This window comes from Microbacterium oxydans, assembly GCF_900095745.1.
GTDB lineage: Bacteria > Actinomycetota > Actinomycetes > Actinomycetales > Microbacteriaceae > Microbacterium > Microbacterium oxydans_B.
On sequence record NZ_FMIR01000014.1, the window covers coordinates 166,721 to 223,070 of the forward strand.

General features: G+C 69.0%; 55 protein-coding genes and 1 pseudogene (2 of these 56 cut by a window edge). 25 read left to right on the top strand and 31 right to left on the bottom strand.

Features of this window, described 5'->3' with window-relative positions:
* On the bottom strand, positions 1–186 hold the 5' end (the start) of the coding sequence (locus BQ2383_RS07240) for a bifunctional proline dehydrogenase/L-glutamate gamma-semialdehyde dehydrogenase (protein WP_091031826.1). Its footprint begins 3,309 nt before the window's first position; 186 of the gene's 3,495 nt are visible here — the first part of the coding sequence; it begins with the start codon at positions 184–186; the stop codon falls past the left edge of the window.
* Positions 187–320: 134 nt separating this feature from the next.
* Here BQ2383_RS07240 and BQ2383_RS07245 point away from each other — a divergent pair, with 134 nt between their 5' ends.
* The 7 genes and pseudogenes from BQ2383_RS07245 to BQ2383_RS07275 all read left to right on the top strand — a co-directional run bounded on the left by BQ2383_RS07245 (position 321) and on the right by BQ2383_RS07275 (position 9,154).
* Entirely contained in the window at positions 321–1,229 is a 909-nt protein-coding gene (locus BQ2383_RS07245) for a LysR substrate-binding domain-containing protein (RefSeq protein ID WP_091031829.1), read from the top strand.
* Between the two features lie 108 nt (positions 1,230–1,337).
* Positions 1,338–1,925, top strand: coding sequence for a nitroreductase family protein (locus BQ2383_RS07250; RefSeq protein ID WP_091031833.1), 588 nt, complete (start codon positions 1,338–1,340; stop codon positions 1,923–1,925).
* Positions 1,926–1,991: 66 nt separating this feature from the next.
* Positions 1,992–4,262 carry an ATP-binding cassette domain-containing protein gene (locus BQ2383_RS07255; RefSeq protein WP_208617634.1) on the top strand — a complete coding sequence of 757 codons (2,271 nt, stop codon included), beginning with the start codon at positions 1,992–1,994 and terminating at the stop codon, positions 4,260–4,262.
* A gap of 69 nt (positions 4,263–4,331) precedes the next feature.
* Positions 4,332–5,868, top strand: a pseudogene (locus BQ2383_RS07260) (APC family permease).
* A 526-nt stretch (positions 5,869–6,394) separates the two neighbouring features.
* The gene (locus BQ2383_RS19315; protein ID WP_167381556.1) at positions 6,395–6,898 is read left to right on the top strand and encodes a hypothetical protein; all 504 of its coding nucleotides are present in this window, start codon (positions 6,395–6,397) and stop codon (positions 6,896–6,898) included.
* Positions 6,879–7,865, top strand: a complete 987-nt coding sequence (locus BQ2383_RS07270) for an aminotransferase class I/II-fold pyridoxal phosphate-dependent enzyme (RefSeq protein WP_140403314.1) — start codon at positions 6,879–6,881, stop codon at positions 7,863–7,865. The genes BQ2383_RS19315 and BQ2383_RS07270 overlap by 20 nt, the downstream gene beginning before the upstream one ends.
* The gene (locus BQ2383_RS07275) at positions 7,862–9,154 is read left to right on the top strand and encodes a hypothetical protein (protein WP_091031844.1); all 1,293 of its coding nucleotides are present in this window, start codon (positions 7,862–7,864) and stop codon (positions 9,152–9,154) included. The genes BQ2383_RS07270 and BQ2383_RS07275 overlap by 4 nt, the downstream gene beginning before the upstream one ends.
* Before the next feature lie 103 nt (positions 9,155–9,257).
* Here the strand turns inward: BQ2383_RS07275 and BQ2383_RS07280 are convergent, their stop codons facing one another.
* Both BQ2383_RS07280 and coaBC read right to left on the bottom strand, forming a co-directional pair.
* The gene (locus tag BQ2383_RS07280; protein WP_091031848.1) at positions 9,258–11,477 is read right to left on the bottom strand and encodes an ATP-dependent Clp protease ATP-binding subunit; all 2,220 of its coding nucleotides are present in this window, start codon (positions 11,475–11,477) and stop codon (positions 9,258–9,260) included.
* 127 nt (positions 11,478–11,604) lie between these two features.
* A complete protein-coding gene (coaBC, locus tag BQ2383_RS07285) occupies positions 11,605–12,804 on the bottom strand; it encodes a bifunctional phosphopantothenoylcysteine decarboxylase/phosphopantothenate--cysteine ligase CoaBC (protein ID WP_091032296.1) in 1,200 nt (399 codons plus the stop codon).
* A gap of 69 nt (positions 12,805–12,873) precedes the next feature.
* Between coaBC and BQ2383_RS07290 the strand changes: the two genes are divergently transcribed.
* Together BQ2383_RS07290 and BQ2383_RS07295 are read left to right on the top strand one after the other, a co-directional pair.
* Complete coding sequence (locus BQ2383_RS07290) at positions 12,874–13,575, top strand: NRDE family protein (RefSeq protein WP_091031851.1); 702 nt, start codon at positions 12,874–12,876, stop codon at positions 13,573–13,575.
* Positions 13,576–13,694: 119 nt separating this feature from the next.
* Complete coding sequence (locus BQ2383_RS07295; protein WP_091031856.1) at positions 13,695–14,702, top strand: LacI family DNA-binding transcriptional regulator; 1,008 nt, start codon at positions 13,695–13,697, stop codon at positions 14,700–14,702.
* Positions 14,703–14,728: 26 nt separating this feature from the next.
* Here BQ2383_RS07295 and BQ2383_RS07300 read toward each other — a convergent pair whose 3' ends face one another.
* Positions 14,729–15,712, bottom strand: a complete 984-nt coding sequence (locus BQ2383_RS07300) for a GlxA family transcriptional regulator (RefSeq protein ID WP_091032299.1) — start codon at positions 15,710–15,712, stop codon at positions 14,729–14,731.
* Between the two features lie 85 nt (positions 15,713–15,797).
* On the opposite strand from BQ2383_RS07300, the gene BQ2383_RS19320 reads away from it, so the two are divergent.
* From BQ2383_RS19320 to BQ2383_RS07310, 3 genes are read left to right on the top strand one after another with little or no spacing between them, the layout of a single operon-like run.
* Positions 15,798–15,959 carry a hypothetical protein gene (locus tag BQ2383_RS19320; RefSeq protein ID WP_167381558.1) on the top strand — a complete coding sequence of 54 codons (162 nt, stop codon included), beginning with the start codon at positions 15,798–15,800 and terminating at the stop codon, positions 15,957–15,959.
* Positions 15,960–15,991: 32 nt separating this feature from the next.
* Positions 15,992–16,624: a LysE family translocator gene (locus BQ2383_RS07305; protein ID WP_091031859.1), complete on the top strand. Its 633-nt coding sequence runs from the start codon at positions 15,992–15,994 to the stop codon at positions 16,622–16,624.
* A gap of 48 nt (positions 16,625–16,672) precedes the next feature.
* On the top strand, positions 16,673–17,218 hold the full coding sequence (locus tag BQ2383_RS07310; protein ID WP_091031862.1) for a hypothetical protein: 546 nt from the start codon (positions 16,673–16,675) through the stop codon (positions 17,216–17,218).
* Positions 17,219–17,231: 13 nt separating this feature from the next.
* Here BQ2383_RS07310 and BQ2383_RS07315 read toward each other — a convergent pair whose 3' ends face one another.
* A complete protein-coding gene (locus tag BQ2383_RS07315; RefSeq protein WP_091031865.1) occupies positions 17,232–18,461 on the bottom strand; it encodes a glycosyltransferase in 1,230 nt (409 codons plus the stop codon).
* A 73-nt stretch (positions 18,462–18,534) separates the two neighbouring features.
* A complete protein-coding gene (locus BQ2383_RS07320) occupies positions 18,535–19,767 on the bottom strand; it encodes a glycosyltransferase (protein ID WP_091031868.1) in 1,233 nt (410 codons plus the stop codon).
* A 124-nt stretch (positions 19,768–19,891) separates the two neighbouring features.
* On the opposite strand from BQ2383_RS07320, the gene BQ2383_RS07325 reads away from it, so the two are divergent.
* From BQ2383_RS07325 to BQ2383_RS07335, 3 genes are read left to right on the top strand one after another with little or no spacing between them, the layout of a single operon-like run.
* Positions 19,892–20,479, top strand: coding sequence for a hypothetical protein (locus tag BQ2383_RS07325; RefSeq protein WP_091031872.1), 588 nt, complete (start codon positions 19,892–19,894; stop codon positions 20,477–20,479).
* 58 nt (positions 20,480–20,537) lie between these two features.
* Positions 20,538–20,996, top strand: coding sequence for a MarR family winged helix-turn-helix transcriptional regulator (locus BQ2383_RS07330; protein ID WP_091031876.1), 459 nt, complete (start codon positions 20,538–20,540; stop codon positions 20,994–20,996).
* On the top strand, positions 20,993–21,676 hold the full coding sequence (locus BQ2383_RS07335; RefSeq protein ID WP_244175930.1) for a hypothetical protein: 684 nt from the start codon (positions 20,993–20,995) through the stop codon (positions 21,674–21,676). The genes BQ2383_RS07330 and BQ2383_RS07335 overlap by 4 nt, the downstream gene beginning before the upstream one ends.
* Before the next feature lie 29 nt (positions 21,677–21,705).
* Here BQ2383_RS07335 and BQ2383_RS07340 read toward each other — a convergent pair whose 3' ends face one another.
* Positions 21,706–22,116 carry an MmcQ/YjbR family DNA-binding protein gene (locus BQ2383_RS07340; RefSeq protein WP_091032305.1) on the bottom strand — a complete coding sequence of 137 codons (411 nt, stop codon included), beginning with the start codon at positions 22,114–22,116 and terminating at the stop codon, positions 21,706–21,708.
* Positions 22,117–22,286: 170 nt separating this feature from the next.
* Here BQ2383_RS07340 and BQ2383_RS07345 point away from each other — a divergent pair, with 170 nt between their 5' ends.
* Complete coding sequence (locus BQ2383_RS07345; RefSeq protein WP_091031879.1) at positions 22,287–22,532, top strand: hypothetical protein; 246 nt, start codon at positions 22,287–22,289, stop codon at positions 22,530–22,532.
* 13 nt (positions 22,533–22,545) lie between these two features.
* Here the strand turns inward: BQ2383_RS07345 and BQ2383_RS07350 are convergent, their stop codons facing one another.
* From BQ2383_RS07350 to BQ2383_RS07445, 20 genes are all read right to left on the bottom strand, one after another.
* Positions 22,546–24,180: a fucose isomerase gene (locus tag BQ2383_RS07350; RefSeq protein WP_091031880.1), complete on the bottom strand. Its 1,635-nt coding sequence runs from the start codon at positions 24,178–24,180 to the stop codon at positions 22,546–22,548.
* Complete coding sequence (locus BQ2383_RS07355) at positions 24,177–25,706, bottom strand: FGGY-family carbohydrate kinase (RefSeq protein ID WP_091032308.1); 1,530 nt, start codon at positions 25,704–25,706, stop codon at positions 24,177–24,179. The genes BQ2383_RS07350 and BQ2383_RS07355 overlap by 4 nt, the downstream gene beginning before the upstream one ends.
* 130 nt (positions 25,707–25,836) lie before the next feature.
* Positions 25,837–26,826 (bottom strand): LacI family DNA-binding transcriptional regulator, encoded by a 990-nt coding sequence (locus tag BQ2383_RS07360; RefSeq protein WP_091031883.1) that lies wholly within the window; start codon positions 26,824–26,826, stop codon positions 25,837–25,839.
* Between the two features lie 67 nt (positions 26,827–26,893).
* Entirely contained in the window at positions 26,894–27,820 is a 927-nt protein-coding gene (locus BQ2383_RS07365; RefSeq protein ID WP_140403315.1) for a dihydrodipicolinate synthase family protein, read from the bottom strand.
* Positions 27,814–28,647 (bottom strand): SDR family oxidoreductase, encoded by an 834-nt coding sequence (locus BQ2383_RS07370; protein WP_091031888.1) that lies wholly within the window; start codon positions 28,645–28,647, stop codon positions 27,814–27,816. Before BQ2383_RS07370 ends, BQ2383_RS07365 begins: the two co-directional genes overlap by 7 nt.
* A 27-nt stretch (positions 28,648–28,674) precedes the next feature.
* Complete coding sequence (locus BQ2383_RS07375; RefSeq protein ID WP_081860046.1) at positions 28,675–29,547, bottom strand: carbohydrate ABC transporter permease; 873 nt, start codon at positions 29,545–29,547, stop codon at positions 28,675–28,677.
* Positions 29,544–30,509 carry a carbohydrate ABC transporter permease gene (locus BQ2383_RS07380; RefSeq protein ID WP_091031891.1) on the bottom strand — a complete coding sequence of 322 codons (966 nt, stop codon included), beginning with the start codon at positions 30,507–30,509 and terminating at the stop codon, positions 29,544–29,546. Before BQ2383_RS07380 ends, BQ2383_RS07375 begins: the two co-directional genes overlap by 4 nt.
* A gap of 73 nt (positions 30,510–30,582) precedes the next feature.
* Positions 30,583–31,875 carry an ABC transporter substrate-binding protein gene (locus BQ2383_RS07385; RefSeq protein WP_091031893.1) on the bottom strand — a complete coding sequence of 431 codons (1,293 nt, stop codon included), beginning with the start codon at positions 31,873–31,875 and terminating at the stop codon, positions 30,583–30,585.
* A 227-nt stretch (positions 31,876–32,102) separates the two neighbouring features.
* Positions 32,103–32,543, bottom strand: coding sequence for a DoxX family protein (locus tag BQ2383_RS07390; protein WP_091031896.1), 441 nt, complete (start codon positions 32,541–32,543; stop codon positions 32,103–32,105).
* 120 nt (positions 32,544–32,663) lie between these two features.
* Entirely contained in the window at positions 32,664–33,533 is an 870-nt protein-coding gene (locus tag BQ2383_RS07395; protein WP_091031898.1) for a dihydrodipicolinate synthase family protein, read from the bottom strand.
* A complete protein-coding gene (locus BQ2383_RS07400) occupies positions 33,530–35,185 on the bottom strand; it encodes a tripartite tricarboxylate transporter permease (RefSeq protein WP_091031904.1) in 1,656 nt (551 codons plus the stop codon). Before BQ2383_RS07400 ends, BQ2383_RS07395 begins: the two co-directional genes overlap by 4 nt.
* Entirely contained in the window at positions 35,182–35,736 is a 555-nt protein-coding gene (locus BQ2383_RS07405) for a tripartite tricarboxylate transporter TctB family protein (protein WP_091031908.1), read from the bottom strand. The genes BQ2383_RS07400 and BQ2383_RS07405 overlap by 4 nt, the downstream gene beginning before the upstream one ends.
* A gap of 62 nt (positions 35,737–35,798) precedes the next feature.
* Positions 35,799–36,767 carry a tripartite tricarboxylate transporter substrate binding protein gene (locus tag BQ2383_RS07410; protein ID WP_091031914.1) on the bottom strand — a complete coding sequence of 323 codons (969 nt, stop codon included), beginning with the start codon at positions 36,765–36,767 and terminating at the stop codon, positions 35,799–35,801.
* 210 nt (positions 36,768–36,977) lie between these two features.
* A complete protein-coding gene (locus tag BQ2383_RS07415; protein WP_029261340.1) occupies positions 36,978–37,640 on the bottom strand; it encodes a GntR family transcriptional regulator in 663 nt (220 codons plus the stop codon).
* A gap of 52 nt (positions 37,641–37,692) precedes the next feature.
* Positions 37,693–38,106 carry a heat shock protein transcriptional repressor HspR gene (locus tag BQ2383_RS07420; RefSeq protein WP_091032310.1) on the bottom strand — a complete coding sequence of 138 codons (414 nt, stop codon included), beginning with the start codon at positions 38,104–38,106 and terminating at the stop codon, positions 37,693–37,695.
* 40 nt (positions 38,107–38,146) lie between these two features.
* Positions 38,147–39,130 (bottom strand): DnaJ C-terminal domain-containing protein, encoded by a 984-nt coding sequence (locus BQ2383_RS07425; protein WP_091031920.1) that lies wholly within the window; start codon positions 39,128–39,130, stop codon positions 38,147–38,149.
* Positions 39,131–39,137: 7 nt separating this feature from the next.
* A complete protein-coding gene (locus BQ2383_RS07430) occupies positions 39,138–39,791 on the bottom strand; it encodes a nucleotide exchange factor GrpE (protein WP_091031923.1) in 654 nt (217 codons plus the stop codon).
* Positions 39,792–39,793: 2 nt separating this feature from the next.
* Positions 39,794–41,659 (bottom strand): molecular chaperone DnaK, encoded by a 1,866-nt coding sequence (gene dnaK / locus BQ2383_RS07435; protein ID WP_091031926.1) that lies wholly within the window; start codon positions 41,657–41,659, stop codon positions 39,794–39,796.
* Between the two features lie 215 nt (positions 41,660–41,874).
* The gene (locus tag BQ2383_RS07440; RefSeq protein ID WP_091031929.1) at positions 41,875–43,206 is read right to left on the bottom strand and encodes an HNH endonuclease signature motif containing protein; all 1,332 of its coding nucleotides are present in this window, start codon (positions 43,204–43,206) and stop codon (positions 41,875–41,877) included.
* Between the two features lie 89 nt (positions 43,207–43,295).
* Positions 43,296–44,045, bottom strand: coding sequence for a phosphotransferase (locus tag BQ2383_RS07445; RefSeq protein WP_091031933.1), 750 nt, complete (start codon positions 44,043–44,045; stop codon positions 43,296–43,298).
* Positions 44,046–44,142: 97 nt separating this feature from the next.
* Between BQ2383_RS07445 and BQ2383_RS07450 the strand changes: the two genes are divergently transcribed.
* A complete protein-coding gene (locus BQ2383_RS07450) occupies positions 44,143–44,943 on the top strand; it encodes a MerR family transcriptional regulator (RefSeq protein WP_029261330.1) in 801 nt (266 codons plus the stop codon).
* Between the two features lie 19 nt (positions 44,944–44,962).
* Positions 44,963–45,634: a hypothetical protein gene (locus BQ2383_RS07455; protein ID WP_091031936.1), complete on the top strand. Its 672-nt coding sequence runs from the start codon at positions 44,963–44,965 to the stop codon at positions 45,632–45,634.
* 33 nt (positions 45,635–45,667) lie between these two features.
* Here BQ2383_RS07455 and BQ2383_RS07460 read toward each other — a convergent pair whose 3' ends face one another.
* Positions 45,668–46,129: a DUF3817 domain-containing protein gene (locus BQ2383_RS07460; protein ID WP_091031939.1), complete on the bottom strand. Its 462-nt coding sequence runs from the start codon at positions 46,127–46,129 to the stop codon at positions 45,668–45,670.
* Between the two features lie 155 nt (positions 46,130–46,284).
* Between BQ2383_RS07460 and BQ2383_RS07465 the strand changes: the two genes are divergently transcribed.
* A complete protein-coding gene (locus BQ2383_RS07465) occupies positions 46,285–47,202 on the top strand; it encodes a helix-turn-helix domain-containing protein (protein WP_091031942.1) in 918 nt (305 codons plus the stop codon).
* A gap of 12 nt (positions 47,203–47,214) precedes the next feature.
* Here BQ2383_RS07465 and BQ2383_RS07470 read toward each other — a convergent pair whose 3' ends face one another.
* On the bottom strand, positions 47,215–48,411 hold the full coding sequence (locus BQ2383_RS07470) for an MFS transporter (RefSeq protein ID WP_091031946.1): 1,197 nt from the start codon (positions 48,409–48,411) through the stop codon (positions 47,215–47,217).
* 117 nt (positions 48,412–48,528) lie between these two features.
* Between BQ2383_RS07470 and BQ2383_RS07475 the strand changes: the two genes are divergently transcribed.
* The 5 genes from BQ2383_RS07475 (at position 48,529) to BQ2383_RS07495 (ending at position 53,694) form a co-directional block, all read left to right on the top strand.
* Positions 48,529–49,647 carry a hypothetical protein gene (locus BQ2383_RS07475; RefSeq protein ID WP_140403316.1) on the top strand — a complete coding sequence of 373 codons (1,119 nt, stop codon included), beginning with the start codon at positions 48,529–48,531 and terminating at the stop codon, positions 49,645–49,647.
* 188 nt (positions 49,648–49,835) lie between these two features.
* A complete protein-coding gene (locus BQ2383_RS07480) occupies positions 49,836–50,684 on the top strand; it encodes a serine protein kinase RIO (protein WP_244175931.1) in 849 nt (282 codons plus the stop codon).
* A 54-nt stretch (positions 50,685–50,738) separates the two neighbouring features.
* The gene (locus BQ2383_RS07485; protein ID WP_091031956.1) at positions 50,739–51,257 is read left to right on the top strand and encodes a DUF3253 domain-containing protein; all 519 of its coding nucleotides are present in this window, start codon (positions 50,739–50,741) and stop codon (positions 51,255–51,257) included.
* A 77-nt stretch (positions 51,258–51,334) separates the two neighbouring features.
* Positions 51,335–52,741 carry an MFS transporter gene (locus tag BQ2383_RS07490; protein WP_167381559.1) on the top strand — a complete coding sequence of 469 codons (1,407 nt, stop codon included), beginning with the start codon at positions 51,335–51,337 and terminating at the stop codon, positions 52,739–52,741.
* 35 nt (positions 52,742–52,776) lie between these two features.
* Complete coding sequence (locus BQ2383_RS07495) at positions 52,777–53,694, top strand: cation diffusion facilitator family transporter (protein ID WP_091031962.1); 918 nt, start codon at positions 52,777–52,779, stop codon at positions 53,692–53,694.
* 39 nt (positions 53,695–53,733) lie between these two features.
* Here the strand turns inward: BQ2383_RS07495 and BQ2383_RS19500 are convergent, their stop codons facing one another.
* On the bottom strand, positions 53,734–54,351 hold the full coding sequence (locus BQ2383_RS19500; RefSeq protein ID WP_244175933.1) for a MarR family winged helix-turn-helix transcriptional regulator: 618 nt from the start codon (positions 54,349–54,351) through the stop codon (positions 53,734–53,736).
* 103 nt (positions 54,352–54,454) lie between these two features.
* Here BQ2383_RS19500 and BQ2383_RS07505 point away from each other — a divergent pair, with 103 nt between their 5' ends.
* On the top strand, positions 54,455–55,219 hold the full coding sequence (locus BQ2383_RS07505) for a MarR family winged helix-turn-helix transcriptional regulator (RefSeq protein ID WP_091031965.1): 765 nt from the start codon (positions 54,455–54,457) through the stop codon (positions 55,217–55,219).
* A 70-nt stretch (positions 55,220–55,289) separates the two neighbouring features.
* Here the strand turns inward: BQ2383_RS07505 and BQ2383_RS07510 are convergent, their stop codons facing one another.
* Positions 55,290–56,350 carry the 3' portion of an MFS transporter gene (locus tag BQ2383_RS07510; protein ID WP_167381560.1) on the bottom strand. The gene runs 283 nt beyond the window's last position, so only the last 1,061 of its 1,344 coding nucleotides appear in the window; its start codon lies beyond the right edge, outside the window — the gene reads right to left on this strand; it ends in the stop codon at positions 55,290–55,292.

Below are 56,350 nucleotides of genomic sequence, written 5' to 3' on the forward strand. Positions count from 1 at the left end.
TTCCGGACGCATGACGCCGTCGACGAAGCCGACCGTGAAGGCGAGTCCGTTCGGGTCCTTGAGCACCTCGGACAGACGCTGCGCGGCCGGCTCGACGGGGTGGGTCTCACTCTCGACGAGCCAGCGCTGCACGAGGGCGGCGACGTCTTCGGTACGGGGGATGGTGGTGTCGGCGGCGACAGGCATCGGTGGGACCTTCCAAGAGAGCGCACACCGGGGTTTCGTGTGCGGCTGGATTATTGTCCTTCCCCTCGGTAGGCTCCGTCTATCAACCGATTCGAGTGAATTCTGTTCACTCAAACTGAACGAACGGAACGGCCGTGCTCGACGTCAACCGATTGCGGATGCTCGTCGAGCTGTCCCGCCGCGGAACCCTCTCTGCGGTCGCCGACGCCCTGTCCTACAGCAAGGCCTCGGTGTCGCAGCAGCTGAGCGCGCTCGAGCGCGATGTGGGCGTGCCGCTGCTGCGCCGAGTCGGCCGCGGCGTGCAGTTCACACCACAGGGAAGCGTGCTGGTCACGCAGGCCATCGGCATCCTCGATCAGCTCGAGCACGCCGAGGTCGCGGTCGCCGAGTCGCTCACCGAGGTGACGGGCACCGCGCGCATCGCCGTGTTCCAGTCGACCGCGCACTCCCTGCTGCCGCGCGCGCTCGAGTCCCTCAGGGAGCGGCATCCGGCGCTTCGGGTCGAGGTCACCGAGTGCGACCCGGAGACCGGGCTGGTCGGAGTGTCCAGCCGCGACTTCGACCTGATCCTCGCCGAGCAGTATCCGGGGCGCACGCGCCCGATCCACGCCGACCTCGACCGGGTGGTGCTCGCCCACGATGCGATCGCACTGGCCCGGCAGCCCGGAGCGCCTCGGCACGCGGATGCCCTCGCGGAGCTCTGGTCGACCCGCGACGAGCCCTGGGTGCTCGAGCCTGCCGGCACGGCATCCCGCGCCTGGGCCGAGGAGCTCTGCCGCACAGCGGGGTTCGAGCCCGACGTGCGCTTCGAGATCGCCGACCTCACGGCGCACGTGCGCCTGATCCACGCCGGGCTCGCGGTCGGGCTGCTGCCCGAACTCGTGTGGGCCGGCGACACCCCGACCGTCGATCTGGCGCCGCTTCCCCACGAGCCGCGCCGCGAGATCTTCTCCTCGGCACGGAAGGTCTCGGCCGCCGCCCCGTCCATTCGTGCGGTGCGCAGCGCACTTGCGGACGCCGCCTCGCACAACCTGCCCGTCTAGCGCGACGCAGAACACCGCAACACTCGGGAATATGCATGCACATGCATCTGTTCTGTCCCGTGTACCCGGACGAAGGAGTCCGATCCACTCCTTCCGAAAGGCACTTCCGTGAGCACTCCTGTGATCGACCGCACCGCCCCGACCGAGCACCCCGTCCTCGACGTCCTCGCCGGCCGCTGGAGCCCCCGCGCCTTCGACGCGCAGAACTCGATCGACGAGGCCAAGCTCGCCACCGCCCTCGAGGCCGCCCGCTGGAGCCCGTCCGCCAACAACTCGCAGCCGTGGCGCTTCATCGTCGCCCGCCGCGGCACCGCCCTGCACGCCCAGGTCACCGGCGCACTGATGGGCTTCAACCAGGCATGGGCCGGTAACGCCGCCGTGCTCGTGGTCGCGATCGCCGAGACGGCAGCGGCCGACGGCACCCCCATCACCCACGCGCTCTACGACCTCGGTCAGGCCGTCGCGCACTTCTCGGTGCAGGCCCACCACGACGGCCTCGTCGTGCACCAGATGAGCGGCTTCGACCCGGAGGTCGTCCGCGAGTTCGCCGACCTCGAGCCCCGCTTCGTGCCGACCACGGTCTTCGCCGTCGGCGAGTTCGGTGACGTGACCGCGCTCCCCGAGGTGCTGCAGGAGCGCGAGGTCGCCCCGCGCGTGCGTCGCCCGATCGACGAGACGGTCGTCCTCAGCGCCTGACCCGCACCACAGGACTTCTGCCGACGGGGCCTCCGGATTGTCCGGGGGCCCCGTTAGCGTGTCCGGATGGACCTTCTCCGCATCACCGGCGCGCGGACGAACAACCTCCGCGACGTCTCCGTCGACGTTCCCAAGAAGCTGCTGACCGTCTTCACCGGCGTCTCCGGATCAGGCAAGTCGTCGCTGGTACTCGACACGATCGCCGCCGAGGCGCAGCGGCTCGTCAACGACTCCTACTCGACCTTCATCCGTGCGCGGCTGCCGCAGATGCCGGCGCCCGACGTGCAGTCCATGGACGGTCTGACCTTCACGGTGCTGATCGACCAGCGCCGGTTCACGGGCAACGCGCGCTCGACGGTGGCGACCGCGACCGACCTGGCCTCGCTCGTGCGCCTGGTCTTCTCCCGTGTCGGTGAGCCGTCGGCCGGGTACTCCCCCGCCTATTCGTTCAACGATCCGTCCGGCATGTGCCCGACCTGCGAGGGGCTCGGCACGGTGTACGACATCGACATCGACGCGCTGATCGACCCCGAGAAGAACATCGATGAGGGGCCGGTCCGGTTCAGCCTGTTCCGCCCGGGTGTGTATCGGTGGAAGCGGTTCGCCTACTGCGGGCTGTTCGACCGCCAGAAGCCGCTGAAGGACTACACGGCCGAGGAGATGGACCAGTTCCTCTACGCCGACAAGCTCAAGCTCGACGATCCGGATCCGCGGTTCCCGCAGAGCGCCCGGTTCGACGGCGTGATCACCCGCATGCGCGATGTGTTCCTGAAGCAGCGCCCGGTGAAGATGTCGGCGCCGGTGCGTGAAGAGCTCGACCGGCTCGTGACCCACCACACCTGCCCGGACTGCCACGGTGCGCGGGTGAACGAAGCGGCGCGCGCGAGCCTCGTCGACGGACGATCGATCGTGGACTGGATGCGGATGCCGGTGGCCGAGCTGCATGCGCTGCTCGACGCCTTCGACGACCCTCGGGTGGCGCCGGCGGTCGAGGGCATCCGTCATGTGCTCGATGCTCTGCTCTCGGTCGGCCTCGGCTACCTGACGCTGGACCGCGAATCGTCGACACTGTCCGGCGGCGAGGCGCAGCGCGTCAAGATCGTGCGGCACCTCGGCAGCGCCCTGACCGACGTGACCTACGTGTTCGATGAGCCGAGCACCGGGCTGCACCCCGCCGATATCCAGCGCCTCGTCGCCCTGCTGCAGCGGCTGCGCGATGCGGGCAACACGATCCTCGTCGTCGAGCACCACCCGCAGGTGATCGCGGTCGCCGACCATGTGGTCGACCTCGGGCCGGGTGCGGGATCCGCCGGTGGCGCCGTGCAGTTCGAGGGCACGCCCGCAGCATTGCGCGGCAGCGACACTCTCACGGGGCGCGTGCTCGCCGAGCCCTTGACGATCCGTCAGGCGGCGCGGCAACCCTCGGGTCGCATCACCGTGAAGGATGCACGCTCGCACAACCTGCGCGGGTTCGACGTCGATGTCCCGCTCGGCGTGCTCACCGCGATCACGGGGGTCGCGGGTTCGGGCAAGAGCTCCTTCGCCACCGTGGAGCTGCCGCGCCAGCATCCGGATTTCACGGTCGTCGGGCAAGACCCGCTGCGTGGCGGAGCGCGGTCGACGACACTGAGCATCCTGCGCATCGCCGACACGGTGCGCGGGGTGTTCGCGGCCGCGTCGGGCCTGGACCCTTCGTGGTTCAGCTTCAACTCGCGCGGGGCCTGCCCCACCTGCCGCGGGCGCGGGCACATCACGACCGAGCTCGCGTTCCTCGACGACGTCTCGCTGCCCTGCGACGCGTGCGGCGGCCTACGTTTCAACCCGAAGGCGCTGGGCGTGCAGGTCGACGGCGCCTCGATCGCCGATGTCCTGGCGTCGACTCCGGCCGAGGTCAGTACGCTGTTCTCCGCGCATCCCGACGTGGTCGAGGCCCTGGACTGGGTACAGCGCACCGGGCTGCATTACATCCCGGTCGGACGTTCGCTCGACACCCTCTCGGGAGGTGAGAAGCAGCGGCTGCTCCTCGCCCGGCATCTCAGTGATCCGCGGCGCGACTCCACCGACCGGATCATCCTCGACGAGCCCACTTCCGGACTGCACCCCACCGACGTCGACACGATCAACACCCTCTTCGACGACCTGCTCGACGACGGTGCGACCCTGGTGGTCGTCGAACACAACCTGCGGGTGGTCGCGCGCGCGGATCATGTCATCGACGTCGGCCCCGGCGCCGGATCGGACGGCGGCCGGCTGGTCTTCGCCGGCACTCCGACGGAGATCGTGCGCGACTCCGCTTCGCTCACCGGCCGAGCCCTCGCGACGGCCTCCCGACCCTGACCCCCGAGGTCTGAGCGCGCGGCCGGATCGCAGAACGACGCAGTGGGGATTTGTGAGGAGCGCGGCGCGATGCTCCGACCTACAATCGTCGGCATCGCAATCCAGCGCAGGGTCAAGTCGGTCGAACAGTCGATGGCCGAGACGCACGACGAGAGACGCTCCCTGAAACGCTCCCTGGGCGTATGGGACGTCGCTGTCATGGGTGTCGCGGTCGCCGTCGGTGCGGGCATCTTCTCGTTCGGTGCCGAGGCGTCTGCGCGGCACGCTGGTCCGGCCGTCATCGTCTCGTTCATCATCGCCGCCGCCGTGTGCGCGCTCGCGATCCTCTGCTACGCCGAGTTCGCCTCCTCGATCCCGGTGGCGGGCTCCGCCTACACGTTCACCTATTCCACGCTCGGCGAGTTCCTCGCGTGGATCATCGGCTGGGACCTGATCCTCGAGATGCTCATGGCGTCGGCCGGGATCGCGAAGTACTGGGGTGTCTACCTCGGGGATGCGGTGTCGCTGTTCGACCTCGAGATCCCGATGACCCTCCAGATCGGGCCGCTCGGCTTCGACTGGGGTCCCGTCGTGATCGTCGCGATCTTCACGCTGCTGCTCGCCCTCGGCACGCAGCTGTCCAGCCGGGTCAACAGCGTGTTCACCGTGATCAAGGTCGCGATCGTGCTGTTCGTCATCGTCGTCGGCCTGTTCTTCATCAACGGCGCCAACTACTCCCCGTTCGTGCCGCCGGCACAGGAGGGCGCGGCCTCCGAGAGCGTCTGGACGCAGTCCGCTGTTCTCTTTCCTGACCGGCTCCGACCCCACGATCTACGGCGTGTTCGGCATCCTCAGCGGCGCGGCCCTCGCGTTCTTCGCGTTCATCGACTTCGACGTGGTCGCCACGAGCGCCGAGGAGACCAAGGACCCCAAGCGCACCGTTCACCGCGGCATCATCCTCGGGCTCGTGATCGTGACCGTGCTGTACGTGCTGGTCGCGATCGTCATCACCGGCATGGTCTCGTACACCGAGCTCGCGAAGCTCGACGAGCCCTCGCTGGTGAACGCGTTCGAGCTGGTCGGGGCGACGTGGGCGGCGCAGGTGATCGCCATCGGCAGCCTCGTCGGTCTGACCACGGTGGTGATGGTGCTGCTGATGGGCCTCGCGCGCGTCGTGTTCGCGATGAGCCGCGACGGCCTGCTCCCGCGCTCACTGAGCGTGACGGACGCGAAGCGCGGCACCCCGATCCGCATCCAGCTCATCGTGGGCGTCGTGATCGCGATCATCGCCGGCCTCACGGATGTGCAGGTGCTGGGCGACATGATCAACATCGGAACCCTGTCGGCCTTCGTGCTGGTGAGCATCGGTGTGCCGATCCTCCGCAAGACCCGGCCCGACCTGGAGCGCCCGTTCACGGTGCCGTTCTCGCCGTGGCTGCCGTGGATCTCGGCGCTCGCCTGCTTCTGGCTGATGCTGAACCTCAGCACCGAGACCTGGGTGCGCTTCGCCATCTGGCTCGCGCTCGGCCTGGTGATCTACTTCGCGTACTCGCGGCGGCACTCGCTGATCGGGCTAGAGCTCGAGAAGGATGCGCTCGGCGGGTTGCACCGCCCACCGCTGCAGTAGCCGGCGCCCACCGCTACCGTCAAACGCGCGCCACCCGGCCGGCTTTCGACTTGCACGCGAGGAGCTTCGGCGATGGTTTGGCGAGCCCAAAGGACCAGTTCGCGCAGGAGCATATCGATACTCCAGAACTCTCCTCGCACAACCCTCGCCGGTAGACCACCGAGCGAATTAGCCTCACAGGACCGTGATAAGCCACGGCCGGAAGCACCCGCTTCAAGCCCCGAAGGAGGACAACATGCAACAACTCGTCGAACGCGTACTGACTCTGAAGATCGATGAGATCAAGAGAGTCGAGATGGACTGCTGCGTCGTCGTCGATTGATGGCGCAGCTACACGAGATACGGATAACAAGGAGAAGAACATGGACAAGCTGATCGATCAGATCCTCGCCGACAAGCGCACCGAAGCAAAGAACGCAGAGACAAGCTGCTGCGCCGCCCCCACGCCGGACAAGCTCTGAGCTACAGGAGGTAAGGAATGACGCCCCGACGATTCCCGCTCGACCCGGACTACGCCACGACGGTGATGGATCGCATCGACGATCTGAACCGTGACACCGTCGAGCAGCAGTTCGTCGAGTGTCTCAAGTTCCTCGCCATCACCTCATCGACCTCCGGGAGGCGAATCGCCGTCATCCCGGAGGTCGATCGGGTCTGGCACGAACTGATCCTCCAGACGATGTCCTACGAACATCTCTGCTCAGAACTTCCGGGGAAGCAATTCCTGCACCACGAGTCCATAAGCCCGAGCGGGTACTACGAGCGCGTGGGCGATCGGGAGTTCGTGCGCGAGTTCATCCAGTGGATCCCCGACTACGTCCAGAACTTCGGCCCCTTCACAGCACGCAGCGCCGCGCTCTGGACCGTCGCGAACTTCCTGGAGACCGAGATGGGCATGTCGCTATCCGAAATCAATCGTTTCGGGCGCGACGAGGAGGCCGAGGTACTACTTCCGCAAGATTCGCCCTGGCTGCTCCTCGGCACCCAGACCCGCATCTCGCCGCTTCTCGATGCAGCCGCCGCGGACTAGCGGTTCGAGCCGACCGGTGGGCTCGACCTCGTTCGTCCTGGACTCTCCCCCCGGCGGCAGCTTCGCCCTGCCCGACCAAACCCCCTCGCCTAACTTCCGGCGAGCGATCCTCGATCGCATGCACGCCCTGTCCTGGAACCGCTATCCGACGATCCCGCCTGACATCCTGCGGCGGACGCCGTGGGACTTCTCGCGGTACGGCGCATCAACCATCTTCGGCCGCGGGGGTGAGCCGGTGCTGCTCGACGCACTCCGGGCCTCCGGCGCCCACCGAATGATCGTTCCCGAACACTCCTATCCCGGCTACGCGCGAATATGCGGCGTCATTGGCGCCCGGCTCGACACCTATGGCGACGCAGCCCAGCTGCAGGAGCTGTCAACGGCTCCTGCAGCTGTCGACACCGTCCTTGTGGTCACAGAGCCAGGCAATCCTCTGGAGATCGCGCGGCCGCGGCTCGCGGTCGGAGCGCTGACTCCGCGGCTGCACATGCTCGTCGATGCGGCCTACGCCGTGCCCTACGGGCGCGCATTCCGAAGTACCGTCCGCTGGTGGATCGCGCGCGGCGCGGCCGTGTGCTTCACCCTGTCGAAAATGGCGTGCTTCGCTGGTGCACGATTCGGCGGAGTGGTACGCCCGCGAGGTGCGTTCCCCGGCATGAACCAGGACCAACGGTTCTGGGATGTGTTCTCCACGGCCCTGATGGATGCGTTCGGCGATCCGCAGGTCATCGCGACCGCCCTCGCCCTCAGCCGCGCGCAAGAGGCGGTCGGCGACTCGCTCGCCCGGCTCCTCGAAGCGGCGCGTATCCCGGTCGTCGGTCGCGGCGGAGGCTGCTTTGCCACGGTGGCTGCGGCGCACATCACCCCTGACGTGCGCCGTCTGCTCAGCGCGAAGGACTTCGACGGAACGTGGACGCGTATCGACGCAACCGTCAGGAACATCGACCGACTGAAGGCCCACCTGTGAGACCCAACGGATTCCGGAGCGACATCGTCCGGGTTCTCAAGCACGCGACCCCGATGATGTTGGCGCAGGTCATCCCGCTCGGGGCGTCATTCGCGCTGATCGCGGTAGCGCTTGCGCTCGGTCGAGCCGACTTCGCAGCGATCATCGGAACGACCGCGACGATCAGCGGGCTCGGCACCCTGATTAACGTCGGCGTCGGGATCGGCACCCTGCGCGAGCTCGCCGTCGCCCGCACCGACGGGGGCCTGATCACCTCCGCGATAGCGACGAATCTGCGACTCGCGTCGGCAGTGTCGTTCATCGTGATCGCGGTGAGCGCCGCAACCGCCGTCACGCTCAGCCTCGCAACGCCGCATAGCTCGGACCTCGTGGTCGCGCTCTGGATCGCGTTGATCCTCCAGCTTCCCGCCAATGCCCTGTCTTCGCACACCAGTGTGCTCGCCGCCGCCTTTCAACATCTCGGGCGCGAGAAGGACAACCTCGTCATCACGCTCACGCGCACGCTCATCGGCCTGGCGATCGGCCTCGCGATCGTCGTCTTCGTGTCCGATCCGCTCGCCGCCATCGCGCTGCAGTCGGCGCTCGCCTCGCTCATGGTCATCGCCATGCTCTGGGAACGTCGGCGGCGACTGCTCCGAGCCGGAGTGCACGTTCGCATCCTCCGCACCCCCGACTTCGCGCTTCGCCGCATCGGCGACCGCATCCTCAATTCCCTCGACGGCGCGGTCTTCATGGTGCTCTTCATGGTCGCGCAGCTGGTCGCGGCCAGCATCTCCGTCGAGGTCGCCGCCCAGGTCGCCGCCGGCGTCGCGCTCTGCCGCACCATCATCATCCCGCTGAAGATGATCGGTCAGACCGCCGGAAGGATGACCCTGCAGGATCGCGCTCGGGAGCCGAGGTACCGGGTGGCGTCCTACGGCGTCGTCGGCATCTTCGTCGTCCCCCTCGCGCTGTCCCTCATCCTGCTCTCCGCGTTCGGCCTGAGCCCGGTGGGCGATCCGGTGCTGGGGCTCCTCATCGCTCTGCAGCTGCTGCTCGAGCCGTTCTCCGGATCCCTGTTCGCCTACATGAAGGTCACCTTCGGCGCCACAGCCGGACTGCTCGGGCTGATCCTCACCTATCTGGTTCTCGCGCCTGTCGCGCTGCTCATCTGCAGGTTCATAGCCCCGAGCGCGGTAGGCCTGTGGGCCGCTCTGCTTCTCGTCAGGCTCCTCTTCAGCGTCGCGAACCTGGCTGCCCTCCGGACGCTCCTTCGCTCACAGCAGCGCGCGACCACCCTCCCGAAATGAAGGAGAACTCACGCCGGGAAGGATGCTCTGCAGCATCCGCTCCTTCATAGCGTGAGTTCTCCTTCAGGACGTGCGACGGGTGCGCGGGTGAAGAGGGAACAACTCAGTCGTCGAGCAGCTCCGCCTCGATCACGTCGTCATCATCGTCATCCTCCGGCGCGGGCTCGGGCGTCGTCGACGTGAGCACGAGGCCCGCACCGTCGGCGCCCACATCGACCCGCACAGTGTCGCCGTCGCGCACACCGCCCGAGAGCAGCGCGGTCGCGAGCTTGTTCTGCACCTCGCTCTGGATGAGGCGGCGCAGCGGCCGGGCACCGAACATCGGGTCGTACCCGCGCTCGGCGAGCCACGACCGGGCATCCGGCGTCACGGCGAGCGTGAGTCGTCGGTCCTTCAGGCGGTCGTGCAGCTGATCGACCGAGAGTTCGACGATCTGCGCGAGGTCGTCTTCAGTCAGAGCCGAGAACATCACGATGTCGTCGAGACGGTTCAGGAACTCCGGGCGGAACGCCTGTCGCACGAGCGCCATCACCTGCTCCCGCTTGGCCTCGGGCGACAGCACCGGATCGATGAGAATCGGCGAGCCGAGGTTCGACGTGAGGATCAGGATGACGTTCGAGAAGTCGACGGTACGACCCTGTCCGTCGGTCAGACGACCGTCGTCGAGCACCTGCAGCAAGATGTCGAACACCTCGGGGTGGGCCTTCTCGACCTCGTCGAGCAGGATCACGCTGTAGGGGCGACGCCGCACGGCCTCGGTCAGCTGACCGCCCTGCTCGTAGCCGATGTATCCAGGAGGTGCGCCGACGAGCCGCGATACCGAGTGCTTCTCGCCGTACTCCGACATGTCGATGCGCACCATGGAGTGCTCGTCGTCGAACAGGAACTGCGCCAGCGCCTTGGCCAGCTCGGTCTTGCCGACACCGGTCGGTCCGAGGAACAGGAACGAGCCGGTCGGTCGGCCGGGGTCGCTGATGCCCGCACGCGAGCGGCGCACGGCATCCGACACCGCCTTCACGGCATCCTTCTGCCCGATCAGCCGCTTGCCGAGCTCGCTCTCGAGGTGCAGGAGCTTCTCGCTCTCGCCCTGCAGCAGGCGCCCGACGGGGATGCCGGTCCACGCGGCGATCACCGCGGCGATGTCTTCCTCGGTGACCTGCTCGTTGACCATGCGCGGCTCGGCGGGCGTCGCGGCCTCGGCCTGCTCGGCCTCGGCGATGTCGCGCTCCAGGCGCTTGATGGTCTCGTACTCCAGCTTCGAGGCCTTCGTGTAGTCGGCGTTGCGCATGGCGAGGTCGCGCTGCGTGATCGCGTCGTCGAGCTGCTTCTTGAGCTCGCCGACCCGGTTCAGGCCCTGACGCTCGCGCGCCCACCGGGCCTCGAGCCCCGCGAGCTCTTTCTCCATGCCGACGAGCTGCTCGCGCAGAGCACCGAGGCGCTCCTTCGAGGCGGCATCCTTCTCGCGCTTAAGTGCCAGCTCCTCCAACTTCAGGCGGTCGACCTGGCGCTTGAGCTGGTCGATCTCGACCGGCGACGAGTCGATCTCCATCTTGAGCCGAGACATCGACTCGTCGATCAGGTCGATCGCCTTGTCGGGCAGCTGGCGCGCGGGAAGGTACCGGTTCGAGAGCGCGGCAGCGGCGACGAGGGCGCTGTCCGAGATCGTGACTCCGTGGTGCGCCTCGTAGCGCCCCTTGAGCCCGCGGAGGATCGCGATGGTGTCCTCGACCGTGGGCTCGCCGACGTACACCTGCTGGAAGCGGCGCTCGAGCGCGGCATCCTTCTCGATGAACTCGCGGTACTCGTTGAGCGTGGTCGCGCCGATCAGCCGCAGTTCACCGCGGGCCAGCATCGGCTTGAGCATGTTGGAGGCCGCGACCGATCCCTCGCCACCGCCCGCACCCATCAGCACGTGCAGCTCGTCGATGAACGTGATGACCTGGCCCTCGGATTCGGTGATCTCCTTGAGGACCTGCTTCAGCCGCTCTTCGAACTGGCCGCGGTACATCGCGCCGGCCACGAGGGCCGAGATGTCGAGCGTGACCAGCTCCTTGCCCTTGAGCGACTCGGCGACGTCGCCCGCGACGATGCGCTGGGCGAGGCCCTCGACGACGGCGGTCTTGCCGACGCCGGGCTCTCCGATCAGCACGGGGTTGTTCTTCGTGCGTCGGGTGAGGACCTGACTGACTCGCCGGATCTCGCTGTCGCGTCCGATCACGGGGTCGAGCTTGCCCTCGCGGGCACGGTCGGTGAGGTTGATGCCGAACTGCTCGAGGGCGGACTGCTGGTCTTGGTTCTGGTTGCCGGTCTGCGGGTTGCTCATGCGCTCCTCCTGGAGATGCTCCTTCTGGTCGTCTCCCGCCTGCCAGGTCGGAAGACGGGATCAAAGTTGAGTGTTGTTGACTCAAGTTTAGCACTCGCCGAGATTCTCCTCCAGCCCGAGGCTCCCGTCAGCGCTCCCGTACGACGGCGTCCCAGATCGCGGCCGCGACCGCACGTTTCGAACCGGATGCCGCGCCGGCATCCACCCCGCCCGGGCCGAGGATGTGCACGGCGTTCTCGGCGCTCTCGAACCCGCGCTCCCACCCGACCTCGTTCACGACGAGCAGGTCGACGCCCTTGCGCTGCTGCTTGCGGCGAGCGCGGGCGAGCAGCTCGGCCTCATCCTCGGGCGTCTCGGCGGCGAAGGCGATGACCAGCTGGCCGGGATGTCGCGCCGAGGCGAGAGCGGCGACGATGTCCTCGTTCTCGATCAGCTCGATGGTCGGCACTCCCCCGGCCTCCTTGGTGAGCTTGCGGTCCGAGACCTCCACCGGCCGGTAGTCCGCCACGGCCGCCGCCATCACGACCACATCGGCGGCTGCGGCATCGCGCTTCATCGCTTCGGCGAGCTCCGCAGCCGCACCGACGGGGACGATGCGGATCGACGGATGCCGCACCTCGGCGAGCACGTCACCGGCGATGTTCGCGGCGACCAGGGTCACCTCGGCCCCGCGGGCGGCGGCCTCAGCGGCGAGGGCTGCCCCCTGCCTGCCACTGGACCGGTTGCCGAGGAAACGCACGGGGTCGATCGGCTCGCGCGTGCCACCGGCCGAGACGACGACCCGCACCCCGGCGAGGTCGCCGGGTGCCAGCAGCGCCTGGGCAGCGGCGAAGATCTCCTCGGGCTCCGACATCCGCCCGGGTCCGCTGTCGCCGCCCGCGAGCTCGCCGTCAGCGGGGCCGACGATGTGCACGCCGCGCTCCCGCAGCGTCGCGATGTTCGCCTGCGTGGCCTTGTTCCGCCACATCTCCGCGTGCATGGCGGGCGCGAGCAGCACCGGCGCCTCGGTGGCGAGCAAGGTCGTGCCGAGGAGGTCGTCGGCGAGACCGGCGGTGATCTTGGCGATCGAGTTCGCGGTCGCCGGCGCCACGATCACGAGTTCGGCGGCCTGCCCGAGAGCCACGTGCCGCACCTTGGCCACGTCTTCGTGCACGCTCGTGGTGACCGGGTGGCGACTGATCGCCTCCCACGTCGGCAGCCCGACGAAGCGCAGCGCATCCTCGGTGGGCACCACGGTCACGTCGTGCCCGCCCTTCGTGAGCAGGCGCACGAGGTGCACCGTCTTGTACGCGGCGATGCCGCCCGTGACTCCGACGACGATGTTCACGTCTCGATTCTGCCTCAGCATCCGCCACCGCGGGGCCTACGTCGGAATCCTCGACCTAGACTTGCACCCGTGTGCACGGTCGTGATCGATGTCGAGGATGCCGGTGTCGCGAGGCTTCTGGCGGTGCGTGACGAAGACCCGCAGCGGGAGTGGGATGCCCTCGGCCCCTGGTGGCCGGAGCAGCATCCGGGCGTGATCGGCATCCGGGATCGACGTGCGGGCGGAGCCTGGCTCGCCGCGAACCCTGCGGAACGGCGGCTGGCGGTGCTGCTGAATCGCGCCGACGTGCGCGACCTCCCCGACACTCAGGCGGTCTCGCGAGGATCCCTCGCACTGGAATCGGTTATGGGCCGCTCCCCCGTCGCCCCGCTCCCCATGCACGGCTTCAACCTGCTGGAGGTCGGACCCGAGGGGGCGCGAGTGCTGTCGTGGGACGGCCTCGACCTGAGTGAGACACGCATCACCCCCGGCACGCACATGATCGCGCACGACGACCTCGACGATGAGGCGACCCCGCGGATCACCGCCTGGCTGCCGGAGTTCCGCGCTCTGGGCCCGACGGCCGACCTCGAGGACTGGGCCGGCGAATGGACAGCGCTCCTCGCGGCCTCCGCCGAGCTCTCGCCCGAGGACGACCGCGCGATCATCCGCGACAACCGCCCGCACGGATACCCCACGCAGTCGCTGTTGTATGCGACGGCATCCGTCACCCCCACAGGGCTCGAGGTGCGCGATCACGCGCTCCCGTCGCCGGCGCACTGGAGCGCCTGAGCGCACGTTCCGCGCATCCCGCGGTGCGGGCAACGCACGCGCCACACCGAGGACTGCGTAGTCATTCTTGGCCTCCGCGCGGTCTAGCATGGGAAGCCCGGCACGGAAGAGGAGGGCCCATGCCGCCGAAGTCCCGCGGTGTGACCAGCGTCGACGTCGCCCGAGCGGCCGGTGTGTCGCAGACGACGGTGTCACGCATCGTCAACGGCCATGAGGGCGTGTCCGAGCGGGTGCGCGCCAAGGTCGAGGCGGCGATCCAGCAGCTCGACTACCGCCCCAACCTCAGCGCCCGCAGTCTCGTCACCAGCCGCACGCAGACGATCGGGGTCGTGCTCGGCGACCCGCGCAACAGCTACTACGCCGAACTGCTGCACACGATCAGCGACGATCTCAATCGCGCCGGATACCGGGCGCTCATCCTCAGCGGTCGCGCCGACACCACCGAAGACCTCGCGCGGACCTTGCGGGAGACGAACGTCGACGGCGTCATCCTCACGACGACGCTGCTCTCCCCCGATGACGAGGGTCGCATCGTGTCGCTCGGCGTCCCCGCGGTGACGATGGGCCCCGGCGCCGTGCCCGACAACGACTCGATCTCGCCCGACAACGTCGACGGAGGGCGCATCGCGGGCCGTCATCTGGCATCCCTCGGGCATCGACGCATCGGAGTGATCGCCGGTCCGCTCGGCACGACCTCCGTCCGCGATCGTCACGAAGGCTTCCTGTCGGAGCTCGAGGCGGCCGGGATCGTGTTCGACCCCTCGCTCCTGGACGTCGCCGACCTCGACTACACCAGGGCCTTCGAGGCAGCGACCCGCCTGCTGCAGCTGCCCGAACCGCCGACCGCGCTCTTCTGCCACAACGACCTCGTGGCCTTCGGCGCCCTGAACGCCGCGAAGGCGCTCGGAATCGGCGTGCCGGACGAGGTGTCGGTGCTCGGCTTCGACGATGTGGCGATGTCGTCGTGGCAGGCGTTCGATCTCACGACGGTGCGCCAGCCGATCCTGGACATGGCGCACGGGGCCGTCGAGCTGCTGCTCGCGCGTCTCGCGGCACCGGAACAGGATGCCGCGCATGTGCTGCTGCCCTGCTCCCTGGTCGAGCGTTCCACCACCCGAGCGCTCTGACCGGAGCGGCCTTCCTCCGCCGTCGCTCAGGCCGCCGGCGCCGCCGAAACCACCGAATCCGTCGCGCACGAGAACCGCGCGCGGTAGGCCGTGGGCGTGAGTCCGAGGACCCTCGCGAAGTTCTGCCGGAGCACCGCCGCCGAGCCGAAGCCGCACTCGTCGGCGATGTGATCGAGCGGGAGGTCGGTGCGCTCCAGCATCCGCTGCGCGTGGATGATGCGCTGGCGTGCGAGCCACGCGGCGGGCGTCGCGCCGTACTCGGCCTTGAAGCGGCGGGCGAAGGTGCGCGGCGACATCAGCGCCCTGGCGGCGAGCTGATCGACACCGAGGTCGTCGCGGAGGTGCTCGACGGCCCAGTCGGCGACCGCGGCGAGCGAGTCCGTGGGCACCACGGGGATCGGACGGTCGATGAACTGCGCTTGGCCGCCGTCACGCTGCGGCGGCACCACCATGCGGCGCGCGATGCGGTTCGTGAGCTCGGCACCCACCTCCTGGCGGAGCAGGTGCAGGCAGGCATCGATGCCGGCGGCGGTGCCGGCGCTGGTGATGATCTTCCCGTCCTGCACGAAGAGCACGTCGGGGTCGATGTCGATCTTCGGGTACATGTCGGCCATGACGTGGGCGTACATCCAGTGCGTCGTCGCCCGACGTCCGTCGAGCACGCCGGCGGCGGCGAGGATGAAGGACCCGCTGCAGACGCTCATCACCCAGGCGCCGCGCTCGACCGCGTGTCGCGCGACATCGAGCAGGAGCGGGTCGATGTCGCCCCAGCGCTCGCGGGGCACCGGGCAGAAAACCACGAGGTCGGCTTCGTACGCGAAGGCCAGGTCGTGTTCGACGTTGACGGAGAAGCCGATCTTCGACTGCACGACACCCGCCTGCGGGGCGACGATGCGGAAGTCGAAGTTGGGCACGCCGTCGCTGGATCGATCGAGTCCGAACGCTTCGCAGGCGACGCCGAACTCGAACGGCGCGAATCCGTCCTGGATGACGCAGGCGACTGTCTTCATGAACACTCCCGGTTGGCAGTTTTCGTACGATGATAGTCGATTCTGCCACTCGTGACAGTTCGGCATCGAACGTAGCGTTTCTGCCATGATACTCGTCATCGCACTCCTCGCACTGGTCGCGTGGGCGACCGTCGCCACCGTCATCGAACTCCGTCGCGACGGCTACCACCGCACGCCGACGGATTGGAGCCGCGTCGGCGGCCAAGACGTCCACCAGCAAGCCGAATCCGGACACGGCTATCGCTGAGCCCCGCTCGAGCCGCGGTGTATGGTCGGCTCATGATCCCGCTCGACAGCCTCGTCGCCTTCGCCGTGGCGTCCGTCGTGATCATCGCCATTCCCGGCCCGAGCGTGCTGTTCGTGATCGGCCGCTCCCTCTCACTCGGACGCCGCGCGGGCGTGCTCAGCGTCGTCGGCAACGCCCTCGGCACCGTGCCGGCCGTTCTCGCCGTGGCATTCGGGGTAGGCGCCATCGTCGCGTCTTCCGTGGTGGCGTTCACCATCATCAAGATCATCGGCGCCGCCTACCTGATCTGGCTCGGCGTGCAGGCCATCCGCCACCGTCACGATCACGTCCCCGATGCGGATCGAGCACCGGCCTCCGCCGCGACACTGCTGCGTCAGGGCTTCATCGTCGGGCTGACCAACCCGAAAACGATCGCATTCTTCGTGGCCGTGCTCCCCCAGTTCGTCGCCCCCGCGGCCGGACCGATCTGGGCACAGTTGCTGCTGCTCGGGCTCACCTTCCAGACGCTCGCGCTGATCTGCGACAGCGTATGGGCCCTCGCCGCCGGAACCGCACGCGCCTGGTTCGCCCGCTCGCCGCGCCGCATGTCGACGCTGTCCGGAACCGGAGGCGTGATGATGATCGGGCTGGGCGGCACGCTGGCGCTGACCGGCGCGAAGAGCTGAGCCGATTCCCCGGTGCGGATGGGGAGTGCCCCGACTACGCTCGTCGTCATGAGCGAGCCCCAGCAGCCTCCCGCGCATCTGCCCGCCGCCCCGCAGTACCCCGGCACGCACGCGTTCCCGACGCACGCGTCCAGTGCGCCGCCATCCGCCCCCGCCACTCCCGCGCAGCCGACCGCCGACCCCGCGTATCCGACGGCGTACCCGACCGCCGCTCCGGCCCACCCGGCCGGGGTTCCCGGCTATCCCGCGTCGTGGCCGGCCGCGGCGGTAGCCCCCGCCGCGCCTGCGGGCAGCGCTCTCGGGCGGACCGCCTTCGTGATCGCCGTCATCACACTCGCGGTCAACCTCATCTCGTCGATCGTCCGGTTGCTCATCTACACGTCGGACTTCGGATACGGATCCGCCTACGCGATCGATGACGCGATCGGCGTGATCTCCTTCTTCGCCTACGTCGTCGCCCTCGTGCTGGGGATCATCGCCGCGCGCCGACCGGGACCGCGCCTTCTCGCCGGCATCGCGATCGGAATCGCGGGCGCCGGCGCTCTGGGGATGATCTTCAGCTGGATCGGCATCGCCTTCCTGCGCTTCGCCTGAGCCTCAGCCTGCGTCAGCGCCCGGCGAGCACCCGCTCGTAGACCTCGACCATGGCCGCCGTGCGCGACGACTGACGGAACGCCTCGGCGACCTCGGGAACCGGCGTCGGAGCGGTGCCGGCGGCGATGTCGGATGCCGCCAGCCGCAGGGTCTCCGCGAGCGCGGCGAGCCGACGGGCCTCGAGTTCGCGGCCCGACGCGGTGGCGCCGGCATCCGGAACCGCCCACAGCCCTCCGCCGAGCTCGGCGGCGATGTCGGGGTCGCAGATCACGGAGGGCGTGCCGAGCGTGGCCGCCTCGAACGGGGTCATCCCCTGGGTCTCGAAGCCGATCGAGGTCTGCACGAGCGCGTCGGCGGCGGCGATCCGCTCCAGGGTCTGCGGGTAGGTCAGTCGTCCGGCGAAGCGCACGCCGTCGTGCCCGCGCACGATCTTCTCGGCCGCGGCGCGCTGCCCCCCACCGCCGATGATCTCGAGTTCCGCGTCGATTCCGGCGGCGACGAACGCCTCCAGGAACGGCAGCAGGCGCTTCTCGGGGCTCATCCGTCCGAGCCAGAGGAAACGGGGGCGTCCGGGCTCCCTGGCCGACGGTCGTGCAGCGAGCGTCTGTGCGCGCAGGTCATCGTCGATGCCGTTCCAGATCACGTCGACCCGCGGGAACACATCGTGCTGCTCGAGGCGTCGGGCGAAGTGCGTCGATGGCGCGGTCACGGCGGATGCTCCGGCGGCGAGACCGCGCAGGAACGACCAGCCGTCCACTCCCCGCGCGGGGTCGCCGATCCCGCGCATCGCCCCGCGGCGCCAGGCGTTCAACACGGCGAGCACGGGGCGGTGCAGCGGAGTGACGGCCGCGATCCCGACATCGACGCGGTTGTGCATGGTGTGCACGACCGGGATGCCGTGACGCTGGGCGTAGCGGTGCCCGATGAACGCGCCCCAGAAGTCGGCTTGCACGTGCACCAGGTCCACCGGCGGGCGGCGGGTCATGGCCTTGTCGAGGAAGCGGTCGGTCCCGCGACCGGGCCATGTCATCGAGTATTCGCGGTCGAGCGTGATCGGCATCGACGGCAGGTCGATGTACGCCCCACCGTGCGAGCCGGACGGCATGCGCGAGCCGTGCATCTTCGGCGCGACGACCGTGACGGTGTGTCCGGCGCGTTCGAGGAACTCCCGCTGGAGCCGCATCGACACCTGCGCTCCGCCGAGGGAGTCGAGGTGCTGATCGCCTAAGAAGACGATGTGCATGTCCGGCTACTCCGCCGCTGACGCGTCGCGGCGCTGTGAGCCGATGGGGATACTGTGCATGTCCGGCTGCTCGCTACTCGGGCAGCGGCTCGTCGCGGTACAGCGCCTCGAAGGTGTCGAGGGTGCGGTTGATGTCGTGGATCGCGACACCGTCGAGCGACGCGCGCTGCATCCGCTCGTACTCGGCAGGTTCCGCGGTGAGCACATCGGTCAGGCGCGCGGCGAGCTCATCGACGTTGCCCGGTTCGAACAGGTAGCCGTTCTCGCCGTCGTGCACGAGGTGCGGGAGGGCCACCGCATCCGCCGCGACGATCGGCAGCGCCGACGCCATGGCCTCCATGGTCGCGATGGACTGCAGCTCGGCGATCGACGCGATCACGAACAGGCTCGCGCGGGACAGCAGCGCCCGGAGCTCCTCGTCGGTGGTGCGCCCGTGGAACGTGACGCGGTCGGCGAGACCGAGCTGCGCGGCCAGGTGCTCCAGCTGCTTGCGCTGGTCGCCGCCGCCGACGATGTCGAAGGTCGTGTCGAGCGCCGGGTCGAGCTTCGTCATCGCCTTGAGGATGACCTCGACCTGCTTCTCGGCGGTGAGGCGTCCGACGAAGACGATGCGGTTCGCATCCCGCGGGGCGATCACCGGCGCGTACTGCGTGCGGTCGATGCCGCAGCTCACCGGGATCACACCCTCCACCTCAACCGTCTTCTCGAGGAAGTCGGCGGCGCGGCGCGTCGGGGTGGTGATGGCGCGGGTCAGGTCGAAGGTGCGCTTGGCGTCGGCCCAGGCGAACTTCAGGACGAGGTCGTCGATGAACTTCGGCATGGTCGTGTGGTCGAGGATGTTCTCGGCCATGACGTGGTTGGTCGCGATGACCGGGATGCCGCGCTCGTGCGCGACGTAGGCCAGGCCGCGGCCGATCACGATGTGCGACTGGATGTGCACGACATCCGGCTGCACCTGGTCGATGACCTTGCGGGCGTACGGCTTCGAGCGCCACGGCCAGACGAATCGCAGCCAGTCGTGGGGCGCCCAGCGCACCGACGGCAGCCGGTGCAGCGTCATCGGCTCGCCCTCGATGACCTCGGTGCGCGGCTGCGCACGGCGGTAGGCCTGGTTGGGGGCGACGACGTGCACGTCATGGCCGCGCTGCACGAGGCCCGCGGCGAGGCGCTCGGCGAAGCGGGCGGCGCCGTTGATGTCGGGCGCGAACGTGTCGCAGCCGATCACGATCTTCAAGGGGCGGGGCGCGGATTCGGCGGCGGGGCCGCTCGACGGATCGATCGGATCGTCGGAGGGAGTCACAGACATGCTGCCTTACGATGTGGCGGCCAAGGGAAAGCCCTGGTCGGGCGCTGGCCACTCTACCCGAGCGCCCTGCGCGGACGGCCGAGGCGTACCGGGCATCCCCAGCCTCAGCCGTTAGCGTGGAGCCATGCGACTGACTGCCGACGCCGATCCCCAGCTGTGGATTCCCGTGACGGACTCGCTCGGGTGGAGGGGCCGTCGGCACCGCAAGGCGGCTATCCGCATGCTGCTCGGCCAGGTCAACGCCGCGGTGGGCGCGACCGAGCGTCCCGGTTCGCGGTTCGGCGCGTGGGCGATGAGCCAGGCGGCGCCGATGCTGATGAAGCGGGCGGACGGCCGGGTGCTGGTGTGGACCTGGAAGGCCGAGCCGGACCTGGTCGTGGCGATGGCGACGGCACAGGTCCTGACGCCGGATGTGCGGATCGCGCGCGCGTCGATGCCGATGGACTACGACGACACGCAGTCGTTCCCCACCAGGCTCGGCGTGGGTGAGAAGCTTCTCGTGCCGATGCCGCCCTCGCCGGCGTCGCCGCCCTTCGCGACCTATACCTGGGACACCGGCACCCATCTGGTGACGCTGACCGCGGTGTGCAGCGACAAGGAGCGGTTCGGCACACTCATCGGCGCGCTCGATGAGCTGGCGCGCAGCATCCGCATCGCCGACGACCTCGCCGGCGGCGAGTCCCCCGACGTGCTGCGGCTCGATCCCGCCTGAGAGCACGGCATGCTTCACAAATAGTGAAGCTAGGTAACAATGTAGTAGCATCACGGTTATGGACCCTCTGCTGCTCGACCGCCTGCTCCAGATCGGCGACCTGTTCCAGCGCGACATGGCGCGGGCGTTCGAAGGCACGGGACTCACGACAGCCCGAGTCCACCTGCTGTGGATGCTGCAGCACGCGGGGCCGTCCACCCAGCAGACGCTCGCCCGGTTGTGCGAGGTCAGTCCCCGCAACATCACCGGCCTTGTCGATGCACTCGAAGCCTCCGGGCACGTGCGTCGCACCCCTCATCCGTCGGATCGGCGGGCCGTTCTGGTCGAGCTGACCGCCACGGCCGCCGACACGATGGCGCAGATGCAGAAGGAGCACACCGAGCTCAACTCGACCCTCCTGGACGCCGTCGCGCCGGAAGATCGCGACGCCATGGAGCGCGGAATCACCGCGATCGCCGACCACCTCGAGCAACTCGTGGCTCAGGCCGCGGACGAGCCCCCGAAGGACGCTCCGTGAGCGCCGAGCCGAGCGTGAGTCGGGCGAACCTACCCGCTCCTCCGCCCGCCCCGACCCGCACCGCCCGCGTCCTCAACATGCTCCATCGGGCGTGGATCGCCGAGCTCCGCGTGTACTCGAGCATCGGCCGCGCGATCGCCCGACGGCCCGCCGTTCCCGCCGGTGGAACCGGCATCGGCTACCACCGCCCGGTGCTGACGATCCTCATCATCTTCATCGTGCTGTCGGCGGTCGAGATCCCGATCCTCGACCTCATCGTGCACCCCTGGCCGGCGGTGCGGATCCCGATCCTCATCGTCGGGATCTGGGGGCTGACGTGGATGATCGGACTGCTCTGCGCGATGCTCCTGCGTCCGCATGCCGTGGCACCGGAGGGTATCCACGTGCGGAGCGGCCTTGAGGTCGACGTGTTCGTCCCGTGGGACGCGGTCGCGTCGGTGGCGATCGCGAAGCGCGTCGATGAGCCGAAGCAGCCGCGCATCACCCACGGCGAGCGCGGGGTCGAATACGCGGAGCGAATGCAGGACGAGACGAACATCGAGATCGAGTTGGAGCGTCCGTTCGCGATCCGCCTTCCCGGCCTCGCGCCGCGCGGTGGTCGGCACGATGTCACGAGCATCCACCTCTGGGCGGATGAGCCGCGCGCGTTCCTCGACGCTGCCCGCCCGTTCCTAATCTGAGCACGCCCTGCGCCGAGGCGGCAAGCCGTTCAGCCCAGCCCGTGCTCCGCGAGCCACTCCTTCGCCACCCCGGCGGGTGCCCGCACCAGCCAGGCATCCGTGATGATCTCGTCCAGCTGATCGCGGTCGATGGCGTCGAGACGCACCAGCAGCCCCGGATAGCCGTCGAAGTGCGGGATCGTGAAGAGCACCTCGGGTTCCGCGGCGAGCAGGGCCTCCTTCTCCTCGACGTCAGCGACGCGCACGGCGAGCACCTCTCCCGCGGGCCACTCGCGCCCGAGGTCGGAGAGCTGCCGCAGGTCGGTCGCGCTCGGGCCGCGAAGCCAGGCGAACTGCCCGCTCTTGACCCGGAACGCGGCCTCACCGGTGTGGCCGCTCACCGACTCCTCGGCGCCGGGCAGCGCCAGGGCGATCGCCCGCACGTCGTCGATGCTCGCCATCCCGCCATCGTCGCGTACGCGGGCGATCACCACAACGCCATGGCCTTTCGGCGCACGCTCTCCTGCTGCACCGAGTGCGACGAAGACGAGCTGTGCACAATCACCGGTTCTGGACTCATGCGGCACCGGAATACCGTGACATCGTGGGCCTCCGGATTCAGACTGGAGGCATGCGCTTGAACGACCCGCAGGTATGGACACTGATCGGGGTGTTCGCCGCCGTCATGCTCGGCGGCATGACGCTCATGACGACGCAGCTCAGCCGCGTGATCCGCGCCGAAGTCGGTCGCATCGACGCCACCCTCTCGGCGCGCATCGACGGCGTCGACGCGCGCCTGGGGCGCATCGAGTCGAAGCTCGACGACCTCGACAAAGAACTCACGAACCTCGCCGCACGGTTCTGGCGGTCACAGTAGCCCTCCCCCCGGTTCAGACCGTCACGTCTCCCACCAGGTTGACCCTGATTCCCATGCCCGCGAACATCGCGGCCTTGGCGATCAGAGCCTTGTCCGCCGTCTCGGCATCCGGAGCGTAGACGAGCTGTGCGTGGTTGGCCTTGTGGCGAGCCATGAACTGATCGCGGGAGACCCCGTGCAGCACGACGTGCGCGATCGGCCACTCCGGGTTCGTGGCGTCCTTGCGGCGCTGGGTCTCCTCGGCCGGGAGCTCGACGACCGACGCGCGGAAGATGTCCGCCTGCAGGATCCCGTCGGCGATGAACACGCGCGACAGCACGATCTCGCCCGGCTTCGAGACGCCGTTGATCGTGGCTCCGCCCGCGGGGAAGAACACGTGCCCCTGCCGCCAGCCCTCGGCGTTCTGCCATCCACCCAGGTGCGACGCCGGAACCGAGCCCGAGATCTCGTAGACCCAGACGAACTGCCCGTCGTACTCCTCGCCCCAGCGCACGTCGTGCAGGGTGTTGTCGGGAACGAGCCCCATCGCGCGCCACACGCGGTCGGTCACCAGCGCATCCACCGCCACGCCCTCGTCGGCCTCATTGAAGTGCGGGAACGCGCGGCCGTCGTGCAGCACCCGCGAACCGTCGCGGGAGGTCACGGGCGGACGCTGAGTCGAGTTCAAGATGCCCTCGGCGAGGTCGGACGCCGGAACCAGGTCCTTCAGTCCCTGCTGGTACTGGATGCCCACCGCGTCGAGGCCGAAGTCGTCGGCGATGCGGAGCGCGGCGATGTACATCTTCAACTGCCACTGCACCTGCTCGCGGGTGAGCTCGGTGGCGGCATCCTCGCCGTACCGGAAGGTCATGCCCGCATCGATCAGCCAGTCGTAGGCGGCGTCCGCCTCGGCCTCGGTGACCTCGAGCATCTCGGCGTAGAGGGCCGACTGCGACAGGCGCTCCTTGTAGATGCCCGTCTGGTTGAGCAGCTCGTCGTCGAAGATGGCGTTGTACATGCCCATGCAGCCCTCGTCGAAGACGCCGATGATCGCCTTCTCCGCCAGCAGCTCCGCGGCGAGCGCCTCGCCCAGCTGCTTCTCGGGGCTGTCGGGCAGCGCGGGCAGCGCGCGCACGTGCGAAGCGTCATGGGTGATGGCACCCGTCTCGGTCCACTCCTTGATGCCGGCCTTGAACCAGTCGTCCGAGAAGTCGACCGACCAGATCGTGGCGTAGGGCTTGTCCATCTTCGTCAGACCGGCGTTCAGGCCGAGCAGTCCGACGAGGCCGGGCCAATCGCCGGCGAAGTTCGCGACCGTGAGGATCGGGCCCTGGTGCGTGCGGAGGCCGGCGAGCACGTGGTGGGAGTACTGCCAGACGGCTTCGGCGACGATGAGCGGAGCATCGGTCGGGATGTTCTTGAAGACCTCGAGGCCCATGCGCTGGCTCGAGATGAAGCCGTGGCCCGTCTCGGGATCGACGTCGTTGGCGCGGACGACGGCCCATCCGAGGTCGTTGAAGACGCCGGTGACGCCGGCTTCGAGCTCCACCTGCACCGGCCAGCCGCCGGTGTTGGCAGCCTCGCGCAGGTCGCCCGAGGCGATCAGGTAGGCGGTCTTCGGCGCGGACGCCGGGCGGGACACGGGGGCGGGAAGTGCGTAGGTGGTCATGATTCCTCCGGGGTTGAGTGGGATGACGTGCCGCGCTGCTCGGCGGCGAGTTCATGGACGACGCTCTTCGTCCCGTCGTACAGGCGCACGTACCGGTCGAAGAGGGTGTCGTAGGTGACGCGCAGCTCAGGGTTCGGCGTGATGCGCTCGACGACGGGGTTCCAGTCGGTGATGAGCGGCGCCTCGCCCTCGGCCGCCACGGCGGCAGCAGCCAGGAAGGCCGCTCCGTAGCTCGCACCGATCGTCGTCTCCGGCACCTCCTGGACGAGTCCGGTGACATCGGAGACGATCTGCAGCCACAGCCGCCCCTGCGTACCGCCGCCGACCGCGACGATCCGGCGGATGTCGGCGCCGGCGGCCCGCATGGTCTCGACGTTGTGCCGCACGCCCAGGGCGGTGGCCTCGAGCGCCGCCCGGTACAGGTCTCCCCTGGTGTGCTCCAGCGTCAGTCCGGCGATCACGCCCCGCGCATCCGGGTCCTGGATGGGGGTGCGCTCGCCCGCGAAGTACGGGAGCATCAGCACACCGCGAGCGCCGACCGCCGATGCTTCCGCTTCGGCGAGGAGCTGCGGGTAGTCGGCATCGGTCAGCTCTTTGAGCCAGGTGGTCAGCGCGCCCGAGGTCGAGAGGCCTCCGGCGAGGTTCCGGGTTCCGGGGAACGCGCCGGCCGTCGTCCACATAGACGGGGTGCGCAGCGCGGGCTCCCCCGGGGTGACCGCGCTGGTGAACACCATGAACATCGTCGTCCCGTACATGAGCATCAGGTCGGCGGTCTCATGCGCGCCGACGCTGACGGCCTCGGTCCAGGCATCGATCGTGCCCGTGATGACGGGAGTTCCCGCCGGGATTCCGGTCGATTCGGATGCCTGCACGGTGACGGTGCCGGCGATGTCGCCCGCCCACGTCAGGCGCGGCTGCACGATCGTGGTGGCGTAGCGGCCCCAGAACGGGGCATGCCATCTCTCGCTCTCGATGTCGTAGAGGGGAGAGACCTGGCTCGCGGACTGATGGTCGAACACGTACGCGCCGGTGAGATGACGGACGAGCCACGATGCGGGCATGAACAGCCGTCGGGCGCGCGCCCAGGCCGCCGGCTCCTCCTCTTCGATCCAGGCGATCTTCGGCCCGCCGGCCTGCGAGGTGAGCACAGAGCCTCCGATGCGGGTGATCTCCTCGACGCCGAGCTCGGCGGTGATCCGTTCGATCTGGGCGGACGCGCGGGTGTCGACGCCGTAGAGGATCGCGGGTCGGACCGGCTGGTCGTTCTCGTCGGCGAGGAGGATGCAGGGGCCCATCCCGCTCACGCCGACAGCGACGATCTCGGCATCGGGGTGTGCGGCGCGCAGTTCGCGGGCGATGTCGACGAACTCGTCCCACCAGATCGAAGCATCCATCTCGACCCAGCCGGTGTGCGGCCGGGAGACGTCGTGCGCGCGGGTGGCGGTCGCGACGATGGTGCCGTCGTCCGCCACGAGCACGCCTTTGGTGCTCGATGTGCCGACGTCCACCCCGAGGGTGCATCGCATGGTGTCCTCCTTGATCACGCCTGGGGAAAGCGTAACTGAAATCGATTTCACAGCGCAAGCACGAAATCGTGGTTACGCATGCACCATCTGTCTCCGAGGCGATGCGGGCCGAGGCGATGCGGGCCGAAGCCTACGCGGGGCGCAGGGCCGTCGCGTGCCGGGTCTCGCCCCGCAGCACGACCGTGCGCGGGGCATGGGTGTCGCCGGCGATGCGCTCGAGGAGCATGCGCGCCGCCGTGACGCCCATGTGTCGGGCGGGCAGTTGCACCATCGTGACGGCGGTGGGCGAGAGCGTGGTGAAGGGCAGCGACCCGACGACCGCGACCCCGACTGCCGGCGGGGTGAGCCCGTGTTCCGTGAGCACCTGGATCGCCCCGACGCCGATGAGGTTGTTTCCGGCGACGACGGCGTCGGGCGGCTCGGGAAGGGCGAGCAACTCCTCCATCGCCGCACGCGCGCCGTCGACACGGAAGGTCGCGAACCGCTGCAGCTGGTCGATGTCGGCCTGGCGGCCCGCCGAGGTGAGCGCCGCCCGCCAGCCGGCGGCGCGTTCGGCCGCGGTGTCGATGTCTTCCGGACCGCCGATGTAGGCGATGCGTCGATAGCCGGCGGCGATCAGGGACTCGGTCGCCGCGACGCCCGCCTCGCGGTTCGCCATCACGACGACATCGAGCTCATGGCGCGTGACACGGTCGACGGCCACCACCGGCCGACCGGTGGAGAGGATGCTGTCGAGATCCGTCGCCTTCGACGCCGCCGCGATGATCATGCCGGACATGTGCTCGGCGATCGCGATCTGCAGGTACGTCGCCTCTTTCTCGGTCTGCGAGTCGGAGTTGCAGAGCACCACCGAGTACCCGGCCTCGGAGGCGACATCCTCGACCCCGCGCGCCATCTCGGTGAAGTAGGGGTTCTCGATGTCGGGGATGACGAGGGCGATGACCTCGGAGGTCTGGGTGCGCAGCGTGCGGGCGGCGCGGTTCGGCGTGAAGTTCAGCTCGTGCGCCGCGGCACGCACGGCCTCGATCTTCTCGGGCGAGACTCTGGTGCCGTTGAACACCCGCGAGACGGTCGCCGGCGAGACGCCCGCGCGCCGCGCGACGTCGTAGATCGTGGTCATTTCCCGCCCTCTGCTGCCCGGATGCTTCACCCTACCGGCCTCTCCGGACGACACCCGCGATCGCGCGTCATGCGGTCTCGCGGGCATCCTCCTCGGCGGTGATCACGATGTTCTCCTGCAGGCTCGCGAAGACCGTGTCCAGGCGGGCTCGACCGTCGTCGTCGAGTGTCGGGAGCGGGGAGCGGCAGTCCCCGAGCGGCACCGACAGCGTGCCGCCGAGGTACTTGGCCGCGCCGAACACGCCGACCTCGACCATGCCCTCGACGGTGTCGTTGATGCGCACCTGCACGTCGCGCGCGCCGGCGAGGTCGCCGGACTCGAACCGTCGACGCAGCGACAGGAAGAGCTCGATCTGCAGGCTCACGGTGGTGCCGATCGCCCCGCGTGCGCCGATCGACAGCGCCGGCAGGTAGAACTCGTCGAAGCCGTTGATCAGCGTCAGGTGCGGGTAGCGGCGGAGGATCCGCTCCGCCCCATACAGGTTGCGCGAGGTGTGTTTGACGCCGATCACCTGGGGCAGAGCGAGCAGCTCGTCGAAGCCGCCCTCGGAGATGTCGCGCCCAGTGAACTGCGGGATGTTGTAGAGGATGAAGGGCAGCTCGACCGCATCGATCACGGTGCGGAGGTGCCGCACGACATCCGCCGTCGAATAGCCGTAGTACAGCGGCGGGATCATGGAGATCGCTGCGACACCGGCATCCTTCGCCGCGGCGGCGATGCGCACCGCCTCTCCCGTCGACATCGCGCCGACGTGCGAGACCACGGGCACGCGCCCCGCGGCAGCCGTGACGGCGGTCTCGGCCACGGCGATGCGCTCGGCCTCGGAGAGCAGCACGCCCTCGCCGGACGACCCGCAGATGTAGAGGCCCTCGACGCCGCGACGGATGTCGGTGTCGAGCATGGTCGCGAGCGCGCCGTGATCGACGCTCTCGTCGCCGCGCATCGGGGTGACCGCCGCCGTGAACAGGCGCGCGCCGAGAAGATCGCTCACCATGCGGTCCACCCGCCGTCGACCACGAGGTTCGAGCCGGTCATGTACGTCGACGCGTCGGACGCGAGGAAGACCAGCGCGCCGTTGTACTCGTCGGCCTCGGCCATGCGGCCGATCGGCATCCGGGCGATGTAGTTCGCCTGGAACTTTGCATCCTGCGTGTCCCGCCGGACGCCCGAGGGCGTGAGCGTGTTGACGCGGATGCCCGCACGACCCCAGTACGTGGCGCAGTAGCGGGTGAGGTTGTAGAGCCCCGACTTCGCCGCCGAGTACGCGACCGGCTTGATGAACGGGATGCCGGTGTCCTCGGCCTTGTAGGCGTAGATGTCCTGCACGGGCGACACCATCCCGTAGATGGATCCCACATTGACGATCGAGCCGCCGACGCCGGCGTCGCGCATCCGCCGACCCGCGGCCTGTGTCACGAGGAACGTGCCGACGAGGTTGGTGTCGACGACCTCGCGGAACACGTCGACGGGGAACTCCTCGAACGGCCCGGAGACCTCCGGCGGCGCGCTGGGCTGTGTGTCGAGTCCGGCGTTGTTGACGACGACGGTCGGTACGCCCCAGGTCGCCGCGACCTGGTCGAGTCCTGCGTCCACGCTGGCCTGGTCGGTGATGTCCATCGCCACGGCGAGCAGGCGTCCATCCGGGTCGTCGATGCCGAGACGCGCGGCGGGATCGGCCACCTCGCTGCGAGAGGTCACGGCGACGCGCGCGCCCCGCTGGTGCAGCGAGCGGACGAACTCCGCGCCGATCTGGCCGAAGCCGCCGGTGACGACGACCACCTTGTCCCGCACCGAGAAGAGCGGGTCGAGTCCTTCAGACATGTATCGATACTCCAGATTGCAGGGCGGTCAGCCCTTGACGGATCCCGCGGTGAGCCCGGACACGATGCCGCGCTGCGCCCACAGGAAGAAGATGATCGCGGGCAGCGCGAAGAGCAGTGCGCACAGCATGACGATGTTCATCGGCGTGTAGAACTGCCCGAGGAACGACGACAGTCCGACGGATGCCGGCCACAGGTCGGACGACGAGATGAAGGTGTTCGCGAACATGAACTCGTTCCAGCCGTCGAAGAACGCGATGACGGCGGCGGCCGCGATGCTCGGCATGATCAGCGGGAGCACGATCGTGGTCAGGATGCGCAGGCGCGAGCAGCCGTCGATGCGGGCCGACTCCTCGATCTCGTACGGGATCTTGTCGATGCCGCTCTTGATGATGAACATGCTCACGGGCATCACGAACGCGGTGTCGGCGAGCACGAGCCCCCAGTGGCTGTTGAGCAGCCCGGCGCCGGCGAAGATCGCGTACAGCGGGACGATGATCAGCGCCTCCGGCAGCATCTGCGTGCTGAAGAAGATGAAGCCGGCGACGCCGCGGCCGTGGAACTTGTACCGGCTGAGCGCATAGGCGGCCATGGTCGCCAGCACGAGGCTGAGGATCGTGGTGCCGGCGGCGATCACGAACGAGTTGCCGAGCCAGCGCAGGATCGGGATGTCGGAGAGGAAGCCGCCCCACTGGCCGATGTTCTGCACCTCGGGGAGCAGCGGCTGGCTGCCGCCGTAGAGCGAAGCCTCGGTGCCGAGCGACGTCGCCAGCATCCAGTACACCGGGAATCCGGCGAAGACGACGAGCAGCGTGATGAGAACGGCCTTGCCGAGGCTGCCGAACTTGGCGCCGATTCCGCGGCGACGCGGGAGATCGGTGGGGATGCGCACGGTGGTCATCGCTGGCTCTCCTGACGTTCTTGGATCTGCTCGACGATGAAGTAGACGACAGTGACCAGCAGCGACAGCACCAGGCCGAGGGCGCCGATGGCCGCGGCGCGTCCGAGGTTCTGATCCTGGAACGCGGTGCGGTAGACGTTCACGACGAGCGTGTTGGTGACGTCGAGCGGTCCCCCACCGGTGATCAGGAAGATGATCTCGAAGCGCCGGATCGACCAGATCGTCATGAGCAGCGTGATGACGCGCACGGTCGGCATGATGTGGGGCAGGGTGACGGCGCGGAAGGACTGGAAGCGCGTGGCGCCGTCGACCCAGGTCGCTTCGCGGAGCTCGTGCGGCACGCTCTGCAGGGCGCTGAGCATGACCAGCATCACGAGCGGCGTGAGCTTCCAGACCGTCGCGAGCGTCACCGCGAACAGCCCGTACTTCGGATCGACGAGCCAGCCGTGCTCACCGAGGCCGAGCGCCGAGGTGGTGCGGTTCAGGATGCCCTGCTCGTTGTTGTAGATCCAGACGAAGATGAGGGCGGCGGCCACTGTCGGCACGGCCCACGGGATCGTCGCGATGGCACGGATGATGCCGCGCCCCTTGAAGGCGGTGTTGAGGAGCAGCGCTCCGGCGGTTCCGATGCCGACCGAGAAGACCACCGTGAAGAGCGTGTAGAGGAGAGTCGTGATGACGGACGACCAGAACTTGTCGCTCGACAGCAGGTACTCGTAGTTCTCCATGCCGACCGGTCGTCCCCCGGCGGGGTTGACCAGCTTGGTCGCCGTGAACGACAGCAGCACGCCGCGGATCAGGGGGAAGACCGTGAAGATCGCCAGGTACGCGATCGCCGGGAAGAGGAAGAGGTAGGCGCCGTTGCGCTCGATGAAGCGTCCGATCGCGCCGGTGTCGCGGCGTCGCCGTGGCGGCGAAGCTGAGGGCGTCTGTGGTCGCGCCTCGAGCGTGGGGGTGGCCATGGCCGGGGTCCTTTCGCGTGTCGCGGGATGACCGAGGGGCGGACAGCGGGGTGATGCCCGCCCCTCGGGGTGCTCAGCCGAGTTCGGCTTCGAGGTTCTCCTGAACCTCGGCCAGCTTCGCCTTCACGTCGCCGCCGTTGACCCGCAGGTCTTCGACCGCGGTGAGGACCTCGCGCCAGACGACCTTGCTCTCGGTCTCGAAGCCCTCGACGAGCGTCGACTTCGAGGTCTTGGCGGCCTCGAGGAACTGCGTCGCCCACGGGTTGGCCTCGAGGAAGGCAGCATCCGGTTCGACGTCGGTGGCCATGGCCGAGGCGCCGAGGCCGGCGCGGATGGCGGTCTGGCCCTCTTCACCGAGCACCCAGCGCACGAAGTCCTTGGCGGCTTCCTTGTTGTCGCTGTTCGCGTTGACGGCGATGATCAGCTGCGAGTTCGAGCCGGGGTTCGCGAGCGGCAGCGGAGCCGCTCCCATGTTCTGGCCGTTCACGGCGTTGTCCGGGTTGCTCGTGATGGTCGTCGCGACACCGGAGTTCTCGAACAGCATTCCGACCTGGCCCTGGCCGAACTTCGCGCGGAAGGTCGACGCGTCGTCGCCGATGGGGGCGACGCCCGAGGCGAACGTCTCGAGGAACGCCTCGACGGCCTCGACGTTCTCGGCCTTGTCGATCGTGAGCTTCTTCCCGTCGCTGAGCTCGCCGCCGAATCCGTAGATCCAGTTCGCCATCTCCAGCGTCCAACCGTCGATCTCGGCGGTCTGGTGACGGCCGGCCCAGCCGGAGATGCCCAGCTCGTCCTTGATCGTCTTCGCCGTGGTGAGGAACTCATCGAACGTCGTCGGGACCTCGAGCCCCAGTTCGGCGAAGATGTCCTTGTTGTAGATGACGGTGCTGTAGGTCGGGCGCTCCCAGTTGAAGCCGTACTGGCCGCCGTCGAACACACCGGCCTCGTTCGTGTTGTTGAGCGTGTCGCCGAGCTCGTCGGCGATGTCATCGAGCGGCTCGAGCACGCCGGCGTCGACGAGCGAGGCGAACTGGCTGTCCTGCAGCACCATCACGTCGGGGCCGCCGCCGGCACCCAGCTCGGTGCTGAGCTTGTCGGCGTAGTTCGCGAACGGGATCTCGACCTTGGTCAGCTCGATGTTGTCATCGGGTCCGGTGTAGCCCTTGACGGCGTCCCAGATGATCGGGCCCTTGCCGTCTTCGAGGAACTGCCAGTTGGAGAACGTGAGCTCTCCCCCGGCGCTTCCGGCATCCGACGAGTCGTCGCCGGCGGCGCAGCCGGCCAGGGCGATGGTCGCGGCAGCGACGAGGCCGGTGATCCGCAGCGCGCGGGCTCGGCGGGACGGGTGTGCGTGGTTCGACTTCACTGTTCACTCCTTTGGGCAGCAAGTTCTATGCGACGGTGCATCCGAGTTCTCGCCGGGTCTGCGTGAAATCGGTTTCATCACCATAACTCCGCATTCACAGCGGTGTCAAGAATGAAATGGTTACGCAACCTTATCGTGCCGCATCCGTCAACCGGAACGGCGCACATGCCCGCAGACGACGGATGCCGCGGGGTCGCCCCCGCGGCATCCGTGTCACTGCTCTGCTGTCAGGCGAGCCACGCCGGCGCTCGACCGCGCAGGAACGCACCATCGACCGAGAACCGTCCGGCACCGGTGAACGCGAGCGCCAGCGCCGCGGCGCCGAGGACGGCGACGAACTCGTATCCGCCCTCTCCGACCCAGAGCCCGGCGGGCAGGTGCACGGCGACGAGCGCGACGATCATGTCGACCGCCAGCAGGATGCCGACCGGGCGCGTGAAGAGCCCGAGCATCAGCAGCAGTCCGCCGACGAGTTCGACGAATGCGACGACCGGCGCCGCGATCTCGGGGAGGGGGATCCCCATGCCCGCGAAGCTGCCTATCGTTCCGGGCAGTGTGAACTCGAAGATCTTCTGCGCGCCGTGCGCGGCGAAGATCGCGCCGACCACGACGCGCAGGATCAGCAGTCCCAGCGAGGGTGCGGCAGAGGAGGCTTTGGTGTTCGTCATGAGGAGTTGTTCCTTCGTGGCAGGACACCCGCGCCAGGCGCGGAGCAGGGTCGTTCCCTGCTTCCACGCTAGGAAGCGCACTTTTCCATCTCCTGTGATCGCCCTCCGACGAGGCCCCGGTCAGCGGTGCGCGGCGACCACCTCGGCGACAGCGGTGCGCTCGGCATCGGTCGGCTCCGCGATCGCCATACGGCAGTACGCGTCGACGACGTCGAGGACGCGGTACGCCTCCTTCATGCGCGCCATGTCTCCGCCGATCAGCGAGACGACGTCATCGACCGCGGCCTGGGCGACCGCGATCGCCTCGACATCGCCCGATCGTCCGGCGTCGGCCAGGGCTCGGAACGGCTTCGGGGTGACGGACGAGACCCCGGACACGACCCCCTGCGCCCCCGCGTCGACGGCGGCGATGAGGTCGCGGTCGGCGCCGGTGTACAGCTCGAAGTCGGCGGGGACGACGGCGCGATACGCAGCGATCTCGTCGAGGGACAGCTCGCTGAGCTTCGCGCCCACGATGTTCGGCAGCTCCGCGAGCCGCACCAGCAGCTCGGGCGAGACGGTGTTGCCGCTGCGCGCAGGGTAGATGTACACGTACAGGCGCCCGTCGCCGACGGCATCCGACACCGCCCGGAAGTAGTCGAAGATCGCATCCTCGGTCGACTTCAGGTAGTACGGGGTGAGGGCGGCGAACTCGGTCACGCCGAGGCGCTTGGCGATCTCGACGAGCCGCACCGCCTCGAAGGTGCTCGGCTGGCCGACATGCACGATGACGCGCATCCGGTCCTGCAGCTCCTCGACGGCGGCGGCGACGAGCGCCGTGAACTCGGCGACGTCGACGGCCGGGAACTCCCCGGTCGTGCCGAGGATGAAAGCCCCCTCGTTGCCCGAGTCGCCGACGAAGCGGAAGATCGCGCGCGATCCCTCGAGGTCGAGGCTGCCGTCGCGGCGGAACGCGGTCGGAACGGCGGTCAGGATGTCGTAGCGGGTCACTTCTCGGTCTCCTCGGAGTTCTTGCGGGACTTGCGGGTGCGGCGCGTGGGCACGTCGACGTTGCGGACGGTCGAGGTGAGCAGGTCGGGCTGGGCAGCCAGCTCGTCGTGCGCCTTCTCGATCTGCTGGATGCTGTCGTCGTGCAGGATCGAGTCCGCCAGTGCTGCGCGCTCGGCGCGGGGCTTGCGGGCCGCCCGGATGGCCGGCATCACGATCGAGAGCACGGCCAGCGCGAGCAGCACGATCGCGATCGGGCTGACGACCTCGAAGAACGGCCGCGTGGGGAGGATCGCCAGCGTGCGGGCGAGGTTCTCCTCGGCGAGCGGCCCGAGGAGAAGACCCAGCACGATGGGACCCGCGGGCACCTGCATGCGCTTGAGCAGCACGCCGATCACGCCGAACACGAGCATGGTGACGACCGTGGAGAGGCTGTTCGAGGTGGCGTAGGTGCCGATGATGCAGAAGATCAGGATGCCGCTCCACAGGTAGGGCTGCGGCACATCGAGGAGCTTGACCATGCCCTTCATGCGGATGAGGCTCAGCACGAGCGACAGGATCGTGGCGATCAGCATGATGCCCACGATGGAGACCACGAGGTCGGGGCGGTTGGTGAACAGCGTCGGACCGGGGGTGATGCCCCAGATGATCATCGAGCCGATCATCACGGCCATCACCGAGTCGCCCGGGATGCCGAGGGCCATGGTGGTCGTCAGCGAGCCGCCGAGCGTGGCGCTGGATGCGGTGTCGCTGGCGGCGACGCCCTCGATGGATCCCTTGCCGAACATCTCGGGGTGCTTGGAGGCCTTGCGTGCGCGCTCCCAGCCGATGAGTCCGGCGATGTCGCCGCCCGCCGCGGGGATGAGGCCGACGCCGAGTCCGACGGCGCCGCCGACCGCGGTCGCGCGGCCGCTCTGCTTCAGCTCGGCGCGGTTCGGCCACCAGCGGCCGAGGCTCGAGATCGGACGCACGGCCGACTTGCGGTACGTGAGCAGTTGATCGAACAGCTCGGCGATGCCGAAGAGTCCGATGATGACGGCGATGAAGTTCACACCCTCGACGAGTTCGAGGACCCCGAAGGTGAAGCGCTGGTCGGCGGTCGCGGCGTAGGTCCCGACGCTGCCGAGCATGAGGCCGAAGAGTCCGGCGAGGATGCCCTTGAGCATCGACTTCGACGAGATGCCGATCATGATCGCGATGCCGAAGACGACGAGGGCGAACAGCTCGGGCGACTTGAAGTAATCGCGGGCGAAGCTGGCGATGGGCACGGCGGCGACCGCGAAGAGCACGAGGGAGGCGAGGATGCCGACCGCCGAGACGATCGCGGAGATGGTCAGGGCGAGTCCTGCCCTGCCCTGCTTGGCCATCGGATATCCGTCGAGGGTGGTGGCGATGGATGCCGGAGTGCCGGGGGTGTTGATGAGGATCGACGGCACCCGGTCGCCGAAGTTCGCGGCGACGTAGATGGTCAGCAGCACCGCGAGACCCTGCACGGGCTCGAGGGTCATCGTGAAGCCTGCGGCGAGGGCGACGGCCATGGTCGCGGTGATGCCGGGGAAGGCGCCGACCATGAAGCCGAGCACGAGGCCGACGAGCATGTAGAGCAGGATCGAGATGTCGAGGAGCGAGTTCAGCCCCTCCATGAGCGCGTTCACAGGGGGATCCTCAGGAGCATCCCGAACACGACGTAGACGAACGCCGTGACCGAGGCGGAATAGATGATGAGGCTCAGCCAGCGGCGGTGGCCGTAGAGGAGCATGAGGGCGGCCATCAGCAGGGCTGCGGCGACGGGGAAGACCTCGACGCGGTAGCCGAAGAGGATGACGGAGCCCAGCGACCACAGTGCGATGAAGGCACCGGTGATGGCGAGGGTGGCGATGACGCGCAGGTAGCCGCCGGGCTGGATGCGCTCGAGGTCTTCGCGGGTCGGGGCCGGCCGGGTGATGGCGACGGCGAGCAGCGCGATGGCGATCACCACTCCGGTGACTCCGATGACGAGGGGCCAGAAGCGGGCGTCGATCTGCCCGGGAGCGGCTTCGCGGCGCAGCGGGATCTGCGTCGAGAGGAAGAGGTAGCCGGAGGTGAACGCCAGGGCGACGACCGCGAACACGATCTCGAGGCGCCGGGATGCGGGCGCACCCTGGTACTCGTCGTCAGGCTCGCCGCGGCCCGCCGGTTCCGCGGCGGTGTCGGGGGTGGACATCATGCTCCTTCTTTCGTCGAAGAGGAACGGCTGCGGGGCCGACCTGCGCCGGCCCCGCAGTCCTCTCAGCCCAGGAGGTCCTTGAACAGGTCGAACTGCTCGTCGACGAACGTGGTCCATTCGGCGGAGTCGCGGTAGACGACCAGGTTCCCGGCGTCGGCCTGGAACTTCTGGTAGCTGTCGGAGTCGACGGCTTCCTTGACCGCGGCCTCGAGGGTCGACTTCACGTCGTCGGGCAGGCCCTTGGGGGCGTAGATGCCGCCCCAGCCGCCGAAGATGACGTCTTCGCCGATGGCCTCTTCGACCGTCTCGACGTCTTCCGCGTCGGGGTGGCGCTCGTCGTTCATGACGGCGAGGATGCGCACTGCGTCGCCCTGCGCCAAAGCCTCGCCGAGGCCCGAGACGGCCGCGACGGTCTCACCCGAGGCGGCTGCGGCGACGGCCGTCGCTCCGCCGTCATAGGGCACCGGGGTGAACTCGGCGTCGGTCGCGCTGCCGAGTCCGATGGTCGCCGCCTCCCAGATGGAGCCGGCACCCGAGTTCGCGACGGTGACCGCACCGGCCTTCGCCTGGGTGACGAGGTCTTCGAGGGTGTCGATGCCGCTGTTCGCGCCGACCGTGACGACACCGGGGGCGAGCATGATCTGGCCGAGCAGGTCGAAGTCCTCCGGCTGCACGTTGGCGCCCTGCGTGGTGTTCAGCATGGCGATCTCGACGGGCGCGAATCCGATGACGTAGCCGTCGGGATCCTGCGCGCCCACGTACTCCATCGCGAGAGCGCCGGCGGCACCGGGCATGTTCTCCGGGATGACGCTGACGTCGAGGATCTTCTCGAGCTCCGTGGCGAGCGCGCGCGACGAGAGGTCGGATCCTCCGCCGGGGTTGGCCTGGATGATGAGCCGGATGTCGTTCTCGGGGAAGGCCGATCCGGCCTCTTCGCCCTCTTCGACCTTGGTGCAGGCCGAGACGATGAGAGCGGTGGCTACGAGGGCGGCGATCGCGGCGGCCGCCCGGGTGATGCGCTTGCGGGGCATCTTTGCTCCTCTACGTGGGTCGACCTTGTTGTCGACCCCCTGAGGCTAGCAGTGTTGACTGTTAACAGTCAACACTGACGCACCCTTTAGACTGACGCACCCTCTCGACTGACGCACCCTCTCGACTGACGCACCCTCTCGACTGACGCAGCCTCTCGACCGGCGCAGCCTCTCGACCGGCGCAGCCTCTCGATCGACGGATGCTCGCGGTCAGGCGCGGGCGGCGATCTCGGCGAGCATGCGCTCGCGGGCACCGTCGAGGTGTTCCGACAGCACCTTCGCGGCCTGGGCGGGCTTTCCACTGCGCATCACGTCCATGAGCTTGACGTGGTCGCCGGACGACTCGTGCAGGTCTTCGTCGTGGTTGATCGTGACCTCGAGCAGCGCGGTGAAGGTCGGGAGGTACTGATTCCAGGCGCCTTCCAGACGGGGGTGGTCGGCGAGGGCATAGATCTGCGAGTGGAATTCGAGGTCGGCGGCCACGAAGGCCGCGTGATCACCGGCATCCGCCGCCTCACCCATGCGCCCGACGGCGGCCGCCATCGCGGTCCATCGGGAGTCGTCTTCGACGCGCATCGCCCGGGAGAGCGCGAGCTGCTCGAGGGCGCCGCGCAGGCTGTAGAGCTGATCGACGTCGTCGTGCGTGAGTCCGACGATGTAGACGCCGCGGGGGCGCTGCACCTCGACGAGCTTCTCGAAGCTGAGCTGCGTGAGCGCGTCGCGCACGGGTCCGCGGCTGACCGAGAACTCCTCGGCCAGTGCCTCCTCGGTGATGCGTGCGCCGGGGGCGAGTTCGCCGCGCACGATGCGCTGCCGCAGGACACGGGCCACCTGCGCGCCGAGGGACTCTCCACGCTTCACGGACTGCGTCATGGTGACCTCCTGTTAACTGTTGACAGGATACACACCGTGATCGGCACGGCGCCTAGGCGCTCCCGCGCGGGTCCCAGAGCACGACCTCGGTCGAGCGACGGATGCGGCGCCCGGTCGGCATCGGCACGACTCCCGCGGAGCCGGCGGCGAACACGCGCACGCCCGGACGGTTCTCGCGCTCGATGCGCAGCGCGCCCTCGAGCACGGCGATGCGATTGCGCAGCATCCGGTTCTCGTCTTCGAGGTCGAGCAGGCGTGCGATGGCGGGAAGGCTCACGCCTTCGGAGGAGAGCTGGGCGACCTCGCGCAGCTGCTCGATGTTGCGAGGGGAGTAACGGCGGGATCCGCCGGTGGTGCGCCCGGGGACCACGAGCCCGATGCGGTCGTACTGCCGCAGGGTCTGCGGGTGGAGGCCGGAGAGCTCGGCGGCGGCCGCGATCGCGAACACCGGGGTGTCGGCGTTCATCATGAACGCCTCCGCCCCCGGTGCCCGCTTCGACGACCGGTCATCGCCGCGCCTTGGCCATCAGCTCGGCCCGCGGGTTCTCCTCGGGCTCGAGCTCCTGGAACTTCTGCAGCGCCTCGCGAGCGGCGTCGTCGAGGTGCGTGGGTACCGCGACCTGGAGCTCGGCGAGCAGGTCGCCGGTGCCCTTGGAGGTCGCGACGCCGCGTCCCTTGACGCGCAGCACCCGCCCGGAGGGGGTGCCGGGCGCGACGCGGAGCTTGACCACGTCGCCGCCGAGCGTCGGAACCTCGATCGTCGCACCGAGAGTCGCCTCGGTGAACGTCACCGGCACCACGACGCGGAGGTTGAGGCCGTCACGCGTGAAGACCGGATGCGGTCGCACCGCGATCTGCACCACGATGTCGCCGCTCTCTCCGCCGTCGGGCGAGGGCCGGCCGCGGCCGCGCAGACGGATCTTCTGCCCGTCGGCGACGCCCGCGGGGATCTTCACCTTGAACGGCTTGCCGTCTTCGCCCTGCAGGGAGATGGTCTCCCCCTGCACGGCGGTGACGAAGTCGAGCGTGGTGCGTGCGGTGACATCGGCGCCGCGCTGCGGACCGCCGAAGCCGCGGTAGCCGCCGCTCGTCTGCCCGAAGCGGCCGTTGCCGAAGCTCGCGCCCTGACCCTGGTTGAACATCGCGAAGATGTCCTCGAAGTCCGCGGTCTGCCCTCGGCCCTGCTGACCGTACCGGCTGAACACGTCTTCGAAGCCGCCGGCGCCCTGACCGCTCGCGGTGAAGCGAGCGCCCGAGCCCATGGCGCGGATCTCGTCGTACTCCTTGCGCTGTTCGGCGTCGGAGAGAACCGAGTAGGCCTCGCTGACCTCCTTGAACTTCGCCTCGGCTTTGGCATCACCCTGATTGGAGTCCGGGTGGTACTTCCGCGCGAGCTTGCGATACGTCTTCTTCAGATCCGCATCACTGACGTCCTTGGAGACCCCGAGGGTCTTGTAGAAGTCCTTGTCGAACCAATCCTGGCTGGCCATCGATCACCTACTCCGCAGGGGCAGCGACGACGACCTTCGCGGGGCGCAGCTCGACGTCTCCGAGGCGGTAGCCCACCTCGACGACCTCGAGGATCGTGGTCTTCTCGGCTCCCGGAGTCGGCTGCTGGAAGATGGCCTCGTGGCGCTGCGGGTCGAAATCCTCGCCCTTCTCGCCGTACGCGACCACACCGAGGCGCTCCACGACCGTGCGCACCTTGTCGGCGATCACGGCGAACGGGGTGCCGTCGACGAGGTCACCGTGCTGAGCGGCGCGGTCGAGGTCGTCGAGCACGGGGACCAGGCCCTTGGCGGCCTCGCCCTTCGCGCGCTCGATCTCGACCTGGCGCTGCTCTTCGGTGCGGCGACGGTAGTTGGCGTATTCGGCCTGCAGGCGCTTGAGGTCGTTCAGCAGGGTCGACTCGAGGTCGGCGAGCACGGCGTCTTCTGCCGCGGCCTCGCCGGTCTGCGTCGCCCCGAGGATGTCGTCGACCGTGAGGTCGTCTGCGCCGTCGATCGGGGTCTCGTCCGACCCCTCGGCGGCTGCTGCCTCGCGGGAGTCCGGGTGGTGCGGCGCGGGGCCGGACGCCTGAGCGTCCGACCCCTCGCTGCGACCTTCGGCGGACTCAGGATTCTGGTTCTCGTCGAAGTTCTTGTCCGTCATGATTACTTCTTCTCGTCCTCGTCGTCGACGACCTCGGCGTCGATGACGTCTTCCTCAGAGGAGGGAGCGTCACCGGCCGGGGCCTCGCCCTCAGCCGAAGCGCCGGGAGCGGCATCCGCCTGCGAGGAGGCGTAGATGGCCTCGCCGAGCTTGGACTGGGACTGGTTCAGCTTGTCGAACGCGGTCTTCACGGCCTCGTCGTCGTCGCCGGCCAGCGCCGTCTTGAGCGCGTCGACGTCGGCCTTGACCTCAGTCTTCACGTCTTCGGGCAGCTTGTCGTCGTTCTCGGTGATCAACTTGTCGATCGAGTACGCGAGCGTCTCGGCCTGGTTGCGGACCTCGGCGGCCTCACGGCGCGCCTTGTCTTCGGCCGCGTGCTCCTCGGCCTCGCGCACCATGCGCTCGATGTCTTCCTTCGACAGCGAGGAGCCGCCGGAGATGACGATCGACTTCTCGGTGCCGGTGCCCTTGTCCTTGGCGGACACGTGCACGATGCCGTTGGCGTCGATGTCGAAGGTGACCTCGATCTGCGGGATGCCACGGGGAGCCGGAGCGATACCCGTCAGCTCGAACGTGCCGAGCGGCTTGTTGTCGCGCGTGAAGTCACGCTCGCCCTGGAAGACCTGGATCGCGACGGACGGCTGGTTGTCGTCTGCCGTGGTGAAGGTCTCGCTGCGCTTGGTCGGGATGGCCGTGTTGCGCTCGATGAGCTTGGTCATCATGCCGCCCTTGGTCTCGATGCCGAGGCTCAGGGGGGTGACGTCGATGAGCAGAACGTCCTTGCGCTCGCCCTTGAGGACACCGGCCTGGAGGGCGGCACCGACGGCGACGACCTCATCCGGGTTGACACCCTTGTTCGCTTCCTTGCCGGTCTCGCGCTTGACGAGCTCAGCGACCGCGGGCATACGCGTCGATCCACCGACGAGCACGATGTGGTCGATCTCGGACACCTTGATGCCGGCTTCGCGGATGACATCCTCGAACGGCTTCTTGGTGCGGTTGAGCAGGTCCTTCGTGAGGTCCTCGAACTTCGCGCGGGTGATTGTCTCGGAAAGCGACACCGGGCCGGACTCCGTCAACGACAGGTAGGGAAGGTTGATGCTGGTCGAGGTCGAGGAGGAGAGCTCCTTCTTCGCCTGCTCGGCAGCTTCCTTAAGACGCTGCAGGGCGATCTTGTCACCCGAGACGTCGACGCCCGTGGTCTCCTTGAACTGCTTGATCAGGTAGTCGACCAGACGCTGGTCCCAGTCGTCGCCACCGAGGCGGTTGTCACCGGCGGTCGAGCGCACCTGGATCGTGGAGAAGTCGTCGTCCTTGCCCACCTCGAGCAGCGACACGTCGAACGTTCCGCCACCGAGGTCGAAGACGAGGATGAGTTCGTCTTCCTTGCCGCGGTCGAGGCCGTAGGCCAGAGCGGCCGCGGTCGGCTCGTTGATGATGCGCAGGACGTTGAGGCCCGCGATCTCGCCGGCCTCCTTGGTGGCCTGACGCTCGGCGTCGTTGAAGTACGCGGGAACCGTGATGACCGCGTCGGTCACCGTGTCACCCAGGTACGACTCGGCGTCGCGCTTGAGCTTCATGAGGATGCGCGCGGAGATCTCCTGCGGCGTCCACTTCTTGCCGTCGACGTCGAAGCTCCAGTCGGTGCCCATGTGGCGCTTGACGGAAGCGATCGTCCGGTCGACGTTGGTGACGGCCTGGCGCTTCGCGGTCTCACCGACGAGCACCTCCCCGTCTTTGGTGAAGGCCACGACCGAGGGGGTCGTGCGGAAGCCCTCGGCGTTGGCGATGACCTTGGGCTCGCCACCCTCGAGGACGCTGACGACGGAGTTGGTGGTTCCGAGGTCGATACCGACAGCACGTGCCATGTGTTTTCTCCTTTGTTGGAAGTTTCGTTGAACTGGATGTTCATTGTGGTGCGGAAATCTGCGGCGATCAGGGAAACCTGAGTCGCGATGGCTCAACTGTACGCTCGAGCTCCAACCGTGTCAAATCAACTTGATACGAGTCGGCTCAACTTTGCATAACGCGCGCCGGCGAGGCCTCTGTGCACCGCCTCGAGCCGGCGCTTCGGGGCCTGCGATCAGAAGGGCGCCGGGGCGTGCTCCTCCACGAAGGTGACCGTGTTCTGGGGCTGCGGGCGATCGATGTAGACCCGGCCCGTCGGACTCGTCCAGGCATAGGCACCGTCGCCGAGCACCTCGACGACCCACGGCGAATGGTGCTTGAGCACGTGGTGGCGGCGACACAGGTGACCCAGATTTCTCGCGGCGGTCGGCCCGCCGCGAGCGGCATCGTGATGATGGTCGATGTCACAGTCGCGAGCCGCATAACCGCAGGCCGGGAATCGGCAGCGTTGATCTCGGGCCCGCAGATGCCGTTTCAGTTCGGAACCGGGCCGGTAGCGATCGACCGCGAGGAGCGCACCTGTGATCGGGTGCGTGAGGATCCGGTCCCACCCCGACGCGGCACCCGCAAGAGCTTTCGCCGAGGCGGCGTCGATCGGCGTGCGCCCGTCGAGTTCAGCCGGAGTCGCGCCGCGCCCCATCAGGGTCGTGACCGGAACGGTGACCGAGACCGATCCGCGGATCGCGGCAAGGAGGCCATCGGGGGTGTCGTGACCCGCTGGAGCGCCGGTGAGTAGCAGGTCGAGCGCGAGATCGGCGCGGAGTTGCGCGACGGTGCGCCGATCGTCATCCTCGTGCTCCTGTGCGCACTCTTCCTGCTGCGCCGAAGCCTGCTCCTGCGCCGAGGCCTGCTCCGGAGATCCCGACGTCTGCACGCTCTGCGCCATCTGCGTCAGTCGCTCGAACGCGCCATGGACGAGCGCGGCGGGGCCGAGCAGCCCGAGCTGGGACATGCCGTCGCCGACGTCCTTCACCCACACCGATCTCTTCTCCCGAGCATCCCCGTGCCGCTCATCGACCGACCGGGACTGGAACCGCTCCGCGACCCGCCGCCCGTGCCGCGACACCCGGTTCGGGGACTCGGATTCGGCGAACGGGACCATCTCGGCGGAGTATGCGTCGCGATCGGCGGCGTCTTCCAGGTGTTCAGCCGCATCGCAGATCGCCCGCGCATGTGCGGCGCTGATCCGCCCGGCTCCCTGGGCGGCCCACACCAGCGGGAAGCGCTCCACCCGCCACACCGCCTCCGTCATCCGCGCCTGCACCGTGCGGTCGCTCACCCGTAGTGCCGCCGCCATCTCCGCCGCGACCGTGCGAGCCGCGAGGTCGCCGAAATCGGGGTGGTCCGCCTCATCGGCAACCTGCAGCGCCAGCCGGGAACCAACTGCGAGAACGCCGTCGCGCGCGGCCTGCAGACTGCTGATCGTGCGCTCCAACCCGACGAGCATGTCGGTGAGCTCGGCAAGCGTCTCCACCTGCTCGACCGTCGCTTCCGCCAGTGCTGCCATACCTCGAGTCAAGCAGGGGCCACCGACATCCAAAGGGCCAGATCAGGCCGGGAAAACGAAATGCCGATATACGGTTCGGGAAGACGCGCTCAACCCTGTTCGAGCGCCTGGACCCACTCCCGCCGATGTTCCCGGACGTACCGCAGAGCCCTCGTCCAGTGGTCGCCGTGACCGCTCGCGTGCATCGACGCCCACGGCTCCTCGCCCGTCGAGCGCGCGCCCTCAAGGAGCGAGAGCATCGCCGCCGTCCGCTCCTCCATCGCCTGCGGCAGATCACCACGCAGTACGGGGCTCGCCCCGTAACCGTCGACGAACGCTGCGAGATCGCCGGCCGCGCTCTCCGCATCGCGCTCGACGTCGGACAACGTGAACGCCTGCGCCGCGTAGGCGAGATCCCAGAGCCGGGTGCTCGGCGCTGCCGCATCCCAGTCGATGAAGACCCATCGGTCCCCGGTGACGAGGTTCCAAGGGCCGAGATCGTTGTGACAGACGATCTCGGCACCCGGCGCGGGAATCGCAGTCTGCCACACGGCATGCCGCGGAGGCACATAGCGAGCGCTCGCGTCGTGGATCCGCCGGATCATCGATCCGACCCGGCGCAGGTCGACCACGGACAGCGGAGCGGCCGCGATCGCGAGCCGACCGGGGACGAATTCGATGGCCTGTCGTCCTTGCTCGTCCCGGCCGCGCGGTTGCGGAGCATCAACTCCCGCCTCCCGTAGCGCCGTGACGAAGTGGCTGACGCTCGGGGTTGCATCCGACCACGCTTTGCGCACGGTGTCGCCGATGCGCACCACCGTCCCGCTCGCGTTCCCGCCTGTCAGCACCTCTTCGTCCACGCGTCGACGTTAGCGCGTCGCCGTCGGCAGGCTGTCGACCGCGCATCCCGAAAGCGATACTTGACCCTGACACTGTGGCAGACGGGAGAACAGAGACATGTTGTCCATCGGAGCGTTCGCGCAGATCGGCCAGGTGACCCACCGCATGCTGCGACATTGGGACACGGCCGGCCTGCTCGTCCCTGCCCACGTGGACGAGTTCAGCGGCTACCGCTCCTACGACCCCTCGCAACTGGATCGTCTGCATCGGATCGTTGCCCTGCGTCAGCTGGGCTTCGGGCTCGATGACATCTCGTCGATCCTCGACCGAGGAGTCGACGCCGACCGCATCGCCTCCCTGCTGCGGATCCGCCGCGCGGAGGTCGAGCTGGAGCACCGGGTCGCCGCAGAGAGACTCGTCGACGTGGAGCGGCGCCTCCACCTCATCGAGAAAGAGAACCACATGTCCCCGATCGAGATCGTCGACAAGCCCCTCCCGGCCGTCCGACTCGCCGCCATCCGCACCGTCGTCGCCGATCAGTCGTCCGTCGCCGCCGTCGTGGGCCCGTCGTTCGACGCCGTGGCTGCGATCATCGGCGACGAGCACTCGCTCTCCACCCCGATCGCCCAGTACGAGACGCTCGACGACGGCCTGCAGGTCATCGTCGGGTACACGTACTCCGGCCCCGCACGCGACGGGTTCGAGATCATCGAACTCCCAGCCGCGAACGAAGCGGTGTGCGGCATCCACCTCGGGTCGATGGACCGCATCGCCGAGAGCTGGCACGGCATCCACACCGAGATCTTCGCCCGCGGTCTGGTGCACGACGGGCCGTGCCGAGAGCTGTACGTCCGCGCCGTATCGGACGACCAGTCGGACTGGGTCACCGAGCTGCAGCAGCCCGTCCGACGCGCCTGAAGTGGCTAGGCTGACGGGCATGACGTGGACCCCCTCCGCCACCCGCCGCCTCGGCACCGCAGCCGCCATCGTGACGCTCGCGATCCTGCCCCTGAGCGGATGCCTGTACGCGCAGATCCCTGCAGCTGCTCCCTCTGCCGCGCCGTCGCCCGGCACGGAGACCGACGGGACGGATGCCCCGGACACCCCCACCGGGGGCACCACACTGACCTTCGACGAGGGCCTCGACCTCGATCCCGACACCTACATCGAGTGGGGGGACGGGTTCATCGCCGACGAGCAGTGGGAGATGGTCTCGCCCGACGACGGCAACGGCGGCTGGACGTACGGCACGGCGGACGGGACCTGCACGGTGCGGTTCTGGCAGGGCCACATGACCGATGTGCCCGTCGTCGAGGGCGATGACAGCGCGTCGTCCGATGCGATCCTCGGCGTGCTGCTGGAGACCCCGACGGCCGACATCACCCCCGTCGCCACCACCGGTGAATTCAGCTACATGGCGGGCGGCAACGGGGGCGTCGAGATGCGTCAGGTCAGCGCGGTGGACGGCTCCCGCTCCTGGCTCATGGCCGCGCGCGCGTTCACGCAGACCGGAGTCGGCCTCTACACGATCGTGGACTGCACCGCGAACGACGCGGAGAAGATCATGGACGCCGTCACCGAGGCGAACGCGATCGTCGTCACGCCCTGACCGGCTCGCAGACCGGGCGCACTCCGAAACGGCTCACTTGCCGCCGGGAGGACCGACCAGCAGCAGGATCACGTACAGCGCCACGATGCCGACGGCCAGAAGCAGCGCCAGCACCCAGGGCCTGCGGAGGAACCACCGCATCAGCCGGTCGTACCAGCGGCGATCCCGCGGGTCATCCGTGGCCTCCAGGCGCCAGGCGCCATCGAGGCGACCGGTGCGGTGCAGCCAGATCTCCATCGGGATCGTCGCGTACGGGATCACGGCGCTGACCACCGCGAGCACACCGACGCCGAGGTGCCAGCGCTGGTTCAGCGCGACCAGGATCGCCGTCGCCGCATAGGCGAGGAACACGAATCCGTGGATGCCGCCACCCACCGTCACCACGACCCCGGGCGCGCCGACGGCACGGGCGATGATCGCGGCGATCAGGATCGTCCAGGTGATCGCCTCCGCGATCGCGAGAACACGGAACAGGCGGTCGGGGGTACGGAACACGGAACTCCTCGGGTGGGGGTCCTCCCACCGTATCCGGCGGTCATCGCCGTCGAATCAACCGAATGGTTGAGAACGCCACGACGATGCGCCCCGTCTCGCGCCTCGAAGAAAGTCGACGGCGGAATAGCAGGCCCGGCAGCGGCGTTGCCGAAGGCATGGTGACAGTGGATGCAGACGCGATCTCGCAGGTGCTCGGCGCCGTCGACCTCCGCGTCGGCGTCGGCCGTCGGATGACTCTCGCCTCCGGCACGCTGCTGCCGATCCCGTCCGGCGCCATCACCCTCGTGTACATCGTGGAGGGCGGCGTGCACGGGCATCCGCCGCTCGGCGACGGCTGCCGCCTCGAGGTCGACCCGGACTCGCATCGCCTCACCCTCGATCCGGGCAGCCGCCGCGACGTGCTCGTCGCGGGCGACGCCTTCCTCACCCTCGGTCGCACACCGTTCGCGCTCGAAGCCCGGGGCAACACGAGCATCATGATCGCCGAGATCGTGCTCGCGGATGCTGCGTCGCCGCTGCCCGCGCTGCTCCCGCCGTTCCTCACGGTCACCGGATTCGACGCGGTCGAGCCGGCCGCCGCCGCCCTGGCCCTGAACATGGGCCTCGTCGATCACACCGTGCTCCCGGCCCGTCAGGGCGACCCGGTCATCTGCCGCATGATGGCGACGACCGTGCTGCTGTCGGTCATCCGCGCCTGGGCGGCGAACGGCTGCGCACCGGCGGGCTGGCCGTCTCTGTCGAACGATCCGTTCCTCGACCGCGTCGTCGACGCCATCCACGAGGAGCCCGGCCGCGACTGGACGGTCGAACGCCTCGCGGCCATCGGCGCCATGTCGCGGTCGACGTTCGCCGAGCGGTTCCGCAACGCCGTCGGCCGCTCCCCCGCGGACTACGTCACCGAGGTCCGGGTGGATGCGGCCAAGCGGATGCTGGATGCCGGGCGGAGCGTGTCCGAGATCTCCCGCGAGCTGGGCTATGCCTCAGACGAGGGGTTCAGCCGCGCGTTCCGACGCCGCACCGGGTTGACCCCCACATCCTGGCGTCTGGCCAACCGGATCCCGGTCTCCGCCTGACGCCGCGCCACGTCAGGCGCGGCTGCTGACCCGATTCGACACCCCGAAGAGCACGGCACCGGCGAGCAGCGCGGCCGCACCGAGCACGTAGACCAGCTCGACGTTCAGGGTGTCGACGAGCAGCCCGCCGACGCCGGCCGCGATGGTGATCGCCCCCTGGAAGCCCACGACGACGAGGCTGCCGCCGGCCTCGAGCCGATCCGGCATCCGGTGCCCGACCCAGGTGTTCGCGACGATCAACCAGGACGAGAAGAAGAAGCCCCACACCACCACCACGATGCCCACGCCCAGGATCGAGCCGGAGAACAGGATCATCGAGATCACGGACACGGCGATCACCAGGGGCGCGAACACGGCGAAGAAGGCGAACGTGCGGTCGATGACGAGCCCGATCGTGATGTTGCCGAGGAGGCCGCCGACACCGAACAGCGCGAGCAGCACCACGATCGTCGAGGCGTCGACGTCGGGGATGCGCTCCAGCGCGAGACGCACGTAGGTGTAGGCGAGGAAGTGCCCGAGCACCACGAGCACGTGCCCGACCATGCCGAGCCCGATGCCCGGGCGACGCAGCGTGTCGACGAGCAGGCGCAGGCTCGACGCGCGCTCGGCCGGCACCGAGGGCAGTGTGAATCGCAGGACGACCGCGAGCACCACCATCAGCCCGCCCGCGATGGCGAAGACCATCCGCCAGTCGACGAGCTCGCTCAGCATCACGCCCAGCGGCACGCCGGCCACCGTCGCCAGCGAGACGCCCGCGGACGTGAACATGACGCCGCGACCGAGGTTCTCAGGTCCTGCGAGCCGGGCGGCGACAGTGATCGACATCGCCCAGAACGCGCTGATCGCGGCGCCCAGCAGGAAGCGCGCCAGCAACACGATGATCAGGTTCGGCGAGATCGCCACGATGAGGTTCGAGACCGCCGCGGCGAGCGCCATCCACACCAGCAGCGACCGTCGGTCGAGGCGCGGGAAGATCAGTCCGATCGTCGGCGCGACGACGAGACCGACGAGGGCCGTGACAGTGACGGTCTGCCCGGCCTGACCGGGAGTGACGCCGAGCCCGTCGGCCATCTCCGTCAGCACGCCGTTGGGAAGGAACTCTGCCGTGACCAGCAGGAAGCCCATCAGCATCAGCACGATCAGTCCGCTGTAGCGGATGCGGGTGACGGCCGAGGCCGGCACGGTGGGGACGGGCGCTGTGATGGTCATGGTTCCACGGTCGCAGCATCCGGATGCCGTCGCCCGATCAGGCGTCCGCCGCAACCGACCGATCGTCCGACGACATCGGCACACCGATCTCCCAGCCGGAGCTTGCAGAGTGTGGGGATGCAGGATCGGGGAGGGTCACGGCGGCGGATGCTGCGCGGTGCCGCCGTCATCGCAGCGATCATGTTCGTCTCCGGGTGCACGCCGCCCGCGCCCGGTCCGGACGACTGGGCCCTGGAGCCGATCTCATTCCAGAACTCGTTCGTCGGTTCCGGACCGGAGGCGACTCCGGCCGGTCCGCCGACCGATCTGACGTACGGGATGCACGTGCTGTCGTCCGACGGGGCGGGCGGGTTCTGGACGGCGTCTTCCGGGTCGTGGCTGCACGTCGGGGCCGATGGCGAGACGCTCGCCAGGTTCGACACCGAGCCCAGCGGCCCGCTCTCGAAGATCAGGGCGATGGCACCGCTGTCGCCGACCGAACTCGTCGTGGTGCAGGGCGACCGGGCCCACGTGATGCCGATGCTCTCGGTGTTCGACACCACCACCATGACGCTGCGAGACCTGCCGGGCGACGCCGTGGGCGACGAGGGCGACCTCGACTTCGGCGACTTCGAGTTCGGTGACGTCGCGGTGCACGATGGCGACGCGATCGTCGTGCGCTACCAGCCGCGTCCTCCCGACGACTACCTCGACTTCGAGGTACTGCGCGTCGATCTCGACAGTGGCGCCAGGACCCTGCTGCACAGCGGGCCGGTCGAGCTCGACGATGCGCCCGGCGCTCGACCCGGTGTCCCGCCGATCGGCATCGATGTCGACGACGCCGGGCGCATGTATCTCGCGAGCCCGACCGCACGGATCGTACTCGCGGCCGACGGCACGGAGCTGAGCCGCGAACCGCAGGTCGCCGACCACCCGCTCGTCGCCGCCGCTCCCGACGGCACCGCCCTGTGGTGGGGTGGAGAGCCGGAGCAGAGCGACGCGCAGGGCGTGATCGTCGGCGGCTCGTCCGAAGCGCGACAGGCGATCGAGCCCCGCATGCACTGCGCGGAGACCTCGAGCAGCGACATCCCTCGCCGCGGCGACGCCCTCCGCCTCAGCGACTCCGCGGGACAGCATCCGCTGCCGTTCCTGTGCGGCGCGAACGCCGCCGCGTGGACGGACGGGTCCTGGGTGGTCGCGACCGGCGGCGAGGGCGACGGCGTGCTCGTGCGGGTCACGCCGCCCACCGGGAGCTGACCCGCACCCTGGACACGCCCGCCACCCACGCCCTATGCTCGACGACGCACCGGGAAGCGCCCGGGAAGCTCGAGCGGAAGGAGCCGAAGACATGAACACGGTCTTTGTCGCGCTCACCGCCGACCGCCTTCCCTTCGAGGCCACCCGCTCCTGACCCTGGCGTGGCCTCCTGCTCCCGGAGCCACACCTTGTCTGATCACTTCACTTCCTCATTCGACTCCCTCGAAACCGAACTCTCCTTCGCCGACGTCGATCCCGGCGAGGGGCAGCGCTGGTCCACCTGGCCGGCGATCACCCCGTCCGAGCGCGGCCCTCAGCCGTGGCCGGCGTGGGTGGTGACATCGGCGGGCGCGCTCGACACCGAACGCGGCATCCTCAAGACCGGCAAGGAGGCCGACGTGTTCCTGCTCGAACGCGCCGTGCCGGACGACCCGACGCAGCACACGCTGCTCGCGGCGAAGCGCTACCGCAGCGCCGAGCACCGCAGCTTCCACCGCTCGTCCGTCTACACCGAGGGCCGCAGCACCCGGAACACCCGCGACACCCGCGCCCTCGCCAGGAAGTCGGACCACGGCCGCGAGGTCGCCGCGGCGCAGTGGTCGTTCGCCGAGTTCGAGGCGCTGTGCCGGATGTGGGAGCTCGGCGCCCCCGTGCCCTACCCGGTGCAGGTCAACGGCACCGAGCTGCTGATGGAGTTCCTCGGTGACGCCGACGGCACGGCCGCTCCCCGGCTCGCCCAGGTGCGCAGCGACCGCGCGGAGCTGCAGGAGTACTACGCCCAGGTGGTCGATCTGATGCTCATCTTCGCCGCGGCCGGCTTCGCCCACGGCGACCTGTCGGCGTACAACCTGCTCGTGCACGAGGGGCGAGTGCGGGTGATCGACCTGCCGCAGATCGTCGACATCATCGCGAACCCGCAGGGACTCGATCTGCTGCACCGCGACTGCGTGAACATCTGCGACTGGTTCGCCCGACGCCGGGTCGAATGCGACGCCGAGGAGCTGTTCGCCGAGATGCTCGCGGCGTCGTACGCGTGAGCGTCGCTCGTCAAGGGGCTGGAGGGCGCCCCGCCAGCCCGAGACACTGTCGGCATGGCGGAGCACGAGCGGGACGCGGCGCGCGAGCGGGACGACGGCCCGGAGCGCACCCCCGACGGCCACCACATCATCGTGAACGGACGGCGGTGGCGCGCATCCGATCCGTCGATCCCCGATGCACTGCGCCAGGAGCTGGTCGACGAGCTGATGGCGGCCCGGCGCGCGGTGAAGGCGTCGGAGCCCGACGCCCGGCGCCGGGTGCAGGACGCCAAGAACGCACTGGGCGAACGAGGCGCCCCCTGGTGGGAGGCGCGCTCCGGCGACGCCTTCGACGAACGCATCGCCGCGGCGATCCGAGCGCTCACCCGCAAGCGGTCGGACTCCTCGATCTGCCCCAGCGACGTCGCACGCGCGGTCGGCGGCGAGGGCTGGCGCGCGCGCATGGATGACGTCCGACGCGTCGCGGCGGAACTCGCCGCCCGCGACGAGATCGTGGTGACGCAGAAGGGCGAGCGCGTGCGCATCGACGAGACCCGCGGCCCGATCCGCATCCGGCGCGGTCCTGCGCTCTGACCCGCAACGGATCACGCACGATCAGGCGTGCGGCGCGCCGTCACCGGGCGTTCACCGGGGGCCGCCAGACTTCCCCCATGAGCGAACCCGAATCGCGCCAGGGCGTCCCCGAGCCCGTGGCGACCGCCAACAGCGGCGCCGTGGCCGTCGTCGGCCTCGACCTGCGCGGCGAGACGCCCGCCCCCAAGAAGCAGGTCTACTCCTGGGCACTGTGGGACTGGGCGACGCAGCCCTTCAACACCGTCATCCTGACGTTCGTGTTCACGGCGCTGTATCTCGTCGGTGAGGGATTCCTCCCCGCGGACGTGGCGGCGCTCGACGAGAACGACCAGGTGCGGCTCGCCGCCGAGGCGGACCTCGCCTCCGGGCTCGGGCTGGGCTCGACCATCGCCGCCTTCGGCATCCTGCTCCTCGCTCCGGTTCTGGGTCAGCGGGCGGATGCCGCGGGGCGCCAGAAGCTCTGGCTCGGGATCGGCACCGGAGCGCTGATCCTCTGCATGCTGGGCCTGTGGTTCGTCGAACCGACGCCGAGCCTGTTCTGGCTGGGCGTCGCCCTGATCTCGGCCGCGACCGTGTTCCAGGAGATCGCCGCGGTGAACTCCAACGCGATGCTCATCGGCATCGCGACCCCGAAGAACGTCGGCCGCATCTCGGGCCTCGGGTGGGGCTTCGGCTACCTCGGCGGCATCATCGCCCTGGTGATCGTGGTCGTGCTCGACACCTTCGACTGGTTCGGCATGTCGACCGACAACGGCCTCGCCTATCGACTGATCGCCGTCGGATGCGCCGTGTGGGCGATCATCTTCAGCATCCCGATCTTCCTCAACGTGCCGGAGCCGTCGCTCGGTCGCCCGGAACGCAAGGTCGGCTTCTTCGCCTCCTACCCGCTGCTGGTGAAAGACGTCGCGGGGCTGTACCGCAACGAGGAGACGCGGCCCACGTTCTGGTACCTGCTGGCGAGCGCCGTCTTCCGCGACGGGCTGGGCGGCGTGTTCGCCTTCGGAGCGATCATCGGCACGGCCGTGTTCGACTTCGAGGCGCAGGAGATCATCATCTTCGGCATCGTCGCGAACCTGATCGCCGGCGTCTCCACGATCGCCGCCGGCCGACTCGACGACCGCCTCGGGCCGAAGCGGATCATCCTCGCCTCGATCGGATCGATGATCGTCGCCGGCCTCGCGGTCTTCTTCCTGCGGGACGCCGGGGCGATGGTCTTCTGGATCGGCGGCCTCGTCCTGTGCGCGTTCGTCGGTCCGGCGCAGGCGGCGGCACGCTCGTTCCTCGCCCGCGTGACCCCGGCCGGCCGAGAGGGCGAGATCTTCGGCCTCTACGCCACGACCGGTCGCGCCGCGAGCTGGATGGCCTCCGGCGCCTGGACGCTCCTGATCGTGCTGACGAGTCAGACCGCCTACGGCATCCTGGGCATCGTGGTCGTCCTGATCGCCGGCTTCCTGCTGCTGCTTCCGGTGAAGGCGCCGCGCTGAGTCCTGCACACCCGCGGCGGGAGTAGCCTGACCGCGTGACCGTGATCCTCGCCTTCCTCGCCAACATCCTCGTCGCGGTGGCGAAGACGATCGCCGCGATCATCACCTCCTCGGCATCGATGGTCGCCGAGGCAGCGCACTCCTGGGCGGATGCCGGTAACGAGGTGTTCCTCCTCATTGCCGACCGCAGCGGCGCGAAGACCAAGGATGCGCGGCATCCGCTCGGCTACGGACGCAACGCCTTCGTGTGGTCGCTCATCGCCGCCTTCGGAATCTTCACGGCCGGCTCGATCGTGTCCATCATGCACGGCATCCAGGAGCTGTCCGACACCGGTCCCGTCGAGAGTCCGATGGTGGCCTACATCGTGCTGGGGGTCTCGTTCGTGCTCGAGGGTGCGTCATTCACGCAGGCGATGGTCAAGTCGCGGCGCCTGGCCAAGGAGCGCGGATCGTCGACCTGGGACTTCGTGCTGGAGACGAGCGACACCACGCTCCGCGCCGTGTTCTTCGAGGACTCCGCGGCGCTCATCGGCCTGGCGATCGCGGCCGGCGCCATCGCGATGCACCAGATCACCGGCGTCGCGGCCTGGGACGCGATCGGCTCGATCCTCGTCGGCGTGCTGCTGGGCGTGGTCGCGATCATCCTGATCCGGCGGAACATCGCCTTCCTGGTCGGGGCCACGGCGGCGCCGAAGCTGCGGTCCCGCGTCGGCACCGCCCTGCTGGGGCTGGACGACATCGAGCGGGTCACCTACCTGCACATCGAGTACGTGGGCCCGAACCGGCTGTTCATCGTGGCCGAGATCGACCTGGCCGGCGACGCCCGCGAGCACGATGTGGCCCGCCGGCTGCGCGACGTCGAGCGGCGGATCGAAGCCCATGAGGCCGTCGAGACGGTCGTGCTGTCGCTGTCGGTCGACGACGAGCCGTCGCTCGAGTTCGCGCGCGCCTAGGGCGCAGCCCCGCGCCGGCCGGTGCGGCGCGGGGCTGGTTCAGCGCTGCCAGTTGTCGGCGAGCTTGTTCAGCAGCCGGGCGAGCTCGACGCGCTCGTCGTCGGTGAAGGAGGCGAGCGCGTTCGTGAGCATCTCGCGACGCTCCCCGCGCATGCCGCGGGCGAGCTTGCGACCCTCGTCGGTGAGCGCGATGCGCGTGCGCCGCGCGTCGTCGGGGTCGGCCTCGCGGCGCACGAAGCCGTGATCGACGCCCTGCTGCACGAGTCGTGACGCGCGCGGCTGATCGACGCCGATCGCGATACCGAGATCGCTGACGCTCAGCGGAGCGGATGCCGCGGACAGCGCCTCGAGCATGCGCATGCGCGCCGGTCCGCCGAGACGACCCGACGGGTCGGCCATCCAGGGCGGCATGCCGGGGTGTCCGCGGTGGTGGTCGAAGTGCTCGCGGGCATCGTCGTCCTGCGACCCGCCGTGCGGACCCCCGTGCCAGCCGTGCGGACCACCGTGGCCACGACCGCGCTCGGCGGGACCGCGACCGCCCGGACCGCGCTCACCCGGACGACGCCCACGCAATCGGGACAGTGCCTTCGCGATGGCTTCGGCCGGATCCTGCGCGGCGGGATCCGGCGCGGTGGGGTCGTGCGGTTCGGTGGTCACCCGCCGATTTTACATGCGACTTGACATGCATCGCTACTCCATGTCACACTACATGTACATGCACTGTGACATTCACATGCACACTGACAACTAAGGACTTCCCATGAACACCTCTGAATCACAGAACCCCGAGAACGCCTCCCGCCCCTTCGGCTACTGGCTGAAGGCCGCCGACCGCCTGATGGCGGCCGAGTTCGCCACCGCCTTCGAGGGCGAGCACGCCAGCCGCCGCGACTGGCGAATCCTCAACATCGTCGACGGCACCGTCACGTCGGATCGTCGACTGAACGAGCACAAGCTGCACCGCCTCATCGAGCGCGGCTGGGTCGCCCCCGACGGGGACGGCTGGACGCTCACCGACGAGGGCCGCGCGGCGAAGGATCGCCTCGGCGCCCTCGTCGACGGCATCCGCGCGAAGGTGTCGAGCGCTGTCTCCGACGAGGAGATGGCCACGACGCTCGCCTCGCTCGAGAAGATCGCCCGCGCCTTCGGCTGGGACGAGGAGACCCCTCTTCCCCGCGGCCGTCGGCACGGCTTCGGCGGACCCCGCCACGGACGCGGATTCCCGCGCGGCTTCGGGCGTCCGTTCGGCCGCGGCTTCGGCCACGGACCCGAGCACGGCCCCGAGCACGGCTTCGGTCCGGATGCGGATGCCGAGCACGGCTGCCGCCACGGCGAAGCGGGTGCCGGACACCGCGGTCACGGCCGCGGGCACGGACACCCCGGGCACGGCGACCACGGTCACGACGACCGGGGCCACGGACACCACGGCCACCGTGGACACGGTCCGCACCGTGCCGAGCGCATCGCTCAGCACGCCTTCGAGCGCGGCTTCGACGCGGGCTTCACCCGCGGTCGCGACGCCTGACCTGCCGTCACCCATCACGAAGCGCCCCACCCGACAGCCGGGTGGGGCGCTTCTCGCTGTCAGCGGCAGATCAACGCACAGCGCGGCGTGTCAGCGGGACCAGCGCAGCAGCTGTGACCACGACGGCCGCCACGAGCACCGCCGCCACGAATCCACCCGTGACGAGGACCGCGGCGATCGTGCCGAACACCGCGATGCCGAGCCCGCCGCCGAGCGCGAAGCCCACCTCCTGGATCGCGCCGACCTGGCCGGCCTGATCCTCGGTCGTCACCTCGAACAGCGCCGTCGCGGCGAGCGTCGCGCCGACACCGAACCCGAGCCCGACGAGCACGAGCGGGATCGCCACGACCGCCGGGTCGAACGCGAGCCAGACGAGCCCGACCGCCTGCAGCATCAGCGCCAGCACGGTGAGCGCGTTCGCCGAGAGCCAGCGCAGGGCGAGCGGCGCCACGACACCGCCGATCGCGATGGCCACGGCCTGCGGCAGCAGCGCGATTCCCGCCTCGGCGGCACTCTGCCCGCGCGAGTCCTGCAGATGCAGGCTCACCAGCAGCACCGAGGCCGATGACACTCCGCTGCTCACGATGATCCGGATGATCGCGGGGCTGAACCCCGGCATGCGGAACAGCCCTGTGTCGATGAGCGGATCGCGGAGCCGCCGCTGCCTGCGCACGAAGAACACCAGGCTCAGGATCGCGATCACCGCCGCGACCACCGCCGACATCGGTGCCGCGAGGGCTTCATGCAGCGCGAAGACGAGGGCACCGAGCGCGACGATCGACGACAGGATGCTGGGCACGTCCCAGGACGGGCGCTGCGAGCTGCGCGAGTCGGGCACGAGCCACGCGGCCAGGAGCCCCGCGATCACCGCGAGCGGAACGCTCCCCAACAGCAGCCAACGCCACCCCGGCCCCTCGGCGAGCACTCCGCCGAGCACCGGCCCGAGCGCGCTTCCGGTGCCGAAGGTCGCCGTCCACAGGCCGTAGGCCAGCACGCGTTCACGCGCCTGGAACTTGGCGCCGATCGTCGCGACCACGCCCGCGATGACGAACGCCTCGGCGACCCCGAGCAGGGCCCGTACGACGATGAGCACCAGGCCGCTGCTGGCGAGCCCGCCGACCACGTTCAGAA

Bases quoted from the DNA above. Each gene is read 5' to 3' on its own strand.
- BQ2383_RS07330 (WP_091031876.1), top strand. From the start codon at position 20,538: ATGGACCCTCTGCTGCTCGACCGCCTGCTCCAGATCGGCGACCTGTTC.
- BQ2383_RS07405 (WP_091031908.1), bottom strand. From the start codon at position 35,736: ATGATGTCCACCCCCGACACCGCCGCGGAACCGGCGGGCCGCGGCGAG.
- BQ2383_RS07350 (WP_091031880.1), bottom strand. From the start codon at position 24,180: ATGACCACCTACGCACTTCCCGCCCCCGTGTCCCGCCCGGCGTCCGCG.
- BQ2383_RS07465 (WP_091031942.1), top strand. From the start codon at position 46,285: ATGGTGACAGTGGATGCAGACGCGATCTCGCAGGTGCTCGGCGCCGTC.
- BQ2383_RS07420 (WP_091032310.1), bottom strand. From the start codon at position 38,106: ATGAACGCCGACACCCCGGTGTTCGCGATCGCGGCCGCCGCCGAGCTC.
- BQ2383_RS07295 (WP_091031856.1), top strand. From the start codon at position 13,695: ATGCCGCCGAAGTCCCGCGGTGTGACCAGCGTCGACGTCGCCCGAGCG.
- BQ2383_RS07305 (WP_091031859.1), top strand. From the start codon at position 15,992: ATGATCCCGCTCGACAGCCTCGTCGCCTTCGCCGTGGCGTCCGTCGTG.
- BQ2383_RS07415 (WP_029261340.1), bottom strand. From the start codon at position 37,640: ATGACGCAGTCCGTGAAGCGTGGAGAGTCCCTCGGCGCGCAGGTGGCC.
- BQ2383_RS07345 (WP_091031879.1), top strand. From the start codon at position 22,287: ATGCGCTTGAACGACCCGCAGGTATGGACACTGATCGGGGTGTTCGCC.
- BQ2383_RS07425 (WP_091031920.1), bottom strand. From the start codon at position 39,130: ATGGCCAGCCAGGATTGGTTCGACAAGGACTTCTACAAGACCCTCGGG.
- BQ2383_RS07380 (WP_091031891.1), bottom strand. From the start codon at position 30,509: ATGGCCACCCCCACGCTCGAGGCGCGACCACAGACGCCCTCAGCTTCG.
- BQ2383_RS07270 (WP_140403314.1), top strand. From the start codon at position 6,879: ATGCAGCCGCCGCGGACTAGCGGTTCGAGCCGACCGGTGGGCTCGACC.
- BQ2383_RS07410 (WP_091031914.1), bottom strand. From the start codon at position 36,767: ATGCCCCGCAAGCGCATCACCCGGGCGGCCGCCGCGATCGCCGCCCTC.
- BQ2383_RS07255 (WP_208617634.1), top strand. From the start codon at position 1,992: ATGGACCTTCTCCGCATCACCGGCGCGCGGACGAACAACCTCCGCGAC.
- BQ2383_RS19315 (WP_167381556.1), top strand. From the start codon at position 6,395: ATGGATCGCATCGACGATCTGAACCGTGACACCGTCGAGCAGCAGTTC.
- BQ2383_RS07360 (WP_091031883.1), bottom strand. From the start codon at position 26,826: ATGACCACGATCTACGACGTCGCGCGGCGCGCGGGCGTCTCGCCGGCG.
- BQ2383_RS07365 (WP_140403315.1), bottom strand. From the start codon at position 27,820: ATGGTGAGCGATCTTCTCGGCGCGCGCCTGTTCACGGCGGCGGTCACC.
- BQ2383_RS07300 (WP_091032299.1), bottom strand. From the start codon at position 15,712: ATGAAGACAGTCGCCTGCGTCATCCAGGACGGATTCGCGCCGTTCGAG.
- BQ2383_RS07325 (WP_091031872.1), top strand. From the start codon at position 19,892: ATGCGACTGACTGCCGACGCCGATCCCCAGCTGTGGATTCCCGTGACG.
- BQ2383_RS07340 (WP_091032305.1), bottom strand. From the start codon at position 22,116: ATGGCGAGCATCGACGACGTGCGGGCGATCGCCCTGGCGCTGCCCGGC.
- dnaK (WP_091031926.1), bottom strand. From the start codon at position 41,659: ATGGCACGTGCTGTCGGTATCGACCTCGGAACCACCAACTCCGTCGTC.
- BQ2383_RS07455 (WP_091031936.1), top strand. From the start codon at position 44,963: ATGACGTGGACCCCCTCCGCCACCCGCCGCCTCGGCACCGCAGCCGCC.
- BQ2383_RS07475 (WP_140403316.1), top strand. From the start codon at position 48,529: ATGCAGGATCGGGGAGGGTCACGGCGGCGGATGCTGCGCGGTGCCGCC.
- BQ2383_RS19320 (WP_167381558.1), top strand. From the start codon at position 15,798: ATGATACTCGTCATCGCACTCCTCGCACTGGTCGCGTGGGCGACCGTC.
- BQ2383_RS07505 (WP_091031965.1), top strand. From the start codon at position 54,455: ATGAACACCTCTGAATCACAGAACCCCGAGAACGCCTCCCGCCCCTTC.
- BQ2383_RS07470 (WP_091031946.1), bottom strand. From the start codon at position 48,411: ATGACCATCACAGCGCCCGTCCCCACCGTGCCGGCCTCGGCCGTCACC.
- BQ2383_RS07370 (WP_091031888.1), bottom strand. From the start codon at position 28,647: ATGTCTGAAGGACTCGACCCGCTCTTCTCGGTGCGGGACAAGGTGGTC.
- BQ2383_RS07440 (WP_091031929.1), bottom strand. From the start codon at position 43,206: ATGGCAGCACTGGCGGAAGCGACGGTCGAGCAGGTGGAGACGCTTGCC.
- BQ2383_RS07375 (WP_081860046.1), bottom strand. From the start codon at position 29,547: ATGACCACCGTGCGCATCCCCACCGATCTCCCGCGTCGCCGCGGAATC.
- BQ2383_RS07320 (WP_091031868.1), bottom strand. From the start codon at position 19,767: ATGTCTGTGACTCCCTCCGACGATCCGATCGATCCGTCGAGCGGCCCC.
- BQ2383_RS07315 (WP_091031865.1), bottom strand. From the start codon at position 18,461: ATGCACATCGTCTTCTTAGGCGATCAGCACCTCGACTCCCTCGGCGGA.
- BQ2383_RS07490 (WP_167381559.1), top strand. From the start codon at position 51,335: ATGAGCGAACCCGAATCGCGCCAGGGCGTCCCCGAGCCCGTGGCGACC.
- BQ2383_RS07310 (WP_091031862.1), top strand. From the start codon at position 16,673: ATGAGCGAGCCCCAGCAGCCTCCCGCGCATCTGCCCGCCGCCCCGCAG.
- BQ2383_RS07355 (WP_091032308.1), bottom strand. From the start codon at position 25,706: ATGCGATGCACCCTCGGGGTGGACGTCGGCACATCGAGCACCAAAGGC.
- BQ2383_RS07485 (WP_091031956.1), top strand. From the start codon at position 50,739: ATGGCGGAGCACGAGCGGGACGCGGCGCGCGAGCGGGACGACGGCCCG.
- BQ2383_RS07280 (WP_091031848.1), bottom strand. From the start codon at position 11,477: ATGAGCAACCCGCAGACCGGCAACCAGAACCAAGACCAGCAGTCCGCC.
- BQ2383_RS07390 (WP_091031896.1), bottom strand. From the start codon at position 32,543: ATGACGAACACCAAAGCCTCCTCTGCCGCACCCTCGCTGGGACTGCTG.
- BQ2383_RS07450 (WP_029261330.1), top strand. From the start codon at position 44,143: ATGTTGTCCATCGGAGCGTTCGCGCAGATCGGCCAGGTGACCCACCGC.
- BQ2383_RS07430 (WP_091031923.1), bottom strand. From the start codon at position 39,791: ATGACGGACAAGAACTTCGACGAGAACCAGAATCCTGAGTCCGCCGAA.